Source organism: Streptomyces canus (assembly GCF_030815415.1).
GTDB lineage: Bacteria > Actinomycetota > Actinomycetes > Streptomycetales > Streptomycetaceae > Streptomyces > Streptomyces canus_F.
On record NZ_JAUSWW010000001.1, the window covers coordinates 3,421,915 to 3,479,585 of the forward strand.

A 57,671-nucleotide genomic window follows, 5' to 3' on the forward strand; every position below is an offset into this window, starting at 1 on the left:
GGTCAGCCACGAGCCCAACTTCTCCCCCGACTGGACGGCGACCCTGCTGGAGATCGGCGGCGCGCGCCCCGACCCGGCGTACCCGCTGGACGGCACGAGCCTCGCCGGATACCTGCTCAAGGGCGAGGAGCTGCCCGAGCGGGACCTGTTCTGGCGGGTGCGGGCCAACCGGGCGCTGCGGCGCGGGGACTGGAAGTACTACCAGGACGCCGACCAGACCGACCACCTCTACAACCTGGCGGCCGACTCCCGCGAACAGGCCGATCTGGCCCCGGACGAGCCCGAGTTGCTCGCCGAGCTGAAGGCGTCCTGGGAGAAGACCGCCGGCACCCTGCTGCCGTACCCGGACTAGCCGAGGATCCCTCGCTCGTACGCCGTCGCCACCGCGGCCGCCCGGTCCTTGACGCCCAACTTGGCGTACAGGTGGGTGAGATGGGTCTTCACGGTCGCCTCGCTGATGAACAGTTCACGGGCGATCTCCCGGTTCGACGTGCCCCTGGCGACCAGGGCCAGCACCTCGCGTTCGCGCGCGGAGAGCGGCTCGTTGCCGGGGGCGCGCACCGCCGAGACCAGGCGGGAGGCGACGGCCGGGGAGAGGACCGTACGTCCGTCCGCCGCCGCGCGGACGGCCGTGAACAGTTCGTCGCGCAGGGCGTCCTTGAGCAGATAGCCCGTCGCGCCCGCCTCGATCGCGGGCAGGGTGTCCGAGTCCGTGTCGTACGTGGTGAGGACGAGGACTTTCGCGCGGGCGGCCCGGCGGGTCAGTTCGCGGATGGCGTCGACTCCCCCGCCGCCCGGCATGCGCAGATCCATCAGGATCACGTCGGGGTCGAGCGCGGCGGCCTGCGCCAGAGCCTCGACGCCGTTCGACGCCTCGCCGAGGACGGTGAATCCGGGGGCGTTCTCGAACATGCCGCGCAGACCGTCCCGTACGACGGGATGGTCGTCGACGATCAGCAGCGAGATGTCACGGCTCATGGCGGACCAACGGTACGCGAGCCGACAGCGCCGTGCCGTGGCCCGGCTCGGACTCCACGGCGAGCGTGCCGGCGATGCGCTCGGCGCGGGCCCGCATCCCGTCGAGTCCGAAGCCGCCGGCGCGGGTGCGTGCGGGGACGGCGAGGGGGTCGAAGCCCTGGCCGTCGTCACGGATGTCGAGGATCACCTCGTCGCCCAGGAAGCTGAGGGTCACCCCGACACGGGTGGCCCGCGCATGGCGGGCGGCGTTCGACAGGGCCTCCTGGACGATCCTCAGCAGGGTGGCCGCGACCTCCTCGTGCAGCTGCTCCGCCCGCCCGGTCACGGTGAACTCGGCCCGTACGCCCGTCCGTTCGCCCCATTCGGTGACCGTCTTCTGCAGTGCCTCCGGCAGCCCGGCGTCCTGAAGCGCCACCGGGGCGAGGTTGTGCACCGAGCGGCGGGCCTCGCCGAGGCTGTGCCGGGCCAGGTCGGAGGCGCGGGCCAGATGGGTGCGGGCGACGTCCAGGTCGGGGGCGTTGGCGACGACCTGGAGCTGGGCGATGATGCCGGTCAGGCCCTGGGCGATGGTGTCGTGGATCTCGGCGGCGAGCCGCCGGCGCTCGTCGGCGACGCCCGCTTCCCGCGCCTGGACGAGGAGTTGGGCGTGAAGGGCGGCGTTCTCGTCGAGCGCCTGCTGCAATGCCGTGTTGGTACGTTCGAGTTCGGTGATGGTGACGGCCCGGTCGCGGGAGCGCTGTTCCTCCTGCCGGGCGAAATGGCCGACCATCATCAGCAGGGTGGTGTTCGCGATCAGCATCACGCCGAACAACACCCACTGGATCCAGCTGTGGAACGGCATTCCGCCGGCCTGCGAGCCCGCGATCACGACGGCGTGGGCGAAGAGGCCGAGCCGCTGCCGGCGCTTGCCGGGGATCAGTTCGTCGGTGTCGAAGTAGCCGGTGGACGCGTAGAACGCGAAGAACGGGTTGATCCACGTCAGCACGAAGGCGACAGCCCAGCGCAGGGCGTAGATGACGGCTCCGCGGCGGGACGGGGTCCGGCAGCCGTGGCGAGGGCCGAGCCAGAGCTGGAGCGCCACCGCGGCGACAACGAGGGCCCCGCCCGCATACCACTCGGCAGGGCCCGCGATCAGGGTGCCGGCGGCGAGCGAGAGGACGGTGGAGACGAGGAGCAGCCCGTAGGGGCCCCAGTTGTGGAACTGGTCCTGGCGCCGCTCGAACTTCGCGTACGACGCGGTCATCTCCCCAGTCTGCACGGCCACTTCCCTACTCCCAGCGGAACCAGCGCGACGCGGCGGCCGTGAGCAGTACGGTCCAGGCCACCAGCACGCCCATATGGGTCCAGCCCGGCGAGTCGCCCGCCGCGGCCCGGTTGAGGGCCTCGGCGGCCGCACCGAACGGGGTCCAGCCGACGATCCGGGCCAGCATGTCCGGCATGGCCTGCACCGGCAGCCACACGCCCGCACAGAACATCGCCGGGAAGAACACCGCTGACCCGATCGCTGCCGCGATCTTCGTCGTACGGGACAGCGCGCAGATCACGGCACCCAGGGCGAGGGCGGCCAGCACGGCCAGAACAAGGGCGAGGACGTATCCGAAGGGCTGCTCGGGCAGTCGTACGTCGAAGGCGAGTCGCCCCACGAGGAGGGCGGTCAGCGCAGATGCCAGGGCGGCTCCGGCGTAGACCACCATCTGCGCGGACAGCAGCGCTGCGGGGCGGACCGGGGTGGTGGACATGCGGCGCAGTATGCCCTGCTCGCGATAGCCGGTGAGGGTCTGCGGCATCGCCTGGACACCACCCACGATCAGGCCGAGCAGCACGGTCACGGGGACATAGACGTCGATGGTCCGCAGTCCCCCGAGGCCGGCTTCGTGCTCGTGGAAGGCCGGGATCGAGCCGAGGATCACCAGCAGCAGGGTCGGGAACGCGAGCATCCAGAAGAGCGCGCCGGGTTCGCGGCGGAGGAGTCGCAGCTCGGTCCTCAGGACGGCGGTGTTCATGCCGCTGCCTCCTTGGTCTCGGTGAGGTCCAGGAACGCGTCGTCCAACGTGGCGTCGGTGACCCGGAGTTGGTGAGCCGTGATGTGGGTGCGGGCCAGCAGGGTGATGACGGCGTTGACCGTCTCGTCGGTGCCGGCGAGCGTGACGCGGCTGTCCCGGTGCTGGACGGACGCGAGCCCGGGCAGGGCGTTCAGGTCACGGTCGTCGAGGGGGACGGACGGCGTGAAGCTGATGACGGTGGCGCCCGCCGAGCGGCGGATCAGTCCGGCCGGGGTGTCCAGGGCGGCGATCCGGCCCTTGTCGATCACCGCGATCCGGTCGCACAGCCGCTGCGCCTCCTCCATGAAGTGCGTGACCAGCAGGACGGTGACACCGCGCGCGCGGACCTCCTCGATGAGCTCCCAGGTGTCGCGGCGGGCGCGGGGATCGAGGCCCGTGGTGAGCTCGTCGAGGACGACGACCCTGGGGTCGCCGATGAGGGCGAGCGCGATGAACAGGCGCTGCTTCTGACCGCCGGAGAGCTTGCCGAACCGGGTGGTCAACGTGCCGGTCAGGCCGAGGCGTTCGGCGAGGGGGCGCCAGTCGGCGGGCTTCTCGTGGAACGCGGCGTACAGCTCCAGGGCCTCGCGCACGGTCAGTTTGGGCTGGAGCTCGCTCTGCTGGAGCTGGGCGCCGAGGACGCGGGCGACCCGCTCGTGGTCGGCGATCGGGTCGAGGCCGGTGACGCGGACGCGGCCGGCGTCGGGGACGCGCAGGCCCTCGACGCACTCGACGGTGGTGGTCTTGCCGGCTCCGTTGGGGCCGAGGACGCCGAAGATCTCGCCTTCCTCGACGGCGAAGGAGACACCGTCCACGGCGGGCCGGCCGCCGTAGGACTTACGCAGTTCGGTGACTTCGATGACGGACATGGCATCAGCGTCGCGGTCGGCAGGCGATGCGCACATCGGCCGTCGCGCTCGAAGGGACATCAACCGATCGGTTGACGCGGGGGTACGACCGGGCCGTGCGGCCGGTCGAACGCGCAGGTCGTAGGTCCAGCGGCCGATTCGGGTCCGGCCAAAACTCGGTGGGCGTTGTCAGTGCCGATTTGTAGGCTCACTGCTGATGCCCTCGACACGTGCCACCACCAAGGAACACTCCGCCGTCCGTACCCTGCTGCGCCTGTGGCCGTACGTCAGGCCCGTCCGGGCGCGGCTGCTCGGCGCCGCGGCGGTGGCGATCCTCGCGTCCTGTGCGGGGCTGGTGATCCCGCTCGTCCTGAAGTGGATGGTGGACGGACCGGTCGCCGACCAGGATCCGGCGGGCGTGTGGCTCGGCGCGCTGTTCCTGCTGCTGCTCGGGCTCGGGGAGGCGCTGCTGTTCGGGCTGCGGCGGTGGCTGGTGGCGCGGCCGCTGTCCCATGTCGAGGCGGAGATGCGGGCGGATCTGTACGGGCATCTGCAGCGGCTGCCGGTGTCCTTCCACGACCGGTGGGCATCGGGACAGCTGCTGTCGCGCGCCACCACCGACCTGATGCTGGTGCGGATGTTCCTGGCGTTCCCGCTGACGTTCCTGCTGGTCAACGCGGTGACGATCCTCATCGGCGTGATCATCATGCTGCTCCAGGACTGGGCGCTCGGGCTGGTGATCCTGGGGCCCGCCCTGCCCGTGATCGTCACCTGCGTGCTCTTCGAGCGGCGGTACTTCCATGTGGCGCGGCTCGCCCAGGACCAGGTCGGCGATCTGACGACGGTCGTCGAGGAGAGCGTGCTCGGCATCCGCATCATCAAGGGCTTCGGTCGGCACCGGAGCCAGGCGCGGGCGTTCCGTGAACTGTCGCGGACCCTGCGCGGGACGGAGCTGCGCAAGGCCCGGCTCCTCGCGTCGATCTGGGGTGTCATCGTGACGCTGCCGGAGATCGCCATCGGGGCCGCGCTGGTGCTGGGGTCGGTACAGGTCGCCGACGGGGACCTGTCGGCGGGGACCCTGGTCGCCTTTCTGTCCACGGCTCTGGCGCTGCGGTGGCCCATCGACTCGATCGGCTTCCTGCTGGCGATCAGCCAGGACGCGGCGAGCGCGACGGAACGGTACTTCGAGGTGATGGACGAAGTGCCGGAGGACGCGACGGTCGGCGTGGCCGACGGCGACCGAGAGGACAGCGGGCTGCGGTTCGACGGTGTCGTCTTCCGGTACCCCGACGCACCCCTCGACTCCCCGCCCGTCCTCGACCGCATAGACCTCCACATACGCCCCGGCGAGTCCATGGCCCTCGTCGGCGCCACCGGCAGCGGCAAGACCACCCTCACCGCGCTCGTTCCCCGGCTCCACGAGACGACCTCGGGGCGGATCACGCTCGACGGCGAGGACATCACCGCGATGTCCCGCGAGGAGCTGCGTTCGCTCGTCGCCGTGGCCTTCGAGGAACCCACCCTCTTCTCCGCGAGCGTCGGCGAGAACGTGCTGATGGGCGCCGAGGAAGGGGACCTCGACCGGGCCCTCGCCGTCGCCCAGGCCGACTTCGTGCACGCCCTCCCCCACGGCACCGACACCCAGGTCGGAGAACAGGGCCTCAGCCTCTCCGGCGGCCAGCGGCAGCGCCTCGCTCTCGCGAGGGCGGTGGTCGGGCAGCCCCGGTTCCTCGTCCTCGACGACCCCCTGTCCGCCCTGGACGTGCACACCGAGGCCGCCGTGGAGGCCGCGCTGCGGGAGGTGCTCGCCGAGACCACCGCGCTCATCGTGGCGCACCGGCCCTCGACCGTGCTGCTCGCCGACCGGGTCGCCCTGCTGTCGGAGGGCCGGATCACCGCCGTGGGCACCCACCACGAACTGCTGCGCACGAACGCCGAGTACGCCCACCTCATGGCGGGGTCCGGGGAGACGGGGGAGGACCGATGACGGCGCCGACGAAGGCCGCGCCCACCGCCGCCGACGAGGAACCGGACGGCCACAAGTCCGCGGGCGGCGGCGATCCCTTCGACCGTGACGTCCTGCCCGTACCGCCCCGGGCGACCTCGAACCTCCTGCGTTCCCTGCTCGCGCCGATGCGGGCCCGCGCCCTCGGTGCCGCGTTCCTGCTGCTGCTCCAGCAGGCGGCGGTGCAGGCGGGCCCGCTGCTGGTGGCGTACGCGATCGACAGGGCCGTCCCGGCGTTCCGCGAGGACCGCCACGGCCCGCTGATCGCCGTGGGCGTCGGCTATCTGCTGTGCGCGCTGGCCGCGGGCGGGTTGCAGTACGTGTTCATCCTCGCCTCGGCGCGGGTCAACCAGGATGTGCTCCTCGACCTGCGCGGCCGTATCTTCCGCCATGCGCAGGCCCTCAGCGTCGACTTCCACGAGCGCTACACCTCGGGCCGGCTCATCTCCCGCTCCACGGCGGACGTCGAGTCGCTGCGCGAGCTCCTGAACGAGGGGCTCCAGGAACTGGTGACGGTCGTCCTGTCCTTCGTCTACATCTCGGCGCTGCTGCTCTGGCTGGATCTGGGCCTCGGCGCGGTGGCGGTGGCGTCGTTCGTGCCGCTCTATCTCCTCATACGGATCTACCAGCGGCGCGCGGGAGAGGTGTACACCCGGCGGTCCACGGCGATCGCCGCCGTGATCGTGAAGTTCGTCGAGACGATGAACGGCATCCGCCCGGTGCGCGCCTTCCGCCGCGAGGCGGCCAACGACGCCGACTTCGCCGTGCTCAACAAGCGGCACGAGCGCACCAACGGCGACGCGCTCATCGAGATGGCCCGCTATGTGGTCGGCTCCCGGCTGGTCGCCAACACGGCCGTCGCGCTGATCGTGCTGTGGGGCGCCTACCGGGTGGCGGGCGGCACGCTGGAGCTCGGTGTGCTGGCCGCGGCGGTGCTGTATCTGCGGCGGCTGTACGACCCGATCGACCGGCTCGGCATGTTCCTCAACTCGTACCAGTCGGCGGCGGCCTCGCTGGAGAAGATCGCGGGCCTGCTCGCGCAGACGCCGTCGGTGCCGGAGCCGTCCGAGCCGCGGCAGCTTCCGCCCCTGGAGTCCGAGCACCCCGGCCGCGAGGTCGTCTTCGACGGCGTCCGGTTCGCCTACCGCACCGGCGGCGAGGTCCTGCCCCCCTTCGACCTCGCCCTCCCCGCCGGGCAGACGGTCGCGGTGGTCGGCTCCACCGGTGCCGGCAAGTCCACGCTGGCCAAGCTCCTCGCCCGCTTCTACGACCCCTCCGAGGGCCGCGTCCTGCTCGACGGGGTCGATCTGCGCGAGCTGGCCGTGCCCGAACTGCGGCGCGGGGTCGTCATGGTGACGCAGGAGGCCTTCCTGTTCTCCGGCACGGTCGCCGACAACATCGCCATCGGCCGCCCGGACGCCACCCGCGAGGACATCGAGCAGGCCGCGAAGGCGATCGGCGCCCATGAGTTCATCAGCGCCCTGCCCGACGGCTACGACACGGACGTACGCAAGCGGGGCGGCCGCATCTCCGCCGGTCAGCGTCAACTCGTCGCGTTCGCGAGGGCGTTGCTCGCCGACCCGGCGGTGCTCATCCTGGACGAGGCGACCAGCTCGCTGGACATCCCGGGCGAACGGGCCGTGCAGCGGGCGATGTCGACGGTCCTGCACGGCCGTACCGCGGTGGTGATCGCCCACCGTCTCTCCACGGTCGGGATCGCGGACCGGGTGCTGGTGATGGAGCACGGCCGGATCGTCGAGGACGGCCCGCCGGACGAACTCATCGCGGGGACGGGCAGGTTCGCGGATCTGCACCGGGCGTGGCGGGACAGTCTGGCGTAGGGAATCGGGGGAACGACAGGTGATCGACGCGTACGAGGATCCCGGCACGCCCGACGCGCGGGGCGGCTGGTGGTACCTGTGGTGGCTGGTGCGGTGCCAGGCGGGCCGGTGCGCCCTCGGGGCGGTGATCGCCAGTACCTGGATGGTGCTGCTGGCCGCGACGCCGTACCTGATGGCCAAGGCGATCGACGAGGGTCTGGAACCGGGCGACCTCGGCGCGCTGACCGGCTGGTCCGCGGTCCTCTTCGTGGTGGGGTCGTTCAACGCGTGGCTGAGCATCATGCGGCACCGCACGATGACCCGGGTGCGGATGGACGCCAACTTCCGCACGGTGAAGGTCGTCGTCGGCCACGCCGTCCGGCTCGGCGCCGCCCTGTCACGCCGGGCGGGCGCCGGGGAGGTCGTCACGATCGGAGTGGGCGACGTACAGACGATCGCCCAGGCCCTGACCGTGGTCGGCCCGGGTGTCGGGGCCGTCATCGCCTATCTGACGATCGCCGGACTGCTGGTCTCGGTCTCACCGCTGATCGCGGCCGTGGTGCTGCTGGGCATCCCCGCGATCGTCGTCCTCGTCGGCCCTCTCCTCGCCCGTCTCCAGGGCACGGAGACCGAGTACCGCGAGCGGCAGGGCGTCCTCACCGCCCGCATCGCCGACCTCGCGAGCGGCCTCCGCGTCCTCAACGGCCTCGGCGGCAAGGGCCTGGTCGCGGACGCCTTCCACCGCGACTCCCAGCATCTGCGCGCGCAGGGCTACCGCGTCGGCGCGGTCACCAGCTGGGTCCAGTCCCTCGGCGTGGGCCTCCCGACGGTCTTCCTGTCCGTGGTGACCTGGCTGGCCGCCCGCCTCGCCGCCCAGGGCGACATCACCGTGGGCGAGCTGGTCTCGGTCTACGGCTATGTCGCGGTCCTGGTGGGCCCGGTGGCGTTCTGGGTCGAGTGCGGCTACATGCTGAGCCGGGGCGTGGTGGCGGCCAGCCGCGTCGTACGTTTCCTGCGCCTGGAGCCGATGGAGGACGCGGGCACAAGGCCGGCTCCCGCGGAACCGTCGGTACTCCACGACCCCGAGTCGGGCGTGAAAGTCCGACCGGGCCGCCTGACAGCACTGGCGAGCGCACATCCGGCGGACGCGGCAACGGTGATCGACCGCCTGGGCAGATACACCCCGTCGCGAACGACCTGGGGCGAAATCCCCCTGGACGAGATCCCGTTGACGCAGATCCGCGCCCGCATCCTGGTGGCGGACCACGAGGCGGACGTATTCGCGGACACCCTGCGCAACGTAATAGACGGCGCCGGAGACGCCCTTAGGGGCGCGGGGAACTGCGCGACCAGCCACAACGAACCCGCAGACGCCATGCGACAACCCGAGGCACCCCCTGAAGCGCAGATCTCCCGAGCCCTCCACGCAGCGGTAGCGGACGACATAGTCCAGGCCCTCCCGGACGCCCTGGACTCACAGATCGACGCCCAGGCCCGCAACCTCTCCGGCGGTCAACGCCAACGCATCCGCCTCGCAAGAGCCCTCGCCGCCGACCCGGAAGTACTCCTCGCCACAGAACCCACCTCGGCCCTGGACGCCCACACCGAGGCCCGCGTCGCCGACCGACTCCGCGCCGCCCGCGACGGTCGTACCACCGTCGTCACCACCACCTCCCCCCTGGTCCTGGACCACATGGACACCGTCCTCTACCTGGTCGACGGCAAGGTCGCAGCCACCGGCACCCACCGCCGGCTCCTCGACACCACCCCCGGCTACCGCCAGCTCGTCGCCAGGGACACCGACTCCGAGGAGGCCGTACGGTGACGTCCGGACACCTGCCCGTCGCCGAACCCGCGGACGTACGCAAGGCCTCGCTCCGCCTGATCCGGGCCGACGGCCAAGCCTTCACCGCCGCCCTCGCCCTCAACGCACTGGCCGCGATCACCGGCCTCGGCGGCCCCTGGCTGCTCGGCAGAATCATCGACGAGGTCCGCGCGGGCAGCGGAGTGGGCGCCGTGGACCGGCTCGCCCTCGCCCTGCTGGTGTGCTCCCTCGCGGAGTTGCTGCTCGCCCGCTGGGCCCGTTACGTGGGCCACCGCTTCGGCGAACGCACCCTCGCCCGTGTCCGCGAGGAGTTCGTGGACCGCACGCTCGCCCTGCCCGCGTCCGTGGTGGAACGCGCGGGAACGGGCGACCTCACCGCCCGCGGTACGGCGGACGTGGCCACGGTCGGCACGACACTGCGCGACGCCGGTCCCGACCTGTTCATCAACTCCGTACGGTTCCTGTTCGCGCTCGTCGCCATCTTCCTGATCGATCCCGTCCTCGGCGCCGTGGGCGTACTCGGCCTCACCCCGATCTGGTTCGCCCTGCGCTGGTATCTGCGCCGGGCCCGGGAGGGCTATCTCGCCGAGGGCGCGGCGACCTCGGACGTCGCCGAGATCGTCGCGGCGACGGCGGCGGGCGCCCGTACGGTGGAGGCGCTCCGGCTGGAGGAGCGGCGTGTCCGGGCCGGCCGGGACACCCTCGAGACCGCCCGGCGCACCCGCTTCCACACCCTCTACCTGCGCAGCGTGTTCTTCCCCTCGGTGGAGGTGTCGTACATCATCCCCATCACCGGGATCCTGATCATCGGCGGACTCCTGCACACGCACGGGGCGATGAGCCTGGGCTCGGTCGTGGCGGCCGCCCTCTATCTCAACCAGCTGGTCAACCCGCTCGACCAGATCCTGGTCCGGGTCGAGCAACTACAGAGCGCCAGTGCCTCGTTCGCCCGCGTGGAGGGGCTGGCGCGCGCTCCGCGGGCCACCGATGCCAAGGTCCTGTCCCCGGCCGGTGACCGGATCGACGTGACCGGCGTGCGGTATTCCTACGGCCGGGGCGGCGAGGTGCTGCACGGGGTCGATCTGACGGTACGGCCCGGGGAGCGGCTCGCGGTCGTGGGGCCGTCCGGTGCCGGGAAGACCACGCTCAGCCGGCTCATCGCGGGCGTCGACGCGCCCAGCGCGGGCAGCGTGACGGTCGGCGGGGTGCCCGTCGTCGAGCTCGGCCCCGAGCAGCTGCGCCGCCAGGTCGTCCTGGTCACGCAGGAGCACCATGTGTTCCTGGGCTCGGTCCGGGACAATCTGCTGATCGCCGAACCGTCCGCCGGGGACGAGGAGTTGTGGTCCGCGCTGGCCGCGGTCGGCGCCGACGCCTGGGTGCGGGAGCTGCCCGACGGCCTCGACACCGCGCTGGGCGACGGCGGTCGCCCCACCGACGGCTCGCAGGCCCAGCAGCTGGCCCTGGCCCGGGTGGTCCTGGCCGACCCGCACACCCTGATCCTCGACGAGGCCACGGCGTTGCTCGACCCGACCGCCGCCCGGCACACCGAGCGCGCCCTGGCCGCCGTACTGGAGGGACGTACCGTCATCGCGATCGCGCACCGGCTGCACACCGCGCACGACGCGGACCGGGTGGCGGTGATGGAGGACGGGCTGCTCACCGAACTGGGCTCGCACGAGGAGCTGGTGGCGGCGGACGGGGCGTACGCGGCGCTGTGGCACTCGTGGCACGGGGACCGGCCATCCTGACGAGCAGGCAAATTGCCCGTATAACGAACATGACCATCCGGGCAACGGACGATTTCCAGCCAACTTCCTGACGCGCTCCTGACAGAAACCGCGAACTGCTGCCACTCTTCCCACGGCCCCGTCACAGCAACCCCACAGCACCCGCACAGCGCTGTGCCGCGGCCGAACTCCCGCACGCGCAATTCCCGTTCTGCCCGGCCGGCCCACCCGCCGCCCGGTCTCCCCCGGCCGCGCGACCCGCGGCCCGCAGACGCAGGAGTCAGTGTTGAGAGCGAGTTCCTCCCACAGACGCACCTCCCACACCATGCCCCGCCGGGCCGCCGCAGTGGCCCTGGTCGGCGTGTCCGCCCTGATCGCCGCGGCCGTCCAGTCGGGCGCCGCGTCCGCAGCCCCGGAGAAGGCACCGTCGGCCGCGGGCAAGGTCATACCGGGCGCCGAGTCCGTCAAACTCACCCCCGCCCAGCGCGCCGAGCTGATCCGCACGGCCAACGCCACCAAGGCGGACACCGCCAAGGAACTGGGCCTGGGCGCCAAGGAGAAGCTGGTCGTCCGTGACGTCCTCAAGGACGGCAACGGAACCCTCCACACCCGCTACGAGCGCACCTACGACGGTCTGCCCGTCCTCGGCGGCGACCTCGTCGTGGAGTCCACGAAGGCCGACGCGACCGAGTCCGTCGTGAAGGCGACCCGCGCCGCCATCAAGCCGGCCACCACCACGGCCGCCGTCTCCGCCGCCAAGGCCAAGAGCCAGGCCCTCGGCGCCGCGAAGGCGGAGGACGCCAAGAGCCCCGCCGTCAACCGCGCCCCGCGCAAGGTGATCTGGGCGGGCGACGGCAAGCCGACCCTGGCGTACGAGACGGTCGTGGGCGGCTTCCAGCACGACGGCACCCCGCAGGAGCTGCACGTCGTCACGGACGCGGCGACCGGCGCGAAGCTGTACGAGTGGGAGGCCATCGAGACCGGCACCGGCAACACGGTGTACTCGGGCACGGTCACCCTCGGCACCACACAGTCCGGGTCGACCTACAACCTCACGGACGGCACCCGCGGCGGCCACAAGACGTACAACCTCAACCGCGGCACCTCCGGCACCGGCACCCTCTTCTCCGGTCCGGACGACATCTGGGGCAACGGCAGCCCGTCCAACCTGGAGTCGGCCGGCGCGGACGCGCACTACGGTGCCGCCCTGACGTGGGACTACTACAAGAACGTGCACGGCCGCAGCGGCATCCGCGGTGACGGCGTCGGGGCGTACTCCCGCGTCCACTACGGCAACAACTACGTCAACGCGTTCTGGTCCGACAGCTGCTTCTGCATGACGTACGGCGACGGCTCGGGCAACACCAACCCGCTCACGTCGATCGACGTGGCCGCACACGAGATGACCCACGGGCTCACCTCGAACACGGCCGGACTCAACTACAGCGGCGAGTCCGGCGGTCTGAACGAGGCGACCTCGGACATCTTCGGTTCGACCGTCGAGTTCTACGCCAACAACTCCTCCGACGTCGGTGACTACCTCATCGGCGAGGAGATCAACATCAACGGCGACGGCACGCCGCTGCGGTACATGGACCAGCCGAGCAAGGACGGCTCGTCGTACAACAACTGGACGTCCAGCATCGGCAACGCCGACGTGCACTACTCGTCCGGACCGGCGAACCACTTCTTCTACCTCCTGTCCGAGGGCAGCGGCGCCAAGACCATCAACGGCGTCAGCTACAACTCGCCCACCGCGGACGGCCTTCCGGTCACCGGTATCGGCCGCGACAAGGCGGAGAAGATCTGGTTCCGCGCGCTGACCACGAAGTTCACCTCCACGACCAACTACGCGGCGGCCCGCACCGGCACCCTCGCGGCGACGGGTGAGCTGTACGGCACGACGAGCGCGGAGTACACGGCGGTCCAGAACGCCTGGGCGGGCGTGGCGGTCGGTTCGCGTCCCGGCGGTGGCGGTGGCGGCGGCACCTCCTTCGAGAGCACGACCGACGTATCGATTCCGGACAACGGGGCCGCGGTGACGTCCCCGATCACGGTGTCCGGCCGTACGGGCAACGCGCCGTCGAACCTCGCGGTCGCGGTCGACATCGTGCACACCTACATCGGTGACCTCCAGGTCCAGCTGGTCGCCCCCGACGGCTCGGCGTACACGCTGAAGGCGTACGGCACCGGTGGGAGCACGGACAACCTCAACACCACCTACACGGTGAACGCGTCCTCCGAAGTCGCCAACGGGACCTGGCTGTTGAGGGTTCAGGACAACGCGGCGATCGACACCGGCTACATCAACAGCTGGAAGCTCACCTTCCCGTAGACCGGGTGGGTGCCGATCGGCTGAAGGACAGGGCGCCGTCCCGGTGGTTCGACTCCCCGGGGCGGCGCCCTCTTTTTGCCAGCGCCTTACCGAGGGCTTGTTGGGCCTTTGCCGAGGTCAAGTCGCTTTACATTGCGGCAATGTTCACTCAGTCGCTGGTTTTCGGCCAACATCACGACGGGGTCATGACATTTATGCGGCCCTGATGCCACTCTTCCTCACACCCGCCGCACAACTTCACAACCACCCCGGCCGGTTGCCCCACAGCCGTCCGGGCTCCCCCACTAAGGAGCTTGTGTGACCCCCGTCTACGCGCGTCGCAAGCACACCACTCTGGCCATCGCCACCGCTGTCGCGGCCGGAGCTCTCCTCGCCACCGGTCTGACCACCGGCAGCGCCGCGGCGCAGAGCCCGGCGGAAGCCACCGGCAAGGCCACCCTCGCCGCCGCCCCCCTCCAGCTGTCTCCCGCCGCGCGCACCACGCTCATCAAGCAGCAGCAGGCCGACGCCTCCGACACCGCCCGGGAGATAGGCCTCGGCGCCAAGGAGAAGCTGGTCGTCAAGGACGTCGTGAAGGACGCCGACGGCACCGTCCACACCCGTTACGAGCGCACCTACGCCGGTCTGCCGGTCCTCGGTGGCGACCTGGTCGTCCACGAGTCGAAGTCCGGTGCGGCCAAGGGCGTGTCCAAGGCGACGACCAGAACCATCAAGGTCTCCTCCCTGACCCCGAAGCTCACCGTCGCCAAGGCCGAGAAGCAGGCGCTGACCATCGCCAAGGCCGCGGGCTCGGAGAAGACCGCCGCCGACGGCGCGCGCAAGGTCGTCTGGGCCGGCTCGGGCACCCCCGTCCTCGCCTACGAGACGATCGTCGGCGGCTTCCAGGACGACGGCACCCCCAACCAGTTGCACGTCATCACCGACGCGGCCACCGGCAAGAAGCTCTTCGAGTACCAGGGCATCGAGAACGCGACCGGCACCGGCAAGAGCCTGTACTCGGGCACGGTCAGCCTGGAGACCACCCTGTCGGGCTCGACGTACCAGCTGACCGACGGCACGCGCGGCAGCCACAAGACGTACAACAAGGCCCACGGCACCAGCTCCTCCGCGGGCACGCTCTTCACGGACGCCGACAACACGTGGGGCACCGGAGCCGCCTCCAGCTCCACCACCGACCAGACGGCGGCCGTCGACGCCGCCTACGGCGCGGCGACCACCTGGGACTTCTACAAGTCCACCTTCGGCCGCTCCGGCATCAAGAACAACGGGGTCGCGGCCTACTCCCGGGTCCACTACGGCAACGCGTACGTCAACGCGTTCTGGGACGACAGCTGCTTCTGCATGACGTACGGCGACGGCGAGACCAACACGCACCCGCTGACCTCGCTGGACGTGGCCGGCCACGAGATGAGCCACGGTGTCACCTCGAACACGGCCGGTCTGAACTACAGCGGTGAGTCCGGCGGCCTCAACGAGGCGACCTCGGACATCTTCGGCACGGGTGTCGAGTTCTACGCGGCCAACCCCAACGACGTCGGTGACTACCTCATCGGCGAGGAGATCGACATCAACGGCGACGGCTCCCCGCTGCGCTACATGGACAAGCCCAGCAAGGACGGCGGCTCGGCGGACTCCTGGTCCTCCTCGGTCGGCAACCTGGACGTCCACTACTCGTCCGGCGTCGCGAACCACTTCTTCTACCTCCTCTCGGAGGGCAGCGGCGCGAAGACGATCAACGGCGTGAGCTACAACTCGCCCACGTCCAACAGCTCCACGGTCACCGGCATCGGCCGCGCGAAGGCGCTCCAGATCTGGTACAAGGCGCTGACGACGTACTTCACGTCGACGACCAACTACAAGGCGGCACGCACGGGCACGCTCTCGGCGGCCTCCGCCCTGTACGGCTCCACCAGCACCGAGTACAAGGCGGTCGCCGCCGCCTGGTCCGCGGTCAACGTGAGCTAGCCCGAGGGGGCTCGCTGGGCGGTACCCGGGACGAAGGCATTCCTGGGTGCCGCCCTACCCTTGTCTCCCATGTCCTTCACGTACGACGACGTAGGCGCGACCCAGCGGAACGGTTTCTGCCCGCCCGGCTTCCGCCCCCTCCACGTCCGCAACCGCATCGGCGAGGGCGAAGAGGTCTTCCGCCGCGCCTCGGAAGCGGTCCTGACCTGGGAGATGCACCGGGCGCTGGGCATGGGCATCGACGCCTCCGCGGAACGCGCGGCGCCCGACGTGGACGTCACGGTGACGCTGGCCGGCCTCATCAAGGCACCCTGCCGTGTGGTCTGGACGGTGGAGGAACACCGCCGCGCGGGCTGGGCGTACGGCACGCTCTCCGGCCACCCCGAGTGCGGCGAGGAGTCCTTCGTCGTGGACCGGACGGGGGACGGCACGGTCTGGCTCACCGTCTCCGCGTTCAGCCGGGCCGCGAAGTGGTACGCCAAGGCGGGCGGGCCGGCGACCCGGGGGTTGCAGCACGCGTATGCGCGCAGGTGCGGGGTGGTGTTGCGGCGGCTGAGCGGCGGGGACGAGGACTGAGTCCTGCCCGGGCCGCGCCAGCCGCCCGGCGAGCACCCGCGCCTGTCACCTCATCAGCACGCCCGCCGCCTCCACCACGTCCTCCGACGGCACCGCCACCAGCCCCAGCTCCGCCCCGGACGCCAGCAGCCGATGAGAGGGAAGGATGCGGACGGTGTATCCGAAGGGCCCCGTCCGGTCCAGTGACAGCGGCCCCTCGTACACCCACCGCCCCTCCGGGTCGGGCCCGCCCACGGGCTTCAGGGGAACCGTCATCGCGTCCGCGATCCGGTCCTCCTCGTCCACGCGCCCGGACACGGCCTGGACCTCGACGTCCTCGGGGCTCAGCTCACCGAGCCCCACCCGCACCCGTAGCCCGAGCGTGGACCCGAGTTCCGCCGTGGTCGTCGCGACCGACGTCTCGACGTGGTCGACGGTGACCGAGGACCAGGCGCCGCGCACCCGCGCCTTCCAGACCGCGAGCTCCCGCGCCAGGTCCGGCGTCATCGCGCGATGCGCGTGCGCGGCCGGCGTGTAGAGGCGCTCCACGTAGTCCCGGACCATGCGGCCGGCCAGCACCTTCGGGCCGAGCAAGGTCAGGGTCTGGCGGACCATCTCGATCCAGCGGTCCGGCAGCCCGCCCTGCCCCCGCTCGTAGAACCGCGGCGTCACCCGCTGCTCCAGCAGGTCGTACAGCGCCGCCGCCTCCACGTCGTCCCGGTGGTCGGGATCCGTCCCCGTGCCGTCCGCGGTCGGGATCGACCAGCCGAAGTCGGGCTGGAACCACTCGTCCCACCAGCCGTCCAGGACCGACAGGTTGAGGCAGCCGTTGAGCGCCGCCTTCATCCCTGACGTCCCGCACGCCTCCAGCGGGCGCAGCGGATTGTTCAGCCAGATGTCGCAGCCCGGGTAGAGCTTCTGCGCCATCGCCATGCCGTAGTCCGGCAGGAACACGATCCGGTGCCGCACCCTCGGGTCGTCCGCGAACCGAACCAGCTCCTGGACCAGGCGCTTTCCGCCGTCGTCCGCCGGGTGCGCCTTCCCCGCGACCACGATCTGGATCGGGCGCTCGGGGTGCAGCAGCAGGTCCATGAGACGGTCCCGGTCGCGCAGCATCAGCGTCAGTCGCTTGTACGACGGGACGCGTCGCGCGAATCCGATCGTCAGGACGTCCGGGTCCAGCACCCCGTCGATCCAGCCCAACTCGGCCGTTCCCGCGCCTCGTTGGCGCCACGACACGCGCAGGCGCTCCCGCACCTCCGTCACCAGCTGCTCGCGCAGCACCCGGCGCAGCTCCCAGATGTCCTGGTCGGGGATCTCCCCCACCGCGTCCCACCGGTCCGAGCCGCCGACCGTCAGCGCGTCCTCGGTGCGCTGGGCGCCGATCTGCCGGGCGCCGAGCCGGAAGACCTCCGGGGCGACCCAGGTCGGCGCATGCACCCCGTTCGTCACGGAGGTGATCGGCACCTCGTCGGGGTCGAATCCCGGCCAGAGTCCGGAGAACATCTCGCGGCTGACCTGCCCGTGGAGCAGCGAGACGCCGTTCGCACGCTGCCCCAGGCGCAGGCCCATCACCGCCATGTTGAACAGATTGGGCTCGCCTCCCGGGTACGTCTCCATGCCGAGCCGCAGGATCCGTTCGACGTCGATGCGCGGCAACTCGGCATCCGCCCCGAAGTGCCGGGCGACCAGTTCGCGGTCGAAGCGGTCGATGCCGGCGGGGACGGGGGTGTGGGTGGTGAAGACCGTCCCGGCCCGGACCGCCTCCAGTGCCGCGTCGAAATCGAGGCCCTGATCGCCCAGTTCGGCGATCCGCTCCAGCCCCAGGAACCCGGCGTGGCCCTCGTTGGTGTGGAAGACCTCGGGTGCGGCGTGGCCGGTCAGCCGGCAGTACGTGCGGACCGCCCGGACCCCGCCGATGCCCAGCAGCATCTCCTGGAGCAGGCGGTGCTCGCTGCCGCCGCCGTAGAGCCGGTCGGTCACCCCGCGTTCGCCGAGATCGTTCTCCTCGACGTCGGAGTCGAGCATGAGCAGGGGCACGCGGCCGACCTGGGCCAGCCAGATCCGGGCGTGCAGCTGTTTGCCGCCGGGCAGGGCCAGTGACAGCTGGGCGGGCGTGCCGTCGGCCTCCCTCAGCAACGCCACGGGCAGCTCGTTGGGGTCGAGGACGGGATAGTGCTCCTGCTGCCAGCCGTCGCGGGACAGCGACTGGCGGAAGTAGCCGTGCCGGTACAGCAGGCCCACGCCTATCAGCGGGACGCCCAGGTCACTGGCCGCCTTCAGATGGTCGCCCGCCAGGATGCCCAGACCGCCGGAGTACTGGGGCAGGGCCGCCGTGACGCCGAACTCGGGTGAGAAGTAGGCGACGGCGGCGGGGAGTTCGCCGTACTGCGCCTGGTACCAGCGCGCGCCGGAGACATAGTCGTGCAGATCGTCCGCGGCGGCCGTCAGCCGGCGCAGGAAGCGGCGGTCCTCCGCCAGCTCGGCGAGGCGCCGGGGCGGTACGTCGCCCAGCAGGCGTACGGGATCGCAGCCCGAAGCGGCCCAGCACTCCGGGTCGACCGACTGGAACAGGTCACGGGTCTCCGCATGCCAGGACCAGCGCAGATTGCGCGCGAGGTCGCTCAGCGGCCGGAGGGGTTCGGGCAGTACGGGTCGGACGGTGAAGCGACGGATAGCCTTCATTGCCACCTCGTACGACGTGCGGAGGGGGACGCACCGCGCTGTGCGCCCCGTCGTCACCGTCGACGGTATAGGGCGGCGGCCGTCGTAACCACGGTGCAGCTGAAGCAGACAGACCGGAAAACGCCGCAACCTTCACGCGCCTCCCATGGACGGTATGGCCGATTCCGCCCCCGTAGGCGTCCTTGTGGTGGCTTCGCACCCCACGAGAGGCTGCGGGTGGCGTATCGGCCACGCCGGTCGACTCCCGGTGCACCACGGCCGTCGTACGCCGAGTCGAGGAGGGGAACTCACACCATGGCACGGACGCGCACATGGCGTCTGCGCTGGGCGGGGGGCCTGACCGCGGTGACCTGTGCCGCCGCGCTTTCAGCCATCACCCTGCCCGCGCACGCCGCACCGGAGGGGAAGATACTCGGCGCCGGCACCCCCGGTTCCGTCGGGGGAAGCTACCTGGTGACTCTCAAGGGGGGAACGAAGGCTCCGTCGTCGGCGGGAAGAAGTGTCGCCGAGATGTACGGGGCGAAAATAAGCCATACCTACGGCACGGTCCTCAACGGCTATGCGGTCGAGGCCGACGAGAGACAGGCCACGTTGCTCGCCGCCGACTCCCGCGTGGCGTCGGTCACCCAGGACACCCGTGTGACCCTGGAGCACAGCCGGCGAAACCCGCCGTCCTGGGGGCTGGACCGCGTCGACCAGAAGAATCTGCCGCTGGACAAGAGCTACACCTGGCCCGAGTCCGCGGGCGCCGGAGCGACGGTGTACGTGATCGACACCGGCATCCGCATCTCGCACAAGGACTTCGCCGGACGCGCCCGCTACGGCTGGGACTTCGTCGGCGGCGACCGGACCGCGAGCGACGGGAACGGCCACGGCACCCATGTCGCCGGCACCATCGCGGGCACCGAGTACGGCGTCGCCAAGCGGGCCGAGGTCGTCGCCGTCCGTGTCCTCGACAACGCCGGCTCGGGCACGACCGCCCAGGTCATCGCGGGTATCGACTGGGTGACCAAGCACGCGAGGAAGCCCGCGGTCGCCAACGTCAGCCTCGGCGGCTACCGCAACGCCCAACTCGACGCCGCCGTACGCAACTCGATCAAGTCGGGTGTCACGTACACGGTCGCGGCGGGCAACGACGCGCTGCCGGCGAGCCTGTACTCGCCCGCGAACGTCCGGCAGGCGATCACGGTCGGCGCGAGCGACAAGAAGGACGCGCGGGCGGACTTCTCCAACTTCGGCGCCGCCCTCGACCTGTTCGCCCCGGGCGTCGCGATCACCTCGGCATCCAACAAGGCCGACACCGCCAAGGCCACCTTCTCGGGTACGTCGATGGCGTCGCCGCACGCGGCGGGCACAGCCGCGCTCTATCTGGCCGACCACCCCAAGGCCACACCCGCACAGGTGTCCAAGGCACTGGTCGCACAGGCGGTTTCCGGCAAAATCTCTGGCCGAGGGCTTGCCTCACCGAACAAACTGCTGCAGGTTCCGGTCCCGTAGCGACAGTGTGCAGGAACCGGCCCCGTTCGTCTCGAACGGGGCCGGTCTTGTGTGTAGACATACGCGTGAGTAGTTAACAAAGTGCCGGATTGCTCACCCGAATAGGGTGGGAAGGCTCCTCCGGTACAACCCCCAGCAACACCACGCAGGACCCACCTCCCCACAGCCATCCGCCCACCCACGTTGACGCGGACAGGAGCGGTCATGCCCGCCACGCACCACTCGTCAGCACCCCCGACGGCCGGCACCGAGACACCCGCCGAGCAGCACTCGGCAGCCATCCAGCCACCGCCTCCGGAGCCACCCTCCACCGGCGACGGCATCGGGCGCATACCCGTCCTCGACGTCCGTCCGATCGTCCAGCGCGGACGCCGGCCCGCGAAGGCGGTCACCGGCGAGACGTTCGAGATCTCGGCCACCGTGTTCCGCGAAGGACATGACGCGGTCGCCGCCAACGTCGTACTGAAAGACCCCGAAGGCCGCCCGGGCCCCTGGACCCCGATGCGTGAACTGGTTCCCGGCACCGACCGCTGGGGCGCCGACGTCACGGCCGGTGAACCCGGCCACTGGACCTTCCACGTCGAGGCCTGGGGCGATCCGATCAGCACCTGGCGCCACCACGCCCAGATCAAGATCCCGGCGGGCATGGACACCGACCTCGTCCTGGAGGACGGCGCGCGCCTGTACGAGCGGGCCGCCGACGGCGTCCCCAAGGGCGAGGGCCTGCGCAAGGTGATCCGCGCCGCCGTGGCGGCCCTCCGCGACGAGACCCGCCCGGCCGCGGCGCGGCTGGCGGGGGCGTTTGACGCCGGAGGTGGACGCGGTGCTGGCGCGGTATCCGCTGCGGGAGCTGGTGACGGTCTCGGAGGCGCTGCCGCTGCTGGTGGAGCGGGAGCGGGCGCTGTACGGGGCCTGGTACGAGTTCTTCCCGCGCTCCGAGGGCACGCCGCAGCGCCCGCACGGTACCTTCCGCACGGCCGCGCGGCGGTTGGGGGCGATCGCGGCGATGGGGTTCGACGTGGTGTATCTGCCGCCGATCCATCCGATCGGGTCGACCTTCCGCAAGGGCCCGAACAACACCCTGTCGGCCACCGCGGACGACGTCGGGGTGCCGTGGGCGATCGGCTCCCCCGAGGGCGGCCACGACGCCATCCACCCCGACCTGGGCACGATCGAGGACTTCGACTGGTTCGTGGCCCGGGCCCGCGAGCACCGGCTCGAGATCGCGCTGGACTTCGCGCTGCAGTGTTCGCCGGACCATCCCTGGGTGCACAAGCATCCGGAGTGGTTCCATCACCGCCCCGACGGCACCATCGCCTATGCGGAGAACCCGCCGAAGAAGTACCAGGACATCTACCCGATCGCCTTCGACGCCGACATGGACGGCCTGGTCGCGGAGACGCTGCGGGTGCTGCGGTACTGGATGGAGCACGGGGTGCGGATCTTCCGGGTCGACAACCCGCACACCAAGCCGGTGGTCTTCTGGGAGCGGGTGATCGCGGAGATCAACGCCGCCGACCCGGACGTGATCTTCCTGGCCGAGGCGTTCACCCGGCCGGCGATGATGCACACCCTGGCCCAGATCGGCTTCCAGCAGTCGTACACGTATTTCACCTGGCGCAACACCAAGGAAGAACTCACCGAGTACCTGACGGAGCTGTCCGGTGAGGCGGCCGCCTACATGCGGCCCAACTTCTTCGCCAACACCCCCGACATCCTGCACGCCTGTCTCCAGCACGGCGGCCGGCCCGCCTTCGAGATCCGGGCGGTGCTGGCAGCGACCCTCTCCCCCACCTGGGGTATCTACAGCGGCTACGAACTGTGCGAGAACACCCCCCTGCGCGAGGGCAGCGAGGAATACCTCGACTCCGAGAAGTACCAGCTCCGCCACCGCGACTGGAACACCACCGACAGCATCACCCCCCTGATCACCCAGCTGAACCGGATCAGGCGAGCGAGCCCCGCACTGCGCCAGTTGCGCGATCTCCACTTCCACCACGCGGACCAGGAAGCGGTCATCGCGTACTCGAAGCGGAGCGGCTCGAACACGGTTCTGGTGGTCGTCAACCTCGACCCTCACCACACCCAGGAGGCCACGGTCTCGTTGGACATGCCGCAACTCGGCCTGGAATGGCACGAGTCGGTGCCGGTGCGCGACGAGCTCACCGGCGAGACCTATCACTGGGGCAGGGCGAACTATGTGCGCCTCGAACCGGGCACTCACCCCGCGCACATCCTCACCGTCCTGCGACCGTCCACCCCGCAGACCGGAGGGTCACCCACAATATGATCGTCAACGAGCCCGTCCAGGACACCTTCGAGGACACCCCCGCGAAGGACCGGGACCCCGACTGGTTCAAGCGTGCCGTCTTCTACGAAGTGCTGGTCCGCTCCTTCCAGGACAGCAACGGCGACGGCGTCGGCGACCTCAAGGGCCTCACCGCCAAACTCGACTACCTGCAATGGCTGGGCGTCGACTGCCTGTGGCTGCCGCCGTTCTTCCAGTCACCCCTGCGTGACGGCGGCTACGACGTCTCCAACTACACGGCTGTCCTGCCCGAGTTCGGCGACCTCGCCGACTTCGTGGAGTTCGTCGACTCCGCACACCAACGCGGCATGCGCGTCATCATCGACTTCGTCATGAACCACACCAGCGACCAGCACCCGTGGTTCCAGGAGTCCCGCAACGACCCCGACGGCCCCTACGGCGACTACTACGTCTGGGCCGACGACGACAAGCAGTACCAGGACGCCCGGATCATCTTCGTCGACACCGAGGCCTCCAACTGGACCTTCGACCCGGTCCGCAAGCAGTACTACTGGCACCGCTTCTTCTCCCACCAGCCGGACCTCAACTACGAGAACCCGGCGGTCCAGGAGGAGATCATCTCCGCGCTGCGGTTCTGGCTGGACCTCGGCATCGACGGCTTCCGCCTCGACGCGGTGCCGTACCTCTACCAGCAAGAGGGCACCAACTGCGAAAACCTTCCGGCGACCCACGAGTTCCTCAAGCGGGTCCGCAAGGAGATCGACGCGCACTATCCGGACACGGTGCTGCTGGCGGAGGCCAACCAGTGGCCCGAGGACGTCGTCGACTACTTCGGCGACTACCGGTCCGGCGGCGACGAATGCCACATGGCCTTCCACTTCCCGGTCATGCCCCGCATCTTCATGGCGGTGCGCCGCGAATCGCGCTACCCCGTCTCGGAAATCCTCGCCAAGACCCCGGCGATCCCCTCCGGCTGCCAGTGGGGCGTCTTCCTGCGCAACCACGACGAGCTCACCCTCGAGATGGTCACCGACGAAGAACGCGACTACATGTGGGCCGAATACGCCAAAGACCCCCGCATGCGCGCCAACATCGGCATCCGCCGCCGGCTCGCCACCCTGCTCGACAACGACCGCAACCAGATCGAGCTGTTCACCGCGCTGCTGCTGTCCCTGCCCGGCTCGCCGATCCTCTACTACGGCGACGAGATCGGCATGGGCGACAACATCTGGCTCGGCGACCGCGACGCCGTCCGCACCCCCATGCAGTGGACACCGGACCGCAACGCAGGTTTTTCGTCCTGTGACCCAGGACGGCTGTACCTGCCCACCATCATGGACCCCGTCTACGGCTACCAGGTCACCAACGTCGAGGCGTCGATGTCGTCGCCCTCCTCGCTGCTGCACTGGACCCGCCGCATGATCGAGATCCGAAAGCAGAACCCCGCCTTCGGCCTCGGCTCCTACACCGAACTCCCGTCGTCCAACCCCGCCGTCATCGCGTTCCTGCGCGAGTACGAGGACGACCTCGTCCTGTGCGTGCACAACTTCTCCCGCTTCGCACAGCCGACGGAGCTGGACCTGAGCACGTTCAACGGACGGCACCCGGTCGAGTTGTTCGGCGGGGTACGGTTCCCGGCCATCGGGGACCTGCCGTACTTGCTGACGCTGGCAGGGCACGGTTTCTACTGGTTCCGCCTCCGCAAGGAAGCGCTCTAGAAGCCCGGCGGGACGGTTTCCCCCGTCCCGCCCGGGGCACGCATCAGTAACACCCCGCCCACCCGGGGAAAGGACGCGACGCCATGTCGGAAGCCGTCATCCGTACTGCCACGACGAGTCCCGCCCTCCTTGCGTCTCTTGATCCACTGCTGCGGGAGTGGCTGCCACGGCAGCGGTGGTTCGCGGGCAAGGGCCGTCCGGTCACCGGGTTCTCGCTGGTCGCGGCGACCGAACTGCTCCCCGTCGACGGCAGGCTGGGCCTGTACCACCTGTTGGTGCGGGCCCATCAGCCCATGACCTCGGGCGACTGCTACCAGCTCCTCATAGGCGTGCGCGAGGCGCTGCCACCCCATCTGGCGCCCGCGCTGATCGGTCACATGGAAGAGGGCCCGCTCGCCGGACGCACGGTGTACGAGGCCCTGTACGACCCCCGGCCCGCCGAGGTGCTCCTGGAGGCGCTGCGCGCCCAGGCCCGCATCGGCGGGCTGCGCTTCGAACGGGACCCGGGCCAGGAGATCCGGCCCGGTCTGGTGCCCCGCATGGTGACCGCCGAGCAGTCGAACTCGTCGGTGGTCTACGGAGATACGTTCATTCTCAAACTGCTCCGCCGGATCGTGCCCGGCGTCAACCCCGATCTGGAGCTTCCGCTGGCGCTGGCCCGTGAGGGCTGCCCACGGGTACCGGCGCCGACGGGGTGGCTGCACGCCGACCTCGACGGGGAGTCGTACGTCCTCGGTGTGCTCCAGCCCTTCGTCCAGGGCGCGGCGGACGGCTGGGAGCTGGCGCTGCGCGAGCTGGCCAAGGGGGAGGACTTCACCGCGGAGGCGCGGGCGCTGGGGCGGGCCACCGCCGAGGTGCACACCGCGCTGGCCCGGGCGCTGCCCTCGGTGACCCTGGGCGCGGCCCAGCTGCAGCCGCTGGTCGACGGCATGACCGAGCGCCTGGAGGCGGCCGTGCAGGCGGTGCCCTCGCTGCGCCCGTACGCCCCCGGGCTGCACTCGGCCTTCACCGCGCTGGCCGACCTGGCCGCGGAGGGCCGTACCTGGACCGCGCAGCGCGTGCACGGCGATCTGCACCTGGGCCAGTGTCTGCGCTCGCCCGCCGGACAGTGGTCGCTGATCGACTTCGAGGGTGAGCCGTCGAAGCCGCTGGCCGAGCGGCGGATGCCACAGCCGCCGGCGCGGGACGTGGCGGGCATGCTCCGCTCCTTCGACTACGCCGCCCTCTCGGCCGATCCCCCGATGCCGGGCTGGGCCCACGCCTGCCGGGCCGCGTACTGCTCCGGGTACGCCGAGATCGCCGGTGCCGATCCGCGTACCGATCCCGTGCTGCTGCGGGCCTACGAGACGGACAAGGCGATCTACGAGGTCGTCTACGAGGCCCGCCACCGTCCCGACTGGCTGCCGGTGCCGATGGCCGCGATCGAGCGGTACGCCACATCCGATCTGATCTGACCCGCACTGCCGAGGAGGCTCCACCCGTGACCCCGCGCCCCCCGTCCAGCGATTCGGATCCGAAGAAGTCGGTCAAGAAGGCCGCGAAAAGCGTGAAGAAGGCCGCGGAGAAGGCGGTCACCAAGAAGGCCGCCGCCAAGAAGGAGACTCCGGCGGTGAAGAAGGCCGCCGCCCAGAAGGCCCCGGCGAAGAAGGCTCCCGCCAAGAAGGCCCCGGCGCGACCCGAGCCCGTCGTGCCGCCCGCTTCTCCCGCCCTCGACGCCCACGACCGCGACCGTCTCCTCTCCGCCACCCACCACGACCCGCACGGCGTCCTGGGCGCCCATCCCGTGCCCGGCGGCATAGCCTTCCGCGTCTTCAAGCCGTACGCGATCTCCGTCACGGTCCTCGCCGGAACCCTGCGGGCGGAGCTGCACGACGACGGCGACGGGTTCTTCTCGGGCCTCGTGCCGCTGCAGGAGGTCCCCGCCTACCGGCTGCTCGTGACATACGAGGGAAGCGTCCAGGAGACCGAGGACGCGTACCGTTTCCTGCCCGCGCTGGGCGATCTGGACCTGCATCTGATCGGCGAGGGCCGGCACGAGCAGCTGTGGAGGGCGCTCGGCGCCGAGCCGATGACCCACCAGGGCGTGACCGGCACCCGCTTCACGGTGTGGGCGCCGAACGCGCGCGGGGTGAGTGTGGCCGGCACCTTCAACTTCTGGGACGGCACGGGGTATCCGATGCGCTCCCTCGGTTCGTCCGGTATCTGGGAGCTGTTCGTGCCCGGCATCGGCGAGGGCGAGCTGTACAAGTTCGCGATCACCCGGCAGGACGGTTCGAAGACCCTGCGGGCCGACCCGATGGCCCGCCGTACGGAGGTCCCGCCCAACACCTCGTCGATCGTGCACGCCTCGCATCACGAGTGGCACGACGACGGGTGGCTGGAGGGGCGCGCGGCCACCCCGGCGCACGAGGCTCCGGTCTCGGTGTACGAGGTCCATCTGGCGTCCTGGCGACCGGGACTGACGTACCGTCAACTCGCCGAACAGCTCCCGGCGTACGTCAAGGACCTCGGCTTCACCCACGTCGAACTCATGCCGGTCGCCGAGCATCCCTTCGGCGGCTCCTGGGGCTATCAGGTCACCGGCTTCTACGCCCCGACGGCCCGGCTGGGCACGCCCGACGACTTCAAGTACCTGGTGGACGCCTTCCACCAGGCGGGCATCGGCGTGCTGATGGACTGGGTGCCGGCCCACTTCCCGCGTGACGACTGGGCGCTGGCCGAGTTCGACGGGCGGCCCCTGTACGAGCACGAGGACCCGCTCCGCTCCGCGCATCCCGACTGGGGCACCCTGGAGTTCGACTTCGGCCGCCGTGAGGTGCGCAACTTCCTGGTCGCCAACGCCGTGTACTGGTGCGAGGAGTTCCACATCGACGGGCTGCGGGTGGACGCGGTCGCCTCGATGCTCTACCTCGACTACTCGCGCGAGCCCGGCCAGTGGGTGCCTAACGAGCACGGCGGCCGGGAGAACCTGGACGCGGTGGCGTTCCTCCAGGAGATGAACGCCACGGTCTACCGGCGGGTGCCGGGCGTGGTGACCATCGCCGAGGAGTCGACGGCCTGGGACGGCGTCACCCGCGCTACCGACCACATCGGTCCCGGCGGCTTCGGTGGGCTGGGCTTCGGCCTGAAGTGGAACATGGGCTGGATGCACGACTCCCTGGGCTACGTCCAGCACGAGCCGGTGCACCGCAAGTTCCACCACCACGAGATGACCTTCTCCATGGTGTACGCCTACAGCGAGAACTACGTCCTGCCGATCTCCCACGACGAAGTCGTCCACGGCAAACGCTCCCTGGTGTCGAAGATGCCGGGTGACTGGTGGCAGCAGCGCGCCACCGACCGCGCCTACCTCGCCTTCATGTGGGCCCACCCCGGCAAACAACTCCTCTTCATGGGCCAGGAGTTCGCCCAGGGCGCCGAATGGTCCGAGGCACACGGCCCGGACTGGTGGCTCCTCGACCCCGGCTACGGCGCGGAAGCGGACCACCGCGGGGTCCGGGACCTGGTCCGCGACCTCAACATCGTCTACCGCCACACCCCGGCCCTGTGGCAGCTGGACACGAGCCCTGACGGCTTCCAGTGGATCGTGGGAGACGCGGCCGAGGACAACGTCTTCGCCTTCCTGCGCCTGGACGCCGAAGGAAACCCCCTCCTCGCCGTCTCCAACTTCTCCCCCGTCGTCCGCCACGACTACCGCCTCGGCGTGCCCGACTCCGTCCCCGTCTGGCACGAGACCCTCAACACCGACGTCGGCAAGTACGGCGGCGGGGACGTGACCAACCCCGACCCGGTCAAGCCGGAGGCGACGGCCTGGCACGGCCGCCCCGCCAGCATCACCCTCGTCCTGCCGCCGCTGGCAACGGTGTGGCTACGGCCCGCGTGATCGGGGGGCTGCGCTCCTTACAGTGAGCAGGGTCGACTTCGGTGCTCCACGGGGGAGTTGAGGGCTCATGCGATCCGGAATCAGGCGCGGGGCGGGCGTGGCGGCCCCGCTCTGCGCTGTCACCGCCCTGCTGCTCGGTGCGTGCGGAACCGAGACGGCCGGCCGCGGGACCTCACCGTCGAACGCTGCGTCCCCGGCGACCAGCGCGCTCCGGTGGACGCTGTCGGCGCCCACGCGCACCCAGATCAACGGCGCCGAGATCGGCGCTGACCGGCGCACGGTGACCATCACCGTGGATGTGCCCAGCGGCCCGAACCCGTGTATGCGCGACCTCAAGGCGAAACTCACCGAGCCCGTCGGGAACACCGTGCCGGTCCAGGTCACCTTCGCCTCGCCGTCCGGGGACCGGAGCTACGGCTGCGCGAAGACGACCACGGCGAGGGCCCGCGTCAAGCTGCCCGAGCCCTTGGGAGACCGCGAGCTGGTGGTCGGCTACCCCGGCGCCGTCTTCACCGCCGAGGGCGCCCGTCCGCCCGCGCTGCGGCTCTGCGGCGACCTGGGCTGCACCCCTCCGGCCACCGGCTGCACCGCCCCCTCCTACGAACAGGCGCTGAAGGCGGTCGGCGCACCCGCGCACACCCTCCGCGACGCGGAGCACTGCGACGGAAAGTGGCTGGTCCTGGACTTCTCCTGGCCCACGGGTCCGGCCTGCGGCGACCAGACGGACGGTGTGTGCATGTCCCGGCTGGGCGACCGCTGGTTCTTCAAGGCCGGGAAGTCGGGCTGGAAGTCGTTCTTCCGCACCGCGGAGGGGGGCTGCCAGGACGTGCGGGACAGGGAGCCGGCCTTCCCGACCGCCCTGTGCGCGTCACTGGAGCCCCTCGCCCCCTCGCTGCACCCGAACCACTCCACGACGACGACCGAGGCACCCTCGCCCTAGCCGGCCAGCGCCTTCGGCAGCCGCCCGGTGTGCAGCACCCCCAGCCGCTGGGTGGCGCGGGTCAGGGCCACGTACAGATCGCTCGTGCCGTACAGCCCCGGCTCGACCACCAGCACGGAGTCGAATTCGAGACCCTTGGACTGCCGCGGGTCGAGGAGGACGACGGTCCGGGTGAGGTCGGGTTCGGCGCCCGCCGTCACCCCGTCCAGGTGCGCCGCCAGCCTGGGGTGCAGATGGCGCGGGGCGATGACCGCGAGCCGGCCCTCGGCGGGGGTCAGCTCCTCGACCGCCTTGGCCACGGCGCCGGGGAGGTCGTCGGTGGCGCGGACCCAGGGCCGTACACCCGTCGAACGCACCGAGCTCGGCGGTTCGAAGTCCGGGTTCTCGGCCCGTACGACGGCTGCCGCCAGCTCCATGATCTCGGCGGGCGTGCGGTAGTTGACGCCCAGGCGGGTGTGGTCCCAGCGGTCCTCGACATACGGTTCGAGGATCTTCTGCCAGGAGCCGACGCCCGCCGCCTCCGCGGTCTGCGCGGGGTCGCCGACCAGGGTCATCGAGCGGGTCGGGCTGCGCCGCATGAGCAGCCGCCAGGCCATCGGCGACAGCTCCTGCGCCTCGTCGACGATGATGTGCCCGAAGGCCCAGGTCCGGTCGGCGGCCGCGCGTTCGGCGGCGCTGCGGTGGTCGTCCTCCTCCTGCCGCTCGGCGAACCGTTCGGCGTCGATGATGTCGTGCGCGGACAGCACCTCGGACTCCTCGTCGTCGATGTCCTCGAACTCATAGGTCCGGGAGGCGTAGGAGACGTCCAGCACGCCCTGCGCGTAGGCGACCTGGGTCTCCCGCTCACGCTCGGCCCGTGCCCGCGCCAACCGTTCGTCCACGCCGAGCAGTTCGGCCGCCTCGTCGAGGAGCGGTACGTCCGCCACGGTCCAGGCCCGGGTCACCGGGCGGCGGATCGCGGCCGCGTCCTCGTCGGGGAGGTAGCCCACCGGGTCGGCGAGGAAGTCCGCGACCAGGCGCTGTGGCGTCAGGCGGGGCCACAGCTGGTCGATGGCTGCCCACACTTCACGGTTCTCGGCGATCTCGTCGCGGATCTGTGTGACATCGCTCGGGTCGAGGAGGTTCGTGCCGTCGTACGGGTCGGTGCCGACGCGCTCGGCGTACAGCTCGGTGAGCGTGTTGAGGATGTGGCCCTCGAAGTGCTCGCGGGCGACGTTGTGCGGCAGTCCGGCCTCGCGGGTGCGCTCGCGGGCGACCCGCACGAGGTCGTCGTCGAGCATGAGGATCTCGCGCTCGTGCTCGATCGCGATCACCGGGTCGGGCAGTGACTGCCAGTCGCGTACGGCGGCGGCGAGGACGTCCGCCATCGCGGCGTGCCCCTTCACCGCGGCCGCCTCGCGGGTGTCGGTCGCCTTCGCCTTCACCCCGGGGAACAGTTCTCCGACCGTCGCGAGGAGGACGCCCGTCTCGCCCAGCGAGGGCAGCACCTCGCCGATGTAGCCGAGGAAGGCGGGGTTGGGGCCGACGATCAGGACGGCGCGCTTGGCCAGCAACTCACGGTATTCGTACAGGAGATACGCGGCCCGGTGCAGGGCGACGGCGGTCTTGCCGGTGCCGGGGCCGCCCTCGACCACCAGCACCCCGCGGTGCGGTGCCCGGATGATCTCGTCCTGCTCGGCCTGGATGGTCTGCACGATGTCGTGCATCCGGCCGGTGCGGGCGGCGTCGAGCGCGGCCAGCAGGACGGCGTCGCCGGTCGGGTCCTCGTGGCCGGTGCGGGTCGCGTCGCCCAGATCGAGGATCTCGTCGTGCAGGGCGGTGACCTCACGGCCCTCGGTGGTGATGTGCCGGCGCCGCCGCAGACCCATCGGGGTGTGGCCGGTGGCCAGGTAGAACGGCCGGGCCACGGCGGCCCGCCAGTCGATCAGCACCGGTGTGCGCTCGGCGTCGTCCCTGCGCAGACCGATCCGGCCGATGTGGTGACTGGTGCCGGACGTCAGATCGATCCGGCCGAAGCACAGCGAGCCGTCCACGGCGTTGAGCGCGGCGAGCAGCCCCGAGCGCTCGGCGACCAGGATGTCCCGCTCCAGGCGGGCCTGCATGGGCGTGTTGCCCTGGGCGAGCGCGTCGGTGACACCGGCCTCGGTGTGACCGCGCAGGGCGTCCACGCGCGCGTACAGGGTGTCGATGAATTCCTGCTCACCACGAATTTCACCGCTGTTTGACAATTCCACTCCCACGCCGATATACTGTGCCTACTGAGCTTCCCGCGACTGAATTCCCATAAAGTCGCGAACCATTGAGTGTAAGCAAAGAAATCCCCCCGGCGCAATTGCCGAGGGGATTTTTTCGTTATGCGTAATCAGATCACGTCGGCCAGTTCCTCCAGCAGACGGCGCTTGGGCCTGGCTCCCACCATGGACTTCACCGGCTCACCGCCGCGGAACACCATGAACGTGGGCATCGAGAGGACTTTGTAGGCGTTCGTGGTCAGCGGATTGTGGTCCACGTTCAACTGCACCACCTTGAACCGGTCGGCCTCCTCGGCGGCGAGGGCGCGCAGCACGGGCCCCATCTGTCTGCACGGCGGGCACCAGTCGGCCGTGAACTCCACGAGCACCGGCATCTCGGACCCGATCACTTCCGCCGCGAAATCCGCGTCCGTCACATCGATCACAGTTCCTGCCCTCCCAGTTCGCACAACGGTGGTTCGTCCCCGGCCATGGCCGACAGCCGTACGCCGATCTGCGCCCGCACCGTCTGCAGTTCGCCGATCAGCTCGTCCAGCTCCGTCAGCTTGCGCCGGTAGACGGCGAGCGAGGCGGGGCACGAGTCACCCTCGGGATGCCCGGACCTGAGGCACTCCACGAAGGGCCGCGTCTCCTCCAGGTCGAACCCGAAGTCCTGGAGCGTCCTGATCTGCCGCAGCAGCTTCAGATCGCTCTCGTCGTACGCCCGGTACCCGTTGTCGCCGCGCCGCGCGGGCAGCAGCCCCCGGGACTCGTAGTACCGCAGCGTCCGCGTCGTGGTCCCGGCCCGTGCGGCCAGCTCGCCGATTCGCATGCGTACGAACGTAAGCCTTGACCCCGACGTCAAGGCAACAGGGGCTTGCGCTCCACGGGAGAGGTGAGCACGATCGAGGTCGTCGTGCGGCCCAGCGCGGAGACCGATTCGAGGACCTCCTCCAGATGGACCGTGTCGCGGACGGCGACCTTGAGGATCCAGCAGTCCTCGCCGACCACGTGGTGCACCTCGGTGATCTCGGGGCGCTCGATCAGCTCCAGGGTCCTCGGGTGCTTCAGGGTGTAGCCGCCGTGCGGGTTGACCCGGATGAACGCCTGGATGCCGTAGCCGAGCCGGGCGGGGGCGACATGGGCGCCGTAGCCGCTGATCACACCCGCCGCCTCCAGCCGCCGCACCCGCTCGGTGACCGCCGCCGGACTCAGCCGCACCCGGCGCCCCAGCTCGCTCAGCTTGATCCGGCCGTCGCTCTGGAGGAGCTCCAGGATCTGCCGGTCCACCGCGTCGAAGGCCACCGAGGTTTCCTCGGCGGCAGCACGCAGCGGCCGAGGTTCTTTCGGTGCCACGGACCGAACTCCCATGGTTCCCCCTTCAGAACGCGGATGTACGCCGGGAGAATTATGGTCATGGAAAAGGCACGGGAGATACTGGTCATCGGCGGCAATCGCTATTTCGGCAAGCGCCTCATCGCACGGCTGCTGGCCGCCGGAAACCGCGTGACCGTACTGAATCGGGGATCCTCGCCGCCTCCGCCGGGCGCGACCCATCTGGTCGCCGACCGCAACGACGAGAGGTCCCTGACGGACGCGCTCGGTCCACGGGTGTTCGACGTCGTCGTCGACCAGGTCTGCTACACCCCGCGGCAGGCGGAGATCGCCCGCCGGGTCTTCGCGGGGCGCACCGGACGCTATGTGATGACGTCGACGGTCGAGGTGTACGAGTACGAGGACTCCATCGCGCTCGTACGGGAGGACGCCGTCGATCCGCTGACGGTGACCGTCGACACCGAACTCCCCTGGGACGACCCGGAGTTCCTGGAGACCCACTACGGTGAGGGCAAGCGGCAGGCGGAGGCGGTGTTCGCGGCCGCTCCGGACTTCCCGTACGCGGCCGTCCGGGTGGCCCATGTGCTGGGCGGGGACGACGACTTCACCGGACGCCTCGACCACTACGCCTCCCGCATCCGCGCCGGCGAGCCGATCGCGGTGCCCTTCTCGAACCAGCCCGCCACCTACATCCACGTCGAGGAGATCGCCGACTTCCTGGCGTGGTCGGCCGGCGAGGAGTTCACGGGGCCGGTCAACGCGGCCTCCCACGGTCTGCTGACCACCGTGGAGCTGTGCGAGGCGGTGACCGCACACCTGCCCCGGGGCAAGGTGGTGCTCCAGCTCGTCGAGGTCGGCGAGGTCTCGCCGTTCTCCTTCTCCCGCTCCTACGGCATGGACAACTCCCGCGCCGCACGGCTCGGTTTCCCCTTCGGCGACGTACGGCAGTGGCTGCCCACGGCGATCGCAGAGACCCTCGGGAAGGGCGGCGACTGACATGCGGTACCGCACAGTTGGCGATCTGCGGGTGAGTGCCGTCGGGCTGGGCGCGATGCCGCTGTCCCTGGAGGGCCGCCCGGACGAGCGGCGCGCCCTGGCCACCGTGCACGCGGCACTGGACGCGGGCGTCACCCTGCTCGACACCGCGGACTCGTACCATCCGCCCGGCGCCGAACCCGGCCACAACGAACTGCTGGTGGCCCGCGCCCTCGCCGCGTACGGCGGTGACACGTCCGACGTGCTGGTGGCGACAAAGGGCGGCCGAGGCCGTCCGGCCGACGGCGGCTGGACGGTGACGGGCGACCCGCGCCATCTCAAGCGGGCCGCCGAAGGCTCCCTCAAACGGCTCGGCGTCGAGGCGATCGGTCTCTACCAGCTGCACAAGCCCGACCCGGCCGTGCCCTTCGAGGAGTCGGTCGGCGCACTGCGGGAGCTGCTCGACGAGGGCAAGATCCGCCTCGCCGGGATCTCCAACACCGATGGGGAGCAGATCCGTTCGGCCCGCGCGATCCTCGGTGACCGGCTGGTGTCGGTGCAGAACCGGTACTCCCCCGAGGTACGCGACAGCGAGGCCGAGCTGCGGCTGTGCGCGGAGCTCGGTCTGGCGTTCCTGCCCTGGAGTCCGCTGGGCGGTATCTCGCGCAGCGCGCTGGACGGACCGTCTCGGCTGCCGGGGGCGGGACGTTTCGGCGCCTTCCACGAGGTCGCGGCCGAGCGCGGGGTCAGCCCCCAACAGGTGTGTCTGGCCTGGCTGTTGGCGAAGGCGCCGACCGTGATCCCGATTCCCGGGGCGAGCCGGCCGGAGACGATCCGGGACTCGGCGGGCGCGGCGGACCTCGTCCTGAATGCGCGGGAGCTGGCCCGGCTGGACGCTCAGCGCAACGGCGGCTCGTAACGGCCGGGAGGCATCCCCGGGTACCCCGGGTACAGGCCCGGCCCCGGGCCCGGCCCCCTGACGGCCTGCGCCCCTCCTCTCCCGTCCTCGTCGCCGTCCGTCATCCAGTCCTCGTCCTCGATGTCCTCGGCGCCCCGCACCCCCAGCAGCCGGCGGGTGAGCCGGTCTCCGTCGGACAGCAGCTCGTCGAGGGCCTCGCGGACGTCCCGCGCCTCGGTGCGGGCCGCTTCGCGCTCGGCGGCGATGAGCACGGACCGGCGTACCAGCTCCTTGGCGAAGGAGGCGGTCGTGCCCTCCGTGCGGGCCACGACCTCGTCCGCGATGTCCTGGCCGAGGCCCAGTCCGCTCCCGTACAGGCCGAGCAGGGCGGCGCGGCCCGCGGCGTCCGGGAGGGGGATCTCGACGGCGAGGTCGACCCGGCCGGGGCGCTGCACGAGGGCGGGTTCGAGGAGGTCGGCGCGGTTGGTGGTGAGGAGGAAGGTCACGTCGGCGTCGTCGCCGAGGCCGTCCATCTCGTTCAGGACCTGGAAAAGCAGGGGCTGTTCGCCGCCGCCGTAGTCGCGGGCCTCGGCGATGAGGTCGCAGTCCTCCAGGACGACGAGGGCCGGCTGGAGCATCCGGGCCAGGGCGCAGGCCGGGCCGATGGCCCTGATGCTCTCGCCGGACAGGATCACCGCCGTGAACTGCGGGAGGTGGGAGAGGAGATAGCGGATCGTGTGCGTCTTGCCGGTGCCGGGCGGGCCGTACAGCAGCAGGCCCCGGCGCAGATGCTGACCCGCCGCGCGGAGCTGTTCGCGGCGCCGGGCCACGCCCACGACCTGACGCTCCACGCGGTCCAGGAGTCCGGCCGGCAGCACGATGTCGTCGCGGGTCAGGCCGGGGCGGCGGTGGAAGCGGAACGGTCCGAGGCCGTGACCGAACTCCGAGCCCTCGAAGGAGAGGACCTGTCCGCGGAAGACGTTGTGCTCGCGCAGGAGGGCGTCGATCTCGGCGAGGAAGCGGTCCCCGAACTCCTTGTCTCCGGCGAGGACTTCGAGCTCGACCTTGTTGCGTCCGTACTCGTCCTGCGGGCCGCGCAGGAGGACGGCGAACCGCTCCTCGCCTTCGGTGCCGAGGTAGAACCCGCAGGAGACGCAGGCCAGTTCCTCGTCCGGGGAGACGGGCAGGTGGGCGTAGTCGACGGCGCCGATCACGAACCGCTGGTGGCGGTCGGCTACTTCGAGGATGTCGCCGAGGGTGAGCTCGCCGTGGTGCTGGGAGCCGCGCATGCCGATCAGTTCATGCGTACGGCCGTCGGCGGCGAACCAGCGTTCCAGGGCGAGGTGGACGTTGGGCAGGTCGTAGGAGGCGTACGCGGCCTTCACCACCGGGCGGTCCGCCGGCGCCGAGCCCAGGTGGTCGCGGAGCCGCTTGGCGAGGTCGCGGCTGCCGTCGGCGTCGGTGCGGTTCGGGCGGGCGACCGCCATGAGGAACTCGTGGAACAGCTCGTTGACCCGGTCCAGCGACAGCGGCGAGGGCTCGCGGTCCTTCCCGTACCTCGCCTCGTACTCGGCACTGCTGACGATCTCCACCCCACCGGGCTCCCCCATGTCCGCCTCCGCGTCGCTCTGCCCCAGGCCCCAGGGTTCTCCAGCGTGCGCCCCTGCGGGCCACGGGTCAAAGCATTTCGGGTAGTGGTCGCGAACAGACCGGAAAGGGACGGGAGGCGTCACTCAGGTGGCGTCGAGCAGAGCCTGTTCCTCTTCGGTGACCCGGCTGAAGCAGGCGTCTTCGGTGACCATGACGGTGGACCGGCTCCAGGTCCGCAGGCTGCTGTGCCGGGCGTGAAGTGTCCAGCCCTGCTTCTTGTAGCCGGCCATGAAGTAGGTGCCGTTCTCCGTGAGCGGCGCTTCGGTGGACGGTGCGGACTTCTTCCAGGCCCGCTTCTCGAGGCCGGCCAGCACGACGTCGAGCTGCCGACGCGGGTCGGCCGAGTCGGTCGTGGGGGTCGCGGGGGTCGCGGGGGTCGCGGGGGTCGAGAACCCTGAGTCCTCGGTCGACCAGGAGACCACGCAAGGTGACAGCCGGGTGATGAGTGCGGCCAGCTTCCGTTCCTCCGCGGTGGTCGCCGGACTGGCGGCCCGGCCGCTCCGGGAGTACCCCGCCTCGGTCCTCCCCTCCGGCAGCCCGGCGGCCGCGCCGGCCGCTTCCAGGTCGCCCCGCACCCCTTCCTGCCCGAAGGACGCCGGGGCGGTCGCCGCGGTCACGGTGGCGGGTGCGCCGTCGCCGCCGCATCCGGTGACGAGAACCGCCCCTGCGGCGGCGGCCACTGTCCGTGCGGCCCTGATCGCGGTGGTACGCATGCGCTCTTCCCGGTTGACGAATGGTCGGCTCCGGATCTTCGCACGACCCGTCACGACGTCTGCCGGGAGGCGTGACCGGGCCCCCATCCCCCGTTCAGCCGGCCTTCGGAAGCGTCCCGTCGAGGCGTGGTGCCGCCGCCTCCGTACGTCCCGTCAGCAGGAGCAGCAGTGCGGAGATCGGGCCGCGGATCTCCTCCCCCGCCCCACGCGTCCACTCGATGTCGGTGGCGACGAGGCGGGCCTTCGGCAGTGGCCAGGGGCGGGGCGGGAAGCGCATGGTCCACACCCGGTCGGCGCAGTCGCGGGCGGCGGCCGGGGGCATCTCGCGGTGCCGGCCGAGCGCGAGGGCGATGTCCTGGCCGTGGACGAGGAGGTCGATGAGGGGTTCGCGGGGCGAGGTGGTGGGGGCGAGGCGGCGGGAGCCGATGATGGAGCGCAGGTTGGCGACGATCTCGGCGACGGGCCGCCCCGCCTCGCGTACGGCCGAGTCGTGGATCATCCGGTTCCAGTCGCCGCGAGCGCGGACCATCTCCCGGACGACCTGCCCGTACGTGAATCGTGCCGCGACGGTGAGATGCGCGGCGACGTCCCGCACCCGCCAGTCCCCGCACCGCGTGCGCGTCTCCCACTCCTCGGGGCGCAGCCCCTCCAGGAGGTCGGCCAGGCTCGCGCGCTCCCGATCGACGATCTGCCAGAGCTCGTCGGTGTCCAGCGCGGCATCCGAGACAGCACCCACGGAAATCACCCACTCAAGTGGTAAGCTTCTCTGACCAAATTAGTCAGTGACTCTGACCAATGTCAAGCGATACGGACCGGAGGCGTCGACCATGGTGCCGGAGAGCGAGCTCACCACGGGCGTGCTCCTGTTCCTCCCGTACCGGGCGCTGGAGAACCGCGTCTTCGCCGCGCTGGCCGAGGCCGGCTTCGACGACTTCACGCCCGCCCAGGCCCGGGTCATGCAGCGCATCGGCCCCGAGGGCACGCGTCTGACGGAACTGGCCGAACAGGCCCAGATCACCAAGCAGACCGCCGGCTTCCTGGTCGACCAGCTGGAGAAGGCGGGCTATGTGACACGGGTCCCGGACCCGACGGACCGACGCGCCCGCCTGGTCCGCGGCGCCGCGAAGGCCTGGGCGGCCAAGGAGGTCGCCGACGCGGTGGTCACCGAGGTCGAGAAGGAGTGGGAGGAGCACCTGGGCAGGCGGCGGATGAAACAGTTGCGCGAGGCCCTGACGCTGCTGCGGGAGATCACGGACCCCTGGGCCTAGGCCGGGGCTCCCGCTTTCGCCGCCTCCTCGACCTCCAACAGCGAGGCAGTGCGCCGTTCCGCCTCGAAGGCGCGGTGGCCGCCGCGCAGGCCGAACAGGCGCTTGGCCAGGAGGATGTAGACCACGGCGAGGATGTTGAGGACCAGCGTGGCGATCTTCAACCAGCTGATGTGCTCGGTGAGTTCGTAGATCTCCAGAGGGAGGAACGCGGCCGTGGCGACGACCGTCAGATACTCCGCCCAGCGCTTGGCGTACCAGAGGCCGACCGCCTCGACGAGTTCGATCACGGCGTAGGCCAGAAGCAGCACCGCCACCAGGAGCAGGGTGTTGTGGCGGTAGCCGAAGGTCTTCTGGATGGTGCCCACGACCGGTGAGTGGTCGAGGTCGTAGTGGAAGTGTCTGAACACCGGGCGGAAGACGTCCAGATACTCGTCGAAGAGGCTGCGCACCGCGTCCTGACTGTTGCTGAACTTCCAGACCGCCAGCGCCACCAGCACGATGAACACCCCGCGCACCGCCCGCTCGACGGCGAGGAAGCGCAGGATGAACAGGTCGCGCAGGACCTTGCCGCGCGGCACCAGCGGGGCTTCGGAGGCCGGCCCGGAACCGTGCGGCTCCCCCAGTGCGAAGTCGCCGCAGCGCAGACAGCGCCAGACCTCCCCGAGGGCGGTCTCGGCGTGCAGGCTCGCCCGCAGCCGGGGGTCGTCCGGCGCGTACGTCACATGTCCGCGCCGCGCGCACGTCCGCCGGTCCCAGTCGATCGCCATCCCCCGTGCCTCCACCGACGTGCCGCGCCTGTACTGGACAGACGCGGCACGCTACCGGGAGGGGGTAAGAGTTCGGTGAGTCAGCGGCTGCCGGCCAACTCCTTCTCCTCCGCGGCCGCCTCGACGGGATCCGCCGCCTTCTTCCGCCCCGGCAGCAGCACCGCGACCAGCACCGTGCCGACGCCCAGGACCACGGCTCCGATCAGGCTGGTGTGGGCGACCGCGTCGGAGAAGGAGGAGCCGACCGCTTCGGCCATCTGCTTTGCCCCGGCGGCGAGTTGATCGGCCTGCGCCTTCAACTGGGCGGCCTGCTGGGGGTCCGTCGCCTTCGCGGCCTGTCCGGCGACCTGCCGGGCCTGCTCCCCGATGCCCTGCGCGACGGCGTACCCGGCACCGACCGAGTCCTGCGCGATGTCGAGCGTGGCCGCCGGGAGCTTGCTGCCGCCGGTGGCATCGGCGAGGTGGCCGGAGTACGACGTCGCCAGCAGCGAGCCGAGGATCGCGATGCCGAGCGAGCCGCCGAGCTCGATCGAGGTGTCGTTCACCGCGCCGCCGACGCCCAGTTCGGACTCCGGGAACGCCCCCATGATCGCGTCCGTGGCGGGCGAGAGGGCGAGGCCGATCGCCAGACCGAGGACGGCGAGCGGGGCGACGAAATCGCCGTACGACGAACCCGCGTCCACCTGGGTCAGCAGCGCGAGCGCCGCGGTGCCGCCCACCATGCCCGCGGTGACCGTCCACTTCATGCCGACCCGCGGGGTGAGGAAGCCGGTCAGGGCCGAGCCGACGAAGACGGCGCCGGCGAGCGGCAGCATGCGCAGGCCGGTCTCCAGGGCGCTGTAGCCGAGGACGAACTGGAGGTGCTGGGTGAGGTAGTAGAAGGCGCCGAAGACGGCGAGGAAGAACAGGGCGACGGCGAGGTTGGAGCCGGCGAAACCGCGGTCGGTGAAGCGGCGGACGTCGACGACGGGGCGCGGGTGACGCAGCTCCCACAGGACGAAGGCCAGCAGTCCGGCGGCCGCGACGACGGCGGCGCCGATCGCCTTCGCACCCCATCCGAAGTGCGGGCCCTCGATGATCATGTAGACCAGCGAGCCGATCCACACCACCGACAGCAGTCCGCCGACGTAGTCGATCCGGCCCTTGTCCCTGGCCTTGGACGGCGGGACGAGGACCAGGGCGCCGACGATCGCGAGCGCGGCGACGGGAACGTTGATGAGGAACGTCGAGGTCCAGTCGTGGTTCTCCAGGAGCGCGCCCGCGACCAGCGGACCGGCCGCTATCGCCACGCCCGACGTGGCGGTCCACACGGTGATCGCCTTGGCCCGCTCGGCGCGCGGGAAGGTCGAGGCGAGCAGGGACAGCGTCGCCGGCATGATCATCGCGGCGCCGGTGCCCATCACGGCACGTGCCGCGATGACCGTCGTAGAGCTGTCGGCGAGGTACCCGAAGACGGACCCGCCGCCGAACACGACCAGGCCGAGCAGCAGGGCGCCGCGGCGGCTGTACTTGTCGCCGATCGCGCCGAGCAGCAGCATCAGCGCGGCGTACGGGACGGTGTAGCCGTCGATGACCCACTGGAGATCGGCGCTGGACAGACCGAGGTCCTCGGTCATGGCGGGCGCGGCGACCGTGAGGGCGGTGTTCGCCATCACGATGATCAGCAGGCTCAGACAGAGGACGAGGAGCGCCCACCAACGCCGGGCGTAGGGGCGGTCCATCCTCTCGACCGGTTCGGTCATGACGAGTCGCATGGCAGGGGTGGCCTTCCTCAGCGGACTTGCTTTCCACGGGTTGCACAGCGCTGTGCATTTGCACAACACTGTGCAATGTACGCTCACTGCACAGCACTGTGCAAGTCGATGAGGAAAGAGGCACAATGGCGTCCATGACCACGGGTAACACCAGCCGCGCCGACGCCAACCGCCGCCGCATCCTCGACGTGGCGCTCGCCGAGCTGCTGCGCGATCCGGACGCGTCCATGGACCAGATCGCGCGCGCCGCGGGAGTCGTACGGCGGACCGTGTACGGGCACTTCCCCAGCCGTGAGGCGCTGGTGAGCACGCTCGTCGACGGAGCCGTGGAAGCGGTGGCGGCCGCCGACGAGGCGGGCCGCAAGGACGTCGAGGACCCGGCACAGGCGCTGGCCGCCTCCACCCTGGCGGTCTGGGAGGTCGCCGACCGCTATCGCATCCTGGTCGCGCTGGCCCAGCGCAGCGTGACGATGCAGGGCATCCGGGAACGTCTGGCGCCGGTGCGCGAGTCCAGCGAGGAGCTGCTGCGGCGCGGCCTGGAAGCGGGCGTCTTCGTCTCGCCACTGCCCGTGCCTGCCCTGGCGTACGTGCACGAGCAGCTGGTGTTCGCGGTGATGGAGGCGGTGAACGACGGCCTCCTGGCACCCGAAGAGGCGGGCCGCTCCGCCGCGGTCACCGTACTGACCGCGGCGGGCGTACCCGCCTCTCGTGCCACCGAACTGGTGGCGAAGCTGAGCGATTGAGTTGTACTGCCAGTCGTGGCCCGGGCGGCTGAGCGACGGGGGAGCTTCTCAGCCGCCCGGAGTCTGTTGCCCTCGCGGGCTGGGCCCCGAGCTCTAGGCCTTCGCCAGCTCCTTCTCGCCGCCCTGCTCCGGCACATCCGCGACAGCGGTCTCGTGGCCGTCGTCGAGGAGGGTCTTCTCGTCGAACGGGAGGTGACCGGCGAGGACCTGGTCGACGCGCTCGCGGTCGATCTCCTTGGTCCAGGTACCGATCAGGACCGTGGCGACGGCGTTGCCCGCGAAGTTGGTGAGGGCGCGGGCCTCGCTCATGAAGCGGTCGATGCCGACGATGAGGCCGATGCCGTCCACCAGGGCCGGCTTGTGCGACTGCAGACCACCGGCCAGCGTGGCCAGACCCGCACCGGTGACACCGGCGGCGCCCTTCGAGGCGACGAACAGGAAGAGCAGCAGCGGGATCTGCTCACCGATCGACATCGGCGTACCCATGGCGTCGGCGATGAACAGCGAGGCCATGGTCATGTAGATCATGGTGCCGTCGAGGTTGAAGGAGTAGCCGGTCGGGACGGTGATGCCGACGACGGGCTTGCTGATGCCCAGGTGCTCCATCTTCGCGATGAGCCGCGGCAGCGCGGACTCGGAGGAGGAGGTCGACAGGATCAGCAGGAACTCACGGCCGAGGTACTTGAAGAGCGTGAGGATGTTGAGGCCCGCGATCACCCGCAGCAGCGTGCCGAGCACGATGAAGACGAACAGGATGCAGGTCGTGTAGAAGCCCAGCATCAGCAGGGCGAGGTCCTTCAGCGCGTCCACGCCGGCGGAGCCCACGACGGCGGCCATGGCACCGAAGGCACCGATCGGAGCGGCCCACATGATCATGGCGAGGATGCGGAAGACGAGCCGCTGGATGTGCTCGACACCGCGCAGGACCGGCGCCCCGGCCGGACCCATGGCCTGCAGCGCGAACCCGGCGAGCAGGGCGATGAGCAGCGTCTGCAGGACCTCGCCCTGGGTGAACGCGGAGATCATCGTGGTCGGGATGATGCCGAGCAGGAACTCGGTGGTGTCCTTGGCCTCCGCGTCGACCTGTGCGTGACCGGCGTCCTTGACCGCGTCGGTCACCGCGAGGCCGGTGCCCGGGTCCAGGATGTTGCCGACGACGAGGCCGATGCCCAGCGCGACCATCGACATGATCGTGAAGTAGAGCAGCGCGATACCGCCGACGGCACCGACCTTGGCGGCCTTCCGTACCGAACCGATGCCCAGCACGATCGTGCAGAAGATGATCGGCGAGATCATCATCTTGATCAGGTTCACGAAGCCCGTACCGATGGGCTTCAGCTCGACGGCGAAGTCGGGCGCGACCATGCCGACAAGAATGCCGATGGCGACCGCGACGATCACCGCGATGTACAGATAATGGGTGCGGTCCCGCTTGGCGGGCGCGGCAGATGCGGTTTCGGGGGTGCTGGCGGCCACGGCTGCCCTCCTTTGACGTCTTCGTCGGTTGTCACCGGCGTGCGGCTCACGTCCGGGCTTTAGAGGAATGCCGTGACTATCTCCCGCCCTGTGAGGGCGGTCACCCTTCCGTTCATTTAGTTCACACTTACTGTCGGAGGCACACTGACGACATGCACATCCCGGTCCCGAGACCCCGCAGCCTGGCCGGCCAGCTCTTCGCCATGCAGGCCGTGCTGATAGCGGTGCTCGTCGCCGGGTACGCGCTCTTCACCTACGTCAGTGACCGCAGCCAGGCCGAGGACGCGGCCGGCCGGCAGGCGATGGGGGTGGCCCGCGCGGTCGCGGACGCCCCTTCCGTACGGGAGGCCATCGGTACGCCCGATCCCTCGGCGAAGCTCCAGCCGTACGCGCTGCGGGTGATGCACGACGCCGACGTCGACTTCGTCACGATCATGAATCCGAAGGGGATCCGCTGGACGCATCCCCGCGAGGAGGAGATCGGCAAGCACTTCCTCGGCAACATCACCCCCGCCCTGCGCGGCGACTCCTTCACCGAGACCTACACGGGCACGCTCGGCGCCTCGGTCCGCGCGGTCACCCCCATCGAGGCGGACGGCAAGGTCGTGGGCCTGGTCAGCGCGGGTATCCGGGTCGAGGCGATCAGCGAGCGGGTGCAGGGCCAGCTGACGGCCCTGCTGGGCGTCGCCGCGGGCGCACTGGCGCTGGGCGCGGTGGGCACGTACGTCATCAACGCCCGCCTGCGCCGCCACACCCACAACATGAACGCGACCGAGCTCAGCCATATGCACGACTACCACCAGGCCGCGCTGCACGCGGTGCGCGAGGGGTTGTTGATGCTGGACGGGCAGTACCGGGTGGCTCTGATCAACGACGGCGGCCGGGAGCTGCTCGGCGTGGCGGATGACGTGGTGGGCCGCTCGGTGGCCGAACTCGGCCTGCCCGCACCCCTGACGGGCGCGTTGCTGGCGTCGGAGCCACGGGTGGACGAGGTGCACCTGACGGCGGACCGGGTCCTGGTCATCAACACGTCACCGGTGTCCGGAGGAGACCGCCGGGGCACGGTCGTGACCCTGCGCGACGTGACCGAACTCCAGTCCCTGATGGGCGAGTTGAACTCCGAACGCGGCTTCACCCAGGCGCTGCGCTCGCAGGCGCACGAGGCGGCGAACCGTCTCCACACGGTCGTCTCGCTGATCGAACTCGACCGGGCCGCGGAGGCGGTGGACTTCGCCACGGCCGAACTGGAGCTCGCGCAGGCGCTCACCGACCAGGTGGTGGCGGCGGTGAGCGAACCGGTGCTGGCGGCCCTGCTGCTCGGGAAGACGGCACAGGCGAACGAGCGGGGCGTGGAGCTGGTGGTGTCGGAGGACAGCCGCCTGGACGACGGCCTCCTGCCGGCCTCGCTCCCCGCACGCGACCTGGTGACGATCCTCGGCAATCTGATCGACAACGCGGTGGACGCGGCGCAGGGCAGCGTGGGCGCGCGGGTCACGGTGACGGCGTACACGGAGGCCGACGAACTGATCCTGCGCGTCTCCGACACCGGCGGGGGCGTGGACCCGGCGCACGCGGAGGCGGTGTTCCAGCGAGGCTTCTCGACAAAGCCGGCGGGCCCGGGCGGCCGAGGGCTCGGCCTGGCCCTCGTACGCCAGGCGGTCGGCCGCCACGAGGGAACACTGACGGTGGCGGAGGCTGCCGGGGGCGGGGCAGAGTTCGAGGTTCGCGTGCCGCTGCGGGGCGGGGGCCCGGCCGAGGCCGGGGCGCGGGGGGCTGCTCGGGCCGGGGGCGACGGGGAAGGCGGGAGCGTCGAGGGCAAGGCGGAGACCCGGGGCGCCGCGGAGGCGGGGGGCGTCGGAGACGCGGCGGCGACCCGGGGCGAGGTGCGGGTCGGGGGCGGGGTGGAGGCCCGCAGCGTCGAGGGCACGGCGGAGACCCGGGGCGACGTGCGGGTCCGGGGCGAGGTGGAGACCTGGGGCGGGGTGCGCGCCCGGGGCGCGGTGGAGACCCGCAGCATCGAGGGCACAACGGAGACCCGGGACGACGAGCGCGCCCGGGGCGCGGTGGAGACCCGCAGCATCGAGGGCACAGCGGAGACCCGGGACGACGAGCGGGCCCGGGGCGGAGTGGAGACCCGCAGCATCGAGGGCACAACGGAGACCCGGGACGACGAGCGGGCCCGGGGCGGAGTGGAGACCCGCAGCATCGAGGGCACAGCGGAGACCCGGGACGACGAGCGGGCCCGGGGCGCGGTGGAGACCCGCAGCATCGAGGGCACAGCGGGGACCGGGAACGTCGGAGGCGAGACGGTCACCGGGAGCGGGGCGGGCGAGGCGGAGGCTCGGGGCGGAGGGCAGGCCGGGGGCGAAGCGGAGGTCGGGGGCGTGTCCTCGACGGGGAGCGGTGGGGAGGCCTCGCGGGGCGGCCGTGTGGGGGGCGGGCGTACGGTGGGCGCGGCGGTGTCCGACGATGCGTCGACGACAGGTGCCGTACCGGTGGGGATCGAGCCGCGGACCCCGGGGCCGGAGGGTGGCGAACCGGAGAGCTCCGAGCGTGGGGGCGCCGCGCCGGAGGGCGCAGGTTCGCGGGGTACCGCTTCTGGAGGCGACGCATGACGACCCAGCCACAGCCGATCCGTGTCCTGGTCGTGGAGGACGACCCGGTCGCCGCGGACGCGCACGTCATGTACGTCAACCGGGTGCAGGGCTTCACGGCCGTCGGCAAGGCGCACACCGGCGCGGAGGCGCGGCGCCTGCTGGACCGTACGCCGGTGGACCTGCTCCTGCTGGACCTGCACCTCCCCGACGTGCACGGTCTGCAGTTCGCCCGCTCGCTCCGGGCCGCCGGACATCAGGCGGACGTGATCGCGGTGACGTCGGCGCGGGACCTGACGGTGGTACGGGAGGGTGTCTCCCTGGGTGTCGTCCAGTACGTTCTGAAGCCGTTCACCTTCGCCACGTTGCGGGACCGGCTGGTGCGCTACGCCGAGTTCCACGCGTCGGCGGGCGAGGCGAGCGGACAGGACGAGGTGGACCGGGCGCTGGCGACACTGCGGGCGCCTGGACCGGCGGCGCTGCCGAAGGGGCTGAGCTCCCCGACGCTGGAACGGGTCACCGTGGCGCTGCGGGACAGCGGGGAGGGACTGACGGCCACCGGACTCGCGGAGGTCGTGGGGATCTCACGGATCACCGCCCGGCGGTATCTGGAGCATCTCGTGGACGCGGGGAGGGCGGCGCGGGCTCCGCAGTACGGGACGGTGGGACGGCCGGAGTTGCAGTACCGGTGGGTCAAGGGGCCGTAGGACCGAACGGCCTTGTATATACGACGACTTGGGACGCGAGCCCGATCACGGTCAGCGCCTCGACGAGCGACAGGACGAGAAGTCCGGCGCCGTTCTCTCCCGCCGCCCAGTAGACGGTGAGCCCGGCGAGGGGTACGACGCAGAAGGCCAGGAGGTCGATCCCGCACTGGATGACTTTGCGCTGACGCCGGCGGGCGTCGGAGCGGTGGACGGTCTCCCAGGTGAACGCGTGCTCGGACCGGGCGAGTTGGGCGAGCTTCGGTCCCACGTCATGGCGTATGTGCCGGCCGATCGCGGAGATCTTCTCGTCGTTGACGAGGTACGTCCACCCGAGCACCACGCACACGGGCGGGAGCGCGAGCAGCATGTCGGGGCGTTTCGCCTGGGCGGTGGCGGCGATGACCGCGGCGACGACGGTGAGGGTGACGTAGAGGAGGTTGTCGCGGAAGCCGATGCGGGTCTTCTGTTCGTCCTTGAGGGTCTGGTACTCGGCGAGGAGCAGTTGCCCGACGGTGACGTCGTGCTGGTCCGGCATCAGCTCTCCCCTGGTCCCGACGGCGTCCCCGCGCAGGTCACTTGGCCGTACTTTAAGGGAGGGACTCGACCCCCTGTGATCGGGCCGACGGGGACAAGTCCCGGGTGGACAGGGAGGAATGGCAGACTCGGGCACCCAATCCGGCGCAGACTCATTGACCTGACTAGACCACTCCCCCTACGTTCACCGGGCAGCCACCAGGCCACCCCCACGTGAGCCCGTAGGAGGTCATGCCCGTGCGCCCCACCGCCGTTCGCACCGCGCTCCCCGCACTCCTCGCCGCCGTCCTCACCGCCACCGCCCTCACCGCGTGCAGCTCCGGTTCCGGAAGCGACCCGGACACCCTGAAGGTCTCCTTCAAGCAGTCCACGGACAACTCCATCAAGGTGATGGACGAGTTCCTGGCCGGCATCAAGAAGCAGTTCGAGAAGGAGAACCCCGGCAAGAAGGTCGAGCTCGTCCCCATCAAGGCCCCGGACTCGGAGTACTACACCAAGGTCCAGCAGATGCTCCGCTCCCCCAAGACCGCCCCGGACCTGGTCTACGAGGACACGTTCCTCATCAACTCCGACATCACCAGCGGGTACTTGAAGCCCCTGGACGCCTACCTCGCCAAGTGGCCGGACTGGAGCCAGTTCATCGACACGGCGAAGACGGCGGCCAAGGCCGAGGACGGGAAGACGTACGGCGTCCCGGACGGCACGGACACCCGGGGACTGTGGTTCGACAAGGGCATCTTCGCCAAGGCCGGTCTTTCCGCCGACTGGCAGCCGAAGACCTGGGACGAGGTCCTCGACGCCGCCCGCACGATCAAGAAGAAGGTCCCCGACGTCACCCCCCTCAACGTCTACACCGGCAAACCCGCAGGTGAGGCCGCGACGATGCAGGGCTTCGAGATGCTGCTCTACGGCACGGGCGACGGCACCGCGGACCCCCTCTACGACACCGCCACCAAGAAGTGGGTCGCCGGTGGCCAGGGCTTCAAGGACGCCCTCTCCTTCGTCGAGACGGTCTACAAGGAGAAGCTCGGCCCGGACGTCGAGACCGCCCTGGACCCCAACATCCAGACCATCATCCGCGGCGACCTCCTCCCCAAGGGCAAGCTCGGCATCGACCTGGACGGCTCCTGGCTCCCGCAGGACTGGCTGGAGGGCAGCGGGCACGAATGGCCCGAGTGGTCACAGAAGTTGGGCCTCGCGTACATGCCCACACAGCACGGCCAGGACCCCGGCAAGGTGAGCATGTCCGGCGGCTGGACCTGGGCGATCCCGTCGAAGGCGGCCAACCCCGACCTGGCCTTCGACTTCATCAAGACGATGCAGACGAAGGCGAACGCCCAGAAGTGGTACATCGCCAACTCCGGCATCGCGGTCCGCAAGGACGTCGCCGAGGACCCCGCGTACGCCGACGCCCAGCCCGGCATCACGTTCTTCACCGACCTGGTGGCGAGCACGCACTACCGGCCCGCCTACCCGGCGTATCCGAAGGTCTCCACCGCGATCCAGGAGGCGATGGAGGGTGTGACGACGGGCGACATGTCGGTGGAGGAAGCGGCGAGGGCCTACGACGAGGAGCTGAAAACGGCGGCCGACGGCAAAGTGATCGAGAAGTGAGTCCTCTCCCATGAGACTCACGAGGACCGCCCGCGCGCTCCCCCTCGCCCCCTCCGTGATCCTCCTGCTCCTCTTCCTGGCCGGCCCCATCGCCTACTGCGCCTACATCGCCTTCACCGACCTCCAACTCACCGGCCAGGCACAGGAGTCGTTCATCGGCTTCGAGAACTTCCGTACGGCCTTCGGGGACGAGGCGTTCCTCAACGCGGTGTGGCTGACGTTGGTCTTCACGGTCGTGTCGGCGCTGATCGGCCAGAACACCCTGGGCCTGGCGCTGGCCGCCCTGATGCGGCGCGCGTCGAAGCCGGTGCGCACGGTCGTCGGCGCGGTGGTCATCGCGGCGTGGGTGCTCCCGGAGGTGGTCGCCGGCTTCCTCCTCTACGCCTTCTTCCGCCGCGAGGGCACCCTGAACGCCGTCCTGGACCGGCTCCATCTCCCCACCCAGAACTGGCTGTTCACCCTGCCGATCCTCGCGGTGTCGTTCGCGAACGTGTGGCGGGGCACGGCGTTCTCCATGCTGGTCTACTCGGCGGCGCTGAACGAGATCCCCAAGGAGATCACCGAGGCGGCGGAGGTCGACGGCGCGGGCGGCTGGCGCCGCATGTGGCACATCACCCTCCCGATGATCCGCCGCTCCATCGGCACGAATCTCATGCTCATCACCCTCCAGACCCTGTCCGTGTTCGGCCTGATCTGGGTGATGACGAGGGGCGGCCCGGGCGGCAGGAGCCAGACGCTGCCGTTGTTCATGTACGAGGAGGCGTTCCAGAAGAGCATGATCGGCTACGGCACGGCGGTGGCGCTGCTGCTTCTGGTGGTGGGCTCGCTGTTCTCGGCGGTGTACGTGCGGCTGCTCCGGACGGAGGTCTGACACCGATGGCATCCAGGGCATCCAGTGCCTCCAGTGCCTCCATGGCATCCCGCAGAACCACCCACCGCCTGGCCGCCGACGCGGGCCTCCTGGTGGTGGCCGCCGCGTTCATGCTCCCGCTGGCGTGGGTGCTCCTGTCCTCGGTGGACCCGGACGCGAACCTCCGCGTGAAGCTCCCCGACGGTGTGACCCTGTCCCACTTCGACGCGGTCCTGACCCCGGAGATCACGTTCACACCGCTGCTGAACAGTCTGCTGCTGTGCGGGGGCGGCACGCTGCTGACGGTGGTGTGCGCGGCCCTGGCGGCTTACCCCCTGTCCCGCTTCCGCTCCCGCCTGAACCGCCCCTTCCTTCTGACGATCCTCTTCGCGACGAGCCTCCCGATCACCGCGATCATGGTCCCGGTGTACGCGCTGTTCGTCCAGGTGAACCTGATCGACACCCTCCAGGGCACGATCTTCTTCTTCGCGGCGTCTCAACTGCCGTTCGCGATATGGCTGATGAAGAACTTCATGGACGGCGTACCGAAGGAACTGGAGGAGGCGGCCTGGACGGACGGCGCGTCGCCCTTCCAGTCCCTGCTCCGGATCGTCCTCCCCCTGATGGGCCCGGGTGTGGCGGTGGTGACGGTCTTCTCGTTCGTCATGATGTGGGGCAACTTCTTCGTCCCGTTCATGCTGCTGCTCACACCGGATCAGATGCCGGCGGCGGTGAGCATCAACGAGTTCTTCGGAAACCGGGGGATGGTGGCATATGGGCAGTTGGCGGCGTTCTCGGTGATCTACTCGACGCCGGTGATCCTGCTTTATGTGCTGGTGGCGCGGCGGTTGGGCGGAGGGTTCGCGTTGGGCGGGGCGGTCAAAGGGTGAGGGTTTCGGCTGGGGCGCGGGCCTCGATCGCCTCATGCATGCGGCCCGCCTCGATCAGGACGATGAGGGGCCCCCTGAACTCCCCGTCCCGCCGACCTCCCCTACCCCTCTTCAGGCAACACCCCGGGACGGAACGGCTCCACCCCCACAACCCTCCGCACCCGCACCGGCTCGATCAACAACATCACCCGCCGCTCCCCGGGCAGCAACCACGGATACCGCTCCTCCCCGATGTACTTCCGAGTGAGCCGGTCCATGGACCGCTCCGCCTCCTCCCCCTCGACGAAACGCACGACCCGCCCCCGGATCTCCACCCGGTCGTAGGGGTTCTCGGGGTCATGGTGCGACAGCGAAACGTTCGGATTGCGCCGAAGATTCTCCTCCTTCACGCGCCCGATCGCCGTGTTGACCATGACGTACTCCCCTTCGAGATCCGCCCACATGGGCGAGACCTGCGGAGACCCGTCCGCCCCCACCGTCGCGAGGTGCCAGAAGTTCGGCGCCAGCAAGCGCTCGCGAATATGCCCCTCTACCTTGCCATTCACCTCGTACACGAAGATCCACACGCCTTTCCGGAATCCCGATCACGCCACTGCTCGCCATCCTCGCCACCACCCCCGCCCACCCGACAGGCGATCTTCAGCCACCCCCGACCGGGGCCTGAACCGTACGTTCCTACAATCCGTGATCCTGGCCGAACAGACCGTAGTAACCGGAGCCCAACGCCCCTACGTTGTGCCCCGTGCGCCGACCCCCAGCCCTTCCGAACCAGCCAGGCCCTCCCTTCAACGCCCCCGCCGCCCGTCGCCTCCGTGCCGCCCTGAACATGGGCCCCGAACATGTCGCCTACGGCATGCGGGCCTCCTACGGGCTGCCCTACGTCACCCCGGACCTCGTCATCGCGTGGGAACGGGGCACGACAAACCCCACCAGCCCCGAACTCACCGCTCTCGCGGGCGTGTTGTGGTGTTCGGCCGGCGAACTCATCGGCAGGCCGCGCACCCTGCGCGAGCACCGGATCAGACGCGGCCTGGCCCCCGAGGACGTCGCCCATGCCCTGGGGTTCGAACTCCTCGCCTATCTGAGCATGGAGGAGAACAACGACTGGCGGGGCAACGACCGCCAGTCCGCCGTCCTCGCCGAGGTGCTGGACCTGACTCTGCCGGACTTCGTCACCGTCACGGGCCGCGAGCCACGGCTGACCGAGCATCTCCGCAGCGCCGTCACCACGCGCTGGCAGGCGTACGTCCGTCCCGTGAGCAAGATCGTGCCCCTGGACCGGCGGCTCCTGGAGGACGTCCTCCAGGAGCTGCACCAGGAGTACCAGCGGCAGATGGTCGCCACGCTGAGCTGGGGAGAAGGCAGCGCGGCAGGCGATTCGAGCCACTCGGGCCGAGACTTCCTCGACCGGATCGTCGACACCTTCTGGACGAACGTCCAGAAGGTCACGGGATAGCGGGCCCGGCGAACACGGGCTCGGCGCGCGGGGTGGGTGAACGCGGGCTAGAAGACCGACTCCGCCTCGTCCATCCGGTCCTTGGGCACCGTCTTCAACTCGGTCACCGCCTCCGCGAGCGGCACCATCACGATGTCCGTCCCGCGCAGCGCCGTCATCCGCCCGAACTCACCCCGGTGCGCGGCCTCCACCGCGTGCCACCCGAAGCGGGTGGCCAGGACGCGGTCGTACGCCGTCGGTACGCCACCTCGCTGGACGTGGCCCAGGATGACCGGCTTGGCCTCCTTGCCGAGCCGTCGCTCCAGCTCGTACGCCAGCGCCGTACCGATGCCCTGGAAGCGCTCGTGGCCGAACTGGTCGATGTCGCCCTTGCCGTAGTCCATGGAGCCCTCGGCGGGGTGCGCGCCCTCGGCGACGCAGATGACCGCGAACTTCTTGCCGCGGGAGAAGCGCTCCTCGACCAGCTTGACCAGGTCGGCCGGGTCGAAGGGGCGCTCGGGGAGACAGATGCCGTGGGCGCCGGCGGCCATGCCGGACTCCAGGGCGATCCAGCCCGCGTGGCGGCCCATGACCTCGACGACCATCACCCGCTGGTGCGACTCGGCCGTCGTCTTGAGGCGGTCCATCGCCTCCGTGGCGACCCCCACCGCCGTGTCGAAACCGAAGGTCCGGTCCGTGGAGGAGATGTCGTTGTCGATCGTCTTCGGGACGCCGACGACCGGGAGGCCCGCGTCCGACAGCATCCGCGCCGCCGTCAGCGTGCCCTCGCCGCCGATCGGGATCAGCGCGTCGATACCGAAGTCACGGGCGATGTCGGGCGCGCTCTCACAGGCCTCGCGCAGGCGGTCGCGCTCCAGACGGGAGGAGCCGAGGATCGTGCCGCCGCGGGCCAGGATGCCGCTCACCGCGTCCAGGTCGAGGCTGCGGTAGTGGCTGTCCAGGAGGCCCGCGTAGCCGTCCTCGAAGCCGATCACCTCATCGCCGTACTGCGTGACCGCTCGGTGCACGACCGACCGGATCACTGCGTTCAGGCCGGGACAGTCGCCGCCTGCGGTGAGAACTCCGATACGCATCGTGCTGTGTCTCCTGCTCGCTGTTGATACCGGTGAGCCAGTCCGATTGTTTCACGTCCCACACCGCACTGCCGCCTCCACTCCTGACGGGCGCCGTATCCAGCGCGAGAGGTATTGTCAAGAGGGTTCTGCTCACCTCGGTGGGCGATTTTTGTGCCCCCTCTTTCGAACGGAGAGCACGCGTGACCCGCAGCGTGTACGTGACCGGAATCGACCGCGGCGACGGCCGCCAGGTCGTCGAGCTGGGGGTCATGGAACTCCTGACCCGGCAGGTCGACCGGGTGGGTGTCTTCCGGCCCCTCGTCCACCACAGTCCCGATCGCCTGTTCGAGTTGCTGCGTGCCCGCTACCGCCTCTCACAGGACCCCACGACGGTCTACGGCATGGACTACCACGAGGCGTCCACGCTCCAGGCCGAACAGGGGACGGACGAGCTGGTCTCGACGCTCGTCGACCGCTTCCACCTCGTCGCGCGCGACTACGACGTCGTCCTCGTCCTCGGGACGGACTTCGCCGACACCCAGCTCCCCGACGAGCTCTCGCTCAACGCGCGGCTCGCCAACGAGTTCGGGGCGTCCGTCATCCCCGTCGTCGGCGGCCGCAAGCAGCCCGCCGAGTCGGTGCTCGCCGAGACCCGAAACGCGTATCGCGCCTACGACGGCCTGGGCTGCGACGTCCTGGCCATGGTCACCAACCGGGTCGCCCGCGAGGACCGGGACCTCATCGCCGAGCGGCTCGACTCCTCCCGGCTGCCCGTGCCCTGCTACGTCGTGCCCGACGAGCCCGCCCTGTCCGCGCCGACCGTCGCGCAGATCGGCCAGTCCCTCGGCGCCAAGGTGCTGCTCGGCGACGACTCGGGGCTCGCCCGGGACGCGCTCGGCTTCGTCTTCGGCGGCGCCATGCTGCCGAACTTCCTCGGCGCCCTGACCCCGGGCTGTCTCGTCGTGACCCCGGGCGACCGCGCCGACCTCGTCGTCGGCTCGCTCGCCGCGCACAGCGCCGGCACGCCGCCGATAGCCGGTGTGCTGCTCACCCTGGGCGAGGTGCCGAACGACGACGTCCTCACCCTCGCCGCCCGCCTCGCCCCCGGCACCCCGGTGCTCTCGGTGCCCGGCAACAGTTTCCCGACCGCCGAGCAACTCTTCTCCCTGGAAGGGAAGTTGAACGCGGCCACGCCACGCAAGGCGGAGACCGCGCTCGGCCTCTTCGAGCGGTACATCGACAGCGGCGACCTGCTCAAGCGGGTCTCGGCACCGAGCAACGACCGCGTCACACCGATGATGTTCGAGCACAAGCTCCTGGAGCAGGCCCGCTCCGACAAGCGCCGCGTCGTGCTGCCCGAGGGCACCGAGCCCCGCGTCCTGCACGCCGCCGAGGTGCTGCTGCGCCGCGGGGTCTGTGAACTCACCCTGCTCGGCCCCGTCGACCAGATCCGCAAGAAGGCCGCCGACCTCGGCATCGACCTCGGCCACGCCCAGCTGATCGACCCGGCCACCAGCGAGCTGCGCGACTCCTTCGCCGAGAAGTACGCGACCGTGCGCGCCCACAAGGGCGTGACGGTGGAGCTGGCGTACGACGTCGTCTCCGATGTGAACTACTTCGGGACGCTGATGGTGCAGGAGGGGCTCGCCGACGGCATGGTCTCCGGCTCCGTGCACTCCACCGCCGCGACCATCCGGCCCGCCTTCGAGATCATCAAGACCAAGCCGGACGCCGACATCGTGTCGTCCGTCTTCTTCATGTGCCTCGCCGACCGGGTCCTCGTCTACGGCGACTGCGCGGTCAACCCGGACCCGAACGCCGAGCAGTTGGCCGACATCGCCATCCAGGCGGCCGCGACCGCCGGGCAGTTCGGGGTGGACCCGCGGATCGCGATGCTGTCGTACTCGACGGGTACGTCCGGCTCCGGCGCCGACGTCGACAAGGTGCGCGAGGCGACCGAGCTGGTACGGCTGCGGCGGCCCGATCTGCGGATCGAGGGGCCGATCCAGTACGACGCCGCCGTCGAGCCCACCGTCGCGGCGACCAAGCTGCCGGAGTCCGAGGTGGCCGGGCAGGCGACGGTCCTGATCTTCCCCGACCTCAACACGGGCAACAACACCTACAAGGCCGTGCAGCGTTCGGCCGGCGCGATCGCCGTCGGCCCGGTGCTCCAGGGTCTGCGCAAGCCGGTCAACGACCTGTCCCGGGGCGCGCTCGTCCAGGACATCGTCAACACCGTCGCCATCACGGCGATCCAGGCCCAGTCCCCCGCCCCGTCCCCCACCGAGAAGGCGTCCCAGCAGTGAGCTCGCCCCGCGGAACCCGTGTCCTCGTCCTCAACTCCGGCTCCTCGTCGGTGAAGTACCAGCTGCTCGACATGCAGGACAGCAGCCGACTGGCCTTGGGCCTCGTCGAGCGCATCGGCGAGGAGTCCTCCCGGCTCAAGCACACGTCCCTCACCACGGGCGACACCCGTGAGCGGACCGGCCCGATCCCCGACCACGAGGCCGCCCTGAAGGCCGTAGCGGAAGAACTGGCCGAGGACGGGCTCGGCCTCGACTCCCCCGAGCTGGCCGCCATCGGCCACCGGGTCGTGCACGGCGGGCAGTCCTTCACCGCGCCCACCGTCATCGACGACGCCGTACTCGCCGAGATCGAGCGACTGATCCCGGTCGCCCCGCTGCACAACCCGGCCAACCTCACCGGCATCCGCACCGCCCAGGCGCTGCGCCCCGACCTGCCCCAGGTCGCCGTCTTCGACACCGCCTTCCACACGACGATGCCGGAGTCGGCCGCCCGGTACGCGATCGACGCCGCCACCGCCGACGAGCACCGCATCCGGCGCTACGGCTTCCACGGCACCTCGCACGCGTACGTCGCCCGGGCGACCGCGAAGCTGCTGGGCAAGGCGCCGGAGGAGGTCAACGTCATCGTGCTGCACCTGGGCAACGGGGCCTCGGCCTCCGCGGTCGCGAAGGGCCGGTGCGTGGACACCTCCATGGGGCTGACGCCTTTGGAGGGACTCGTGATGGGTACGCGCTCCGGAGACGTGGATCCGGCCGTCATCTTCCATTTGATGCGTGTTGGCGGAATGTCCACGGACGAGATCGACACTCTTCTCAACAAGAAGAGCGGCTTGATCGGACTGTGCGGGGACAACGACATGCGGGAGATCCGGCGCCGCGTGGACGAGGGTGACGAACAGGCGCAACTCGCCTTCGACATCTACATTCACCGTTTGAAGAAGTACATAGGCGCCTATTACGCGGTGCTCGGCCGGGTGGACGCCATCGCCTTCACAGCGGGAGTCGGGGAAAACGCGAGCCCGGTGCGGGAGGCTGCGGTGGCGGGCCTGGAGGAGCTGGGCCTCGCGGTGGACAGCGGGCTCAACGCCGTACGCAGCGACGAGCCGCGGCTGATCTCCCCGGAGCACGCACGCGTGGCCGTGGCCGTGGTGCCCACCGACGAAGAACTGGAGATCGCCACACAGACCTACGCGCTGGTCGGAAGTAATACACGTCAGTAACACGCCTGAGCAGATAGGCGCCCATTTGTATCTTCCACCAGACGGAATATTCCGTAGCGAAACAAACCGATAGGATCGCCCCATGCGCCGTTCGAAAATCGTCTGTACTCTCGGCCCCGCGGTCGACTCCCACGAAATGCTCGTGTCCCTGATCGAAGCCGGCATGAACGTGGCCCGCTTCAACTTCAGCCACGGCACGCACGCCGAACACCAGGGGCGGTACGACCGCGTCCGTGCCGCCGCCAAGGAGACCGGCCGGGCCATCGGTGTCCTCGCCGACCTTCAGGGCCCCAAGATCCGCCTGGAGACCTTCGCCGAGGGCCCGGTGGAGCTGGAGCGCGGTGACGAGTTCGTCATCACGACCGAGGACGTCCAGGGTGACAAGCAGATCTGCGGGACCACCTACAAGGGCCTGCCGGGCGATGTCTCGCGCGGCGACCAGATCCTCATCAACGACGGCAACGTCGAGCTGAAGGTCCTGGACGTCGAGGGCCCCCGGGTCAAGGCGATCGTCATCGAGGGCGGTGTCGTCTCCGACCACAAGGGCATCAACCTGCCCGGCGCGGCCGTGAACGTCCCGGCGCTGTCCGAGAAGGACGTCGAGGACCTCCGTTTCGCGCTGCGCATGGGCTGCGACATGGTCGCACTGTCCTTCGTCCGCGACGCCAAGGACGTGGCCGACGTCCACAAGGTGATGGACGAGGAGGGCCGCCGGGTCCCCGTCATCGCCAAGGTGGAGAAGCCGCAGGCGGTGGAGAACATGGAGGACGTCGTGATGGCGTTCGACGCCGTGATGGTCGCCCGTGGTGACCTCGCCGTCGAATACCCGCTCGAGAAGGTCCCGATGGTGCAGAAGCGCCTCATCGAGCTGTGCCGCCGCAACGCCAAGCCGGTGATCGTGGCGACCCAGATGATGGAGTCGATGATCACCAACTCCCGTCCCACCCGCGCCGAGGCCTCCGACGTGGCCAACGCGATCCTGGACGGCGCGGACGCGGTCATGCTGTCCGCCGAGTCGAGCGTGGGCGCCTACCCGATCGAGACCGTCAAGACGATGTCGAAGATCGTCAGCGCGGCCGAGCAGGAGCTGCTCAGCAAGGGCCTGCAGCCGCTCGTCCCCGGCAAGAAGCCGCGCACGCAGGGCGGTTCGATCGCCCGCGCCGCGTGCGAGATCGCCGACTTCCTCGGCGGCCGAGCACTGGTCGCGTTCACCCAGTCCGGCGACACCGCCCGCCGTCTGTCGCGCTACCGCGCGGTCCAGCCGATCGTCGCCTTCACCACCGACGAGAGCACCCGCAACCAGCTGACGCTCAGCTGGGGCGTCGAGTCGCACGTCGTGCCGTTCGTGAACAGCACCGACGAAATGGTCGACATGGTCGACCAGGAGATCGCCAAGATCAACCGCTTCAACCCGGGCGAGATCGTCATCATCACCGCCGGCTCGCCCCCCGGCATCCCCGGCACCACCAACATGCTCCGCGTCCACCACCTGGGCGGCCACAAGTAGGACCCCGGGGCCCCTCCGGGGGCCCCGACGGCCGAG

The 57,671-nt window shown here is 70.3% G+C and carries 43 protein-coding genes and 2 pseudogenes (1 of these 45 running past the window's edge); 27 read left to right on the top strand and 18 right to left on the bottom strand.

The genetic code is table 11. The annotated features are described in order from the left end of the window. A protein-coding gene (locus QF037_RS15575; RefSeq protein ID WP_307025643.1) for a sulfatase family protein crosses the window boundary here: on the top strand, positions 1–352 show its 3' end. Its footprint begins 1,070 nt before the window's first position; the window shows 352 of its 1,422 coding nt (coding positions 1,071–1,422); the start codon falls outside the window, past its left edge; the stop codon is at positions 350–352. Here the strand turns inward: QF037_RS15575 and QF037_RS15580 are convergent. Genes QF037_RS15580 through QF037_RS15595 form a run of 4 tightly spaced genes read right to left on the bottom strand, consistent with a single transcriptional unit; the run spans position 349 to position 3,889 of the window. Then, positions 349–978 (bottom strand): response regulator, encoded by a 630-nt coding sequence (locus QF037_RS15580; RefSeq protein WP_307025646.1) that lies wholly within the window; start codon positions 976–978, stop codon positions 349–351. The two genes, QF037_RS15575 and QF037_RS15580, sit on opposite strands and share 4 nt — an antisense overlap. Next, positions 968–2,221 (bottom strand): sensor histidine kinase, encoded by a 1,254-nt coding sequence (locus QF037_RS15585; RefSeq protein WP_307037178.1) that lies wholly within the window; start codon positions 2,219–2,221, stop codon positions 968–970. Before QF037_RS15585 ends, QF037_RS15580 begins: the two co-directional genes overlap by 11 nt. Before the next feature lie 25 nt (positions 2,222–2,246). Then, on the bottom strand, positions 2,247–2,981 hold the full coding sequence (locus tag QF037_RS15590; RefSeq protein ID WP_307025648.1) for an ABC transporter permease: 735 nt from the start codon (positions 2,979–2,981) through the stop codon (positions 2,247–2,249). After that, positions 2,978–3,889: an ABC transporter ATP-binding protein gene (locus QF037_RS15595; RefSeq protein WP_307025650.1), complete on the bottom strand. Its 912-nt coding sequence runs from the start codon at positions 3,887–3,889 to the stop codon at positions 2,978–2,980. The genes QF037_RS15590 and QF037_RS15595 overlap by 4 nt, the downstream gene beginning before the upstream one ends. A 196-nt stretch (positions 3,890–4,085) precedes the next feature. On the opposite strand from QF037_RS15595, the gene QF037_RS15600 reads away from it, so the two are divergent. The 7 genes from QF037_RS15600 to QF037_RS15630 all read left to right on the top strand — a co-directional run bounded on the left by QF037_RS15600 (position 4,086) and on the right by QF037_RS15630 (position 16,121). Then, complete coding sequence (locus QF037_RS15600; protein WP_307025652.1) at positions 4,086–5,855, top strand: ABC transporter ATP-binding protein; 1,770 nt, start codon at positions 4,086–4,088, stop codon at positions 5,853–5,855. Beyond that, positions 5,852–7,714: an ABC transporter ATP-binding protein gene (locus tag QF037_RS15605; protein WP_307025654.1), complete on the top strand. Its 1,863-nt coding sequence runs from the start codon at positions 5,852–5,854 to the stop codon at positions 7,712–7,714. Before QF037_RS15600 ends, QF037_RS15605 begins: the two co-directional genes overlap by 4 nt. Positions 7,715–7,733: 19 nt before the next feature. Further along, entirely contained in the window at positions 7,734–9,518 is a 1,785-nt protein-coding gene (locus QF037_RS15610; protein WP_307025656.1) for an ABC transporter ATP-binding protein, read from the top strand. After that, a complete protein-coding gene (locus QF037_RS15615) occupies positions 9,515–11,266 on the top strand; it encodes an ABC transporter ATP-binding protein (RefSeq protein ID WP_307025657.1) in 1,752 nt (583 codons plus the stop codon). Before QF037_RS15610 ends, QF037_RS15615 begins: the two co-directional genes overlap by 4 nt. A 304-nt stretch (positions 11,267–11,570) precedes the next feature. Continuing rightward, positions 11,571–13,580 carry a M4 family metallopeptidase gene (locus QF037_RS15620; protein ID WP_307025659.1) on the top strand — a complete coding sequence of 670 codons (2,010 nt, stop codon included), beginning with the start codon at positions 11,571–11,573 and terminating at the stop codon, positions 13,578–13,580. Positions 13,581–13,877: 297 nt separating this feature from the next. Continuing rightward, a complete protein-coding gene (locus QF037_RS15625) occupies positions 13,878–15,545 on the top strand; it encodes a M4 family metallopeptidase (protein ID WP_307025661.1) in 1,668 nt (555 codons plus the stop codon). A 69-nt stretch (positions 15,546–15,614) separates the two neighbouring features. Further along, on the top strand, positions 15,615–16,121 hold the full coding sequence (locus tag QF037_RS15630; protein WP_307025663.1) for a DUF1990 family protein: 507 nt from the start codon (positions 15,615–15,617) through the stop codon (positions 16,119–16,121). 45 nt (positions 16,122–16,166) lie between these two features. Here the strand turns inward: QF037_RS15630 and QF037_RS15635 are convergent, their stop codons facing one another. Then, a complete protein-coding gene (locus QF037_RS15635; protein ID WP_307025666.1) occupies positions 16,167–18,785 on the bottom strand; it encodes a glycosyltransferase family 1 protein in 2,619 nt (872 codons plus the stop codon). A 294-nt stretch (positions 18,786–19,079) separates the two neighbouring features. Here QF037_RS15635 and QF037_RS15640 point away from each other — a divergent pair, with 294 nt between their 5' ends. The 6 genes and pseudogenes from QF037_RS15640 to QF037_RS15665 all read left to right on the top strand — a co-directional run bounded on the left by QF037_RS15640 (position 19,080) and on the right by QF037_RS15665 (position 29,092). Then, positions 19,080–20,282 (top strand): S8 family peptidase, encoded by a 1,203-nt coding sequence (locus tag QF037_RS15640; RefSeq protein ID WP_307025668.1) that lies wholly within the window; start codon positions 19,080–19,082, stop codon positions 20,280–20,282. A gap of 204 nt (positions 20,283–20,486) precedes the next feature. Then, positions 20,487–22,572: pseudogene (locus tag QF037_RS15645) on the top strand (alpha-1,4-glucan--maltose-1-phosphate maltosyltransferase). Further along, positions 22,569–24,269, top strand: coding sequence for a maltose alpha-D-glucosyltransferase (treS, locus tag QF037_RS15650; protein WP_307025671.1), 1,701 nt, complete (start codon positions 22,569–22,571; stop codon positions 24,267–24,269). Before QF037_RS15645 ends, treS begins: the two are co-directional and overlap by 4 nt. Before the next feature lie 83 nt (positions 24,270–24,352). Then, positions 24,353–25,723 carry a maltokinase N-terminal cap-like domain-containing protein gene (locus tag QF037_RS15655; RefSeq protein ID WP_307025672.1) on the top strand — a complete coding sequence of 457 codons (1,371 nt, stop codon included), beginning with the start codon at positions 24,353–24,355 and terminating at the stop codon, positions 25,721–25,723. A 26-nt stretch (positions 25,724–25,749) separates the two neighbouring features. After that, the gene (glgB, locus tag QF037_RS15660; protein ID WP_307025674.1) at positions 25,750–28,152 is read left to right on the top strand and encodes a 1,4-alpha-glucan branching enzyme; all 2,403 of its coding nucleotides are present in this window, start codon (positions 25,750–25,752) and stop codon (positions 28,150–28,152) included. Positions 28,153–28,219: 67 nt separating this feature from the next. After that, a complete protein-coding gene (locus QF037_RS15665; RefSeq protein ID WP_307025676.1) occupies positions 28,220–29,092 on the top strand; it encodes a hypothetical protein in 873 nt (290 codons plus the stop codon). Here the strand turns inward: QF037_RS15665 and QF037_RS15670 are convergent. From QF037_RS15670 to QF037_RS15685, 4 genes are all read right to left on the bottom strand, one after another. Then, positions 29,089–31,302 carry a HelD family protein gene (locus QF037_RS15670; RefSeq protein WP_307037180.1) on the bottom strand — a complete coding sequence of 738 codons (2,214 nt, stop codon included), beginning with the start codon at positions 31,300–31,302 and terminating at the stop codon, positions 29,089–29,091. The two genes, QF037_RS15665 and QF037_RS15670, sit on opposite strands and share 4 nt — an antisense overlap. Positions 31,303–31,454: 152 nt before the next feature. Next, entirely contained in the window at positions 31,455–31,769 is a 315-nt protein-coding gene (locus tag QF037_RS15675) for a thioredoxin family protein (protein ID WP_307025678.1), read from the bottom strand. Next, positions 31,766–32,155 carry a MerR family transcriptional regulator gene (locus QF037_RS15680; RefSeq protein ID WP_307025680.1) on the bottom strand — a complete coding sequence of 130 codons (390 nt, stop codon included), beginning with the start codon at positions 32,153–32,155 and terminating at the stop codon, positions 31,766–31,768. Before QF037_RS15680 ends, QF037_RS15675 begins: the two co-directional genes overlap by 4 nt. Before the next feature lie 29 nt (positions 32,156–32,184). Next, complete coding sequence (locus tag QF037_RS15685) at positions 32,185–32,694, bottom strand: Lrp/AsnC family transcriptional regulator (RefSeq protein ID WP_307025682.1); 510 nt, start codon at positions 32,692–32,694, stop codon at positions 32,185–32,187. A 45-nt stretch (positions 32,695–32,739) separates the two neighbouring features. Here QF037_RS15685 and QF037_RS15690 point away from each other — a divergent pair, with 45 nt between their 5' ends. Both QF037_RS15690 and QF037_RS15695 read left to right on the top strand, forming a co-directional pair. Continuing rightward, the gene (locus QF037_RS15690) at positions 32,740–33,654 is read left to right on the top strand and encodes an NAD-dependent epimerase/dehydratase family protein (RefSeq protein WP_373463728.1); all 915 of its coding nucleotides are present in this window, start codon (positions 32,740–32,742) and stop codon (positions 33,652–33,654) included. A 1-nt stretch (position 33,655) separates the two neighbouring features. Then, on the top strand, positions 33,656–34,552 hold the full coding sequence (locus tag QF037_RS15695; RefSeq protein ID WP_307025686.1) for an aldo/keto reductase: 897 nt from the start codon (positions 33,656–33,658) through the stop codon (positions 34,550–34,552). Here the strand turns inward: QF037_RS15695 and QF037_RS15700 are convergent. The 3 genes from QF037_RS15700 to QF037_RS15710 all read right to left on the bottom strand — a co-directional run bounded on the left by QF037_RS15700 (position 34,531) and on the right by QF037_RS15710 (position 37,630). Then, positions 34,531–36,141: an AAA family ATPase gene (locus QF037_RS15700; RefSeq protein ID WP_307025689.1), complete on the bottom strand. Its 1,611-nt coding sequence runs from the start codon at positions 36,139–36,141 to the stop codon at positions 34,531–34,533. The two genes, QF037_RS15695 and QF037_RS15700, sit on opposite strands and share 22 nt — an antisense overlap. Before the next feature lie 123 nt (positions 36,142–36,264). Continuing rightward, positions 36,265–36,894, bottom strand: a complete 630-nt coding sequence (locus QF037_RS15705; RefSeq protein WP_307025691.1) for a hypothetical protein — start codon at positions 36,892–36,894, stop codon at positions 36,265–36,267. 94 nt (positions 36,895–36,988) lie between these two features. Then, positions 36,989–37,630 (bottom strand): maleylpyruvate isomerase family mycothiol-dependent enzyme, encoded by a 642-nt coding sequence (locus QF037_RS15710; RefSeq protein ID WP_373463729.1) that lies wholly within the window; start codon positions 37,628–37,630, stop codon positions 36,989–36,991. A 91-nt stretch (positions 37,631–37,721) separates the two neighbouring features. Here QF037_RS15710 and QF037_RS15715 point away from each other — a divergent pair, with 91 nt between their 5' ends. Beyond that, positions 37,722–38,162: a MarR family winged helix-turn-helix transcriptional regulator gene (locus tag QF037_RS15715; protein WP_307037182.1), complete on the top strand. Its 441-nt coding sequence runs from the start codon at positions 37,722–37,724 to the stop codon at positions 38,160–38,162. Here QF037_RS15715 and QF037_RS15720 read toward each other — a convergent pair. Continuing rightward, entirely contained in the window at positions 38,159–38,929 is a 771-nt protein-coding gene (locus tag QF037_RS15720) for a DUF2127 domain-containing protein (RefSeq protein ID WP_307025695.1), read from the bottom strand. The two genes, QF037_RS15715 and QF037_RS15720, sit on opposite strands and share 4 nt — an antisense overlap. Before the next feature lie 80 nt (positions 38,930–39,009). Next, positions 39,010–40,683 carry an MFS transporter gene (locus tag QF037_RS15725; RefSeq protein WP_307025696.1) on the bottom strand — a complete coding sequence of 558 codons (1,674 nt, stop codon included), beginning with the start codon at positions 40,681–40,683 and terminating at the stop codon, positions 39,010–39,012. A gap of 125 nt (positions 40,684–40,808) precedes the next feature. Here QF037_RS15725 and QF037_RS15730 point away from each other — a divergent pair, with 125 nt between their 5' ends. Further along, positions 40,809–41,426 (top strand): TetR/AcrR family transcriptional regulator, encoded by a 618-nt coding sequence (locus tag QF037_RS15730; protein ID WP_307025698.1) that lies wholly within the window; start codon positions 40,809–40,811, stop codon positions 41,424–41,426. Between the two features lie 93 nt (positions 41,427–41,519). Here QF037_RS15730 and QF037_RS15735 read toward each other — a convergent pair whose 3' ends face one another. Further along, the gene (locus QF037_RS15735; RefSeq protein ID WP_307025700.1) at positions 41,520–42,902 is read right to left on the bottom strand and encodes a cation:dicarboxylate symporter family transporter; all 1,383 of its coding nucleotides are present in this window, start codon (positions 42,900–42,902) and stop codon (positions 41,520–41,522) included. Between the two features lie 152 nt (positions 42,903–43,054). On the opposite strand from QF037_RS15735, the pseudogene QF037_RS15740 reads away from it, so the two are divergent. Further along, a pseudogene (locus tag QF037_RS15740) lies at positions 43,055–44,695 on the top strand (sensor histidine kinase); the annotation flags it as partial. A gap of 818 nt (positions 44,696–45,513) precedes the next feature. After that, positions 45,514–46,203 (top strand): response regulator, encoded by a 690-nt coding sequence (locus QF037_RS15745; RefSeq protein ID WP_266887881.1) that lies wholly within the window; start codon positions 45,514–45,516, stop codon positions 46,201–46,203. Here the strand turns inward: QF037_RS15745 and QF037_RS15750 are convergent. Beyond that, positions 46,190–46,738, bottom strand: coding sequence for a hypothetical protein (locus QF037_RS15750; RefSeq protein WP_307025702.1), 549 nt, complete (start codon positions 46,736–46,738; stop codon positions 46,190–46,192). The two genes, QF037_RS15745 and QF037_RS15750, sit on opposite strands and share 14 nt — an antisense overlap. Before the next feature lie 230 nt (positions 46,739–46,968). Between QF037_RS15750 and QF037_RS15755 the strand changes: the two genes are divergently transcribed. The 3 genes from QF037_RS15755 to QF037_RS15765 are packed head-to-tail and all read left to right on the top strand — an operon-like array spanning position 46,969 to position 50,091. Then, complete coding sequence (locus QF037_RS15755; RefSeq protein WP_307025704.1) at positions 46,969–48,351, top strand: extracellular solute-binding protein; 1,383 nt, start codon at positions 46,969–46,971, stop codon at positions 48,349–48,351. A 10-nt stretch (positions 48,352–48,361) separates the two neighbouring features. Beyond that, entirely contained in the window at positions 48,362–49,222 is an 861-nt protein-coding gene (locus QF037_RS15760; protein ID WP_307025707.1) for a carbohydrate ABC transporter permease, read from the top strand. A 41-nt stretch (positions 49,223–49,263) separates the two neighbouring features. Further along, positions 49,264–50,091, top strand: a complete 828-nt coding sequence (locus tag QF037_RS15765) for a carbohydrate ABC transporter permease (RefSeq protein ID WP_373463730.1) — start codon at positions 49,264–49,266, stop codon at positions 50,089–50,091. 101 nt (positions 50,092–50,192) lie between these two features. Here the strand turns inward: QF037_RS15765 and QF037_RS15770 are convergent, their stop codons facing one another. Then, positions 50,193–50,657 (bottom strand): PPOX class F420-dependent oxidoreductase, encoded by a 465-nt coding sequence (locus tag QF037_RS15770; protein ID WP_307025710.1) that lies wholly within the window; start codon positions 50,655–50,657, stop codon positions 50,193–50,195. Positions 50,658–50,833: 176 nt separating this feature from the next. On the opposite strand from QF037_RS15770, the gene QF037_RS15775 reads away from it, so the two are divergent. Next, positions 50,834–51,547: a helix-turn-helix domain-containing protein gene (locus QF037_RS15775; protein WP_307025711.1), complete on the top strand. Its 714-nt coding sequence runs from the start codon at positions 50,834–50,836 to the stop codon at positions 51,545–51,547. A 47-nt stretch (positions 51,548–51,594) separates the two neighbouring features. Here QF037_RS15775 and QF037_RS15780 read toward each other — a convergent pair whose 3' ends face one another. Continuing rightward, on the bottom strand, positions 51,595–52,620 hold the full coding sequence (locus QF037_RS15780; protein WP_307025713.1) for an ATP-dependent 6-phosphofructokinase: 1,026 nt from the start codon (positions 52,618–52,620) through the stop codon (positions 51,595–51,597). Positions 52,621–52,802: 182 nt separating this feature from the next. On the opposite strand from QF037_RS15780, the gene pta reads away from it, so the two are divergent. From pta to pyk, 3 genes are all read left to right on the top strand, one after another. Continuing rightward, the gene (gene pta, locus QF037_RS15785; protein ID WP_307025715.1) at positions 52,803–54,908 is read left to right on the top strand and encodes a phosphate acetyltransferase; all 2,106 of its coding nucleotides are present in this window, start codon (positions 52,803–52,805) and stop codon (positions 54,906–54,908) included. Further along, a complete protein-coding gene (locus QF037_RS15790; protein ID WP_307025717.1) occupies positions 54,905–56,128 on the top strand; it encodes an acetate kinase in 1,224 nt (407 codons plus the stop codon). Before pta ends, QF037_RS15790 begins: the two co-directional genes overlap by 4 nt. Before the next feature lie 82 nt (positions 56,129–56,210). Further along, entirely contained in the window at positions 56,211–57,635 is a 1,425-nt protein-coding gene (gene pyk, locus QF037_RS15795) for a pyruvate kinase (protein WP_307025718.1), read from the top strand. The last annotated feature ends 36 nt before the right edge of the window (positions 57,636–57,671 follow it).

Coding starts and splice junctions, on each gene's coding strand:
- QF037_RS15720 (WP_307025695.1), bottom strand. CDS start 38,929: ATGGCGATCGACTGGGACCGGCGGACGTGCGCGCGGCGCGGACATGTG.
- QF037_RS15730 (WP_307025698.1), top strand. CDS start 40,809: ATGGCGTCCATGACCACGGGTAACACCAGCCGCGCCGACGCCAACCGC.
- QF037_RS15690 (WP_373463728.1), top strand. CDS start 32,740: ATGGAAAAGGCACGGGAGATACTGGTCATCGGCGGCAATCGCTATTTC.
- treS (WP_307025671.1), top strand. CDS start 22,569: ATGATCGTCAACGAGCCCGTCCAGGACACCTTCGAGGACACCCCCGCG.
- QF037_RS15750 (WP_307025702.1), bottom strand. CDS start 46,738: ATGCCGGACCAGCACGACGTCACCGTCGGGCAACTGCTCCTCGCCGAG.
- QF037_RS15640 (WP_307025668.1), top strand. CDS start 19,080: ATGGCACGGACGCGCACATGGCGTCTGCGCTGGGCGGGGGGCCTGACC.
- QF037_RS15595 (WP_307025650.1), bottom strand. CDS start 3,889: ATGTCCGTCATCGAAGTCACCGAACTGCGTAAGTCCTACGGCGGCCGG.
- QF037_RS15590 (WP_307025648.1), bottom strand. CDS start 2,981: ATGAACACCGCCGTCCTGAGGACCGAGCTGCGACTCCTCCGCCGCGAA.
- QF037_RS15725 (WP_307025696.1), bottom strand. CDS start 40,683: ATGCGACTCGTCATGACCGAACCGGTCGAGAGGATGGACCGCCCCTAC.
- QF037_RS15580 (WP_307025646.1), bottom strand. CDS start 978: ATGAGCCGTGACATCTCGCTGCTGATCGTCGACGACCATCCCGTCGTA.
- QF037_RS15765 (WP_373463730.1), top strand. CDS start 49,264: ATGGCATCCCGCAGAACCACCCACCGCCTGGCCGCCGACGCGGGCCTC.
- QF037_RS15715 (WP_307037182.1), top strand. CDS start 37,722: ATGGTGCCGGAGAGCGAGCTCACCACGGGCGTGCTCCTGTTCCTCCCG.
- QF037_RS15705 (WP_307025691.1), bottom strand. CDS start 36,894: ATGCGTACCACCGCGATCAGGGCCGCACGGACAGTGGCCGCCGCCGCA.
- QF037_RS15755 (WP_307025704.1), top strand. CDS start 46,969: ATGCCCGTGCGCCCCACCGCCGTTCGCACCGCGCTCCCCGCACTCCTC.
- QF037_RS15745 (WP_266887881.1), top strand. CDS start 45,514: ATGACGACCCAGCCACAGCCGATCCGTGTCCTGGTCGTGGAGGACGAC.
- pyk (WP_307025718.1), top strand. CDS start 56,211: ATGCGCCGTTCGAAAATCGTCTGTACTCTCGGCCCCGCGGTCGACTCC.
- QF037_RS15700 (WP_307025689.1), bottom strand. CDS start 36,141: ATGGGGGAGCCCGGTGGGGTGGAGATCGTCAGCAGTGCCGAGTACGAG.
- QF037_RS15665 (WP_307025676.1), top strand. CDS start 28,220: ATGCGATCCGGAATCAGGCGCGGGGCGGGCGTGGCGGCCCCGCTCTGC.
- QF037_RS15695 (WP_307025686.1), top strand. CDS start 33,656: ATGCGGTACCGCACAGTTGGCGATCTGCGGGTGAGTGCCGTCGGGCTG.
- QF037_RS15630 (WP_307025663.1), top strand. CDS start 15,615: ATGTCCTTCACGTACGACGACGTAGGCGCGACCCAGCGGAACGGTTTC.
- QF037_RS15585 (WP_307037178.1), bottom strand. CDS start 2,221: ATGACCGCGTCGTACGCGAAGTTCGAGCGGCGCCAGGACCAGTTCCAC.
- QF037_RS15635 (WP_307025666.1), bottom strand. CDS start 18,785: ATGAAGGCTATCCGTCGCTTCACCGTCCGACCCGTACTGCCCGAACCC.
- QF037_RS15780 (WP_307025713.1), bottom strand. CDS start 52,620: ATGCGTATCGGAGTTCTCACCGCAGGCGGCGACTGTCCCGGCCTGAAC.
- QF037_RS15760 (WP_307025707.1), top strand. CDS start 48,362: ATGAGACTCACGAGGACCGCCCGCGCGCTCCCCCTCGCCCCCTCCGTG.
- QF037_RS15605 (WP_307025654.1), top strand. CDS start 5,852: ATGACGGCGCCGACGAAGGCCGCGCCCACCGCCGCCGACGAGGAACCG.
- QF037_RS15680 (WP_307025680.1), bottom strand. CDS start 32,155: ATGCGAATCGGCGAGCTGGCCGCACGGGCCGGGACCACGACGCGGACG.
- QF037_RS15655 (WP_307025672.1), top strand. CDS start 24,353: ATGTCGGAAGCCGTCATCCGTACTGCCACGACGAGTCCCGCCCTCCTT.
- QF037_RS15620 (WP_307025659.1), top strand. CDS start 11,571: ATGCCCCGCCGGGCCGCCGCAGTGGCCCTGGTCGGCGTGTCCGCCCTG.
- QF037_RS15600 (WP_307025652.1), top strand. CDS start 4,086: ATGCCCTCGACACGTGCCACCACCAAGGAACACTCCGCCGTCCGTACC.
- QF037_RS15685 (WP_307025682.1), bottom strand. CDS start 32,694: ATGGGAGTTCGGTCCGTGGCACCGAAAGAACCTCGGCCGCTGCGTGCT.